51 protein-coding genes and 2 pseudogenes (1 of these 53 cut by a window edge) are annotated in these 56,828 nt (G+C 61.6%); 21 read left to right on the top strand and 32 right to left on the bottom strand.

Annotation, left to right across the window (positions count from 1 at the left end; genetic code table 11):
• Positions 1 to 74: 74 nt before the first annotated feature.
• The 3 genes from AC0NIE_RS15925 to AC0NIE_RS15915 are packed head-to-tail and all read right to left on the bottom strand — an operon-like array spanning position 75 to position 3,858.
• Positions 75 to 2,396: a xanthine dehydrogenase family protein molybdopterin-binding subunit gene (locus AC0NIE_RS15925; RefSeq protein WP_473487583.1), complete on the bottom strand. Its 2,322-nt coding sequence runs from the start codon at positions 2,394 to 2,396 to the stop codon at positions 75 to 77.
• Positions 2,393 to 3,376: an FAD binding domain-containing protein gene (locus AC0NIE_RS15920; protein ID WP_473487582.1), complete on the bottom strand. Its 984-nt coding sequence runs from the start codon at positions 3,374 to 3,376 to the stop codon at positions 2,393 to 2,395. Before AC0NIE_RS15920 ends, AC0NIE_RS15925 begins: the two co-directional genes overlap by 4 nt.
• Positions 3,373 to 3,858 (bottom strand): (2Fe-2S)-binding protein, encoded by a 486-nt coding sequence (locus AC0NIE_RS15915; protein WP_473487581.1) that lies wholly within the window; start codon positions 3,856 to 3,858, stop codon positions 3,373 to 3,375. Before AC0NIE_RS15915 ends, AC0NIE_RS15920 begins: the two co-directional genes overlap by 4 nt.
• A gap of 277 nt (positions 3,859 to 4,135) precedes the next feature.
• Here AC0NIE_RS15915 and AC0NIE_RS15910 point away from each other — a divergent pair, with 277 nt between their 5' ends.
• Positions 4,136 to 4,765: a TetR/AcrR family transcriptional regulator gene (locus AC0NIE_RS15910; protein WP_473487580.1), complete on the top strand. Its 630-nt coding sequence runs from the start codon at positions 4,136 to 4,138 to the stop codon at positions 4,763 to 4,765.
• A 185-nt stretch (positions 4,766 to 4,950) separates the two neighbouring features.
• On the opposite strand, the gene AC0NIE_RS15905 is transcribed toward AC0NIE_RS15910, so the two are convergent.
• The 3 genes from AC0NIE_RS15905 to AC0NIE_RS15895 all read right to left on the bottom strand — a co-directional run bounded on the left by AC0NIE_RS15905 (position 4,951) and on the right by AC0NIE_RS15895 (position 6,794).
• Entirely contained in the window at positions 4,951 to 5,817 is an 867-nt protein-coding gene (locus AC0NIE_RS15905) for an SMP-30/gluconolactonase/LRE family protein (protein ID WP_473487579.1), read from the bottom strand.
• A gap of 276 nt (positions 5,818 to 6,093) precedes the next feature.
• Positions 6,094 to 6,243 (bottom strand): hypothetical protein, encoded by a 150-nt coding sequence (locus tag AC0NIE_RS15900; protein WP_474047222.1) that lies wholly within the window; start codon positions 6,241 to 6,243, stop codon positions 6,094 to 6,096.
• A gap of 284 nt (positions 6,244 to 6,527) precedes the next feature.
• On the bottom strand, positions 6,528 to 6,794 hold the full coding sequence (locus AC0NIE_RS15895; RefSeq protein WP_473487578.1) for a hypothetical protein: 267 nt from the start codon (positions 6,792 to 6,794) through the stop codon (positions 6,528 to 6,530).
• Between the two features lie 311 nt (positions 6,795 to 7,105).
• Between AC0NIE_RS15895 and AC0NIE_RS15890 the strand changes: the two genes are divergently transcribed.
• From AC0NIE_RS15890 to AC0NIE_RS15870, 5 genes and pseudogenes are all read left to right on the top strand, one after another.
• Entirely contained in the window at positions 7,106 to 7,570 is a 465-nt protein-coding gene (locus tag AC0NIE_RS15890; protein WP_473487577.1) for a dihydrofolate reductase family protein, read from the top strand.
• Positions 7,571 to 7,597: 27 nt separating this feature from the next.
• Positions 7,598 to 7,804: pseudogene (locus tag AC0NIE_RS15885) on the top strand (SbtR family transcriptional regulator); the annotation flags it as partial.
• Between the two features lie 387 nt (positions 7,805 to 8,191).
• Positions 8,192 to 8,523 (top strand): annotated as a pseudogene (locus AC0NIE_RS15880) (response regulator).
• A gap of 342 nt (positions 8,524 to 8,865) precedes the next feature.
• Complete coding sequence (locus AC0NIE_RS15875) at positions 8,866 to 10,554, top strand: arylsulfatase (protein ID WP_473487576.1); 1,689 nt, start codon at positions 8,866 to 8,868, stop codon at positions 10,552 to 10,554.
• Between the two features lie 207 nt (positions 10,555 to 10,761).
• Positions 10,762 to 11,154, top strand: a complete 393-nt coding sequence (locus tag AC0NIE_RS15870) for a hypothetical protein (protein WP_473487575.1) — start codon at positions 10,762 to 10,764, stop codon at positions 11,152 to 11,154.
• Positions 11,155 to 11,922: 768 nt separating this feature from the next.
• On the opposite strand, the gene AC0NIE_RS15865 is transcribed toward AC0NIE_RS15870, so the two are convergent.
• Together AC0NIE_RS15865 and AC0NIE_RS15860 are read right to left on the bottom strand one after the other, a co-directional pair.
• Positions 11,923 to 14,313, bottom strand: a complete 2,391-nt coding sequence (locus tag AC0NIE_RS15865; protein WP_473487574.1) for an arylsulfatase — start codon at positions 14,311 to 14,313, stop codon at positions 11,923 to 11,925.
• 598 nt (positions 14,314 to 14,911) lie between these two features.
• Positions 14,912 to 15,505 (bottom strand): tyrosine-type recombinase/integrase, encoded by a 594-nt coding sequence (locus AC0NIE_RS15860; RefSeq protein ID WP_474047217.1) that lies wholly within the window; start codon positions 15,503 to 15,505, stop codon positions 14,912 to 14,914.
• Positions 15,506 to 15,914: 409 nt separating this feature from the next.
• Between AC0NIE_RS15860 and AC0NIE_RS15855 the strand changes: the two genes are divergently transcribed.
• Positions 15,915 to 17,678: an adenylate/guanylate cyclase domain-containing protein gene (locus tag AC0NIE_RS15855; protein WP_473487573.1), complete on the top strand. Its 1,764-nt coding sequence runs from the start codon at positions 15,915 to 15,917 to the stop codon at positions 17,676 to 17,678.
• 292 nt (positions 17,679 to 17,970) lie between these two features.
• Here AC0NIE_RS15855 and AC0NIE_RS15850 read toward each other — a convergent pair whose 3' ends face one another.
• Together AC0NIE_RS15850 and AC0NIE_RS15845 are read right to left on the bottom strand one after the other, a co-directional pair.
• The gene (locus AC0NIE_RS15850) at positions 17,971 to 18,564 is read right to left on the bottom strand and encodes a tyrosine-type recombinase/integrase (RefSeq protein ID WP_473487572.1); all 594 of its coding nucleotides are present in this window, start codon (positions 18,562 to 18,564) and stop codon (positions 17,971 to 17,973) included.
• A gap of 407 nt (positions 18,565 to 18,971) precedes the next feature.
• Complete coding sequence (locus AC0NIE_RS15845; protein ID WP_474047215.1) at positions 18,972 to 20,447, bottom strand: phosphatase PAP2 family protein; 1,476 nt, start codon at positions 20,445 to 20,447, stop codon at positions 18,972 to 18,974.
• A gap of 359 nt (positions 20,448 to 20,806) precedes the next feature.
• On the opposite strand from AC0NIE_RS15845, the gene AC0NIE_RS15840 reads away from it, so the two are divergent.
• From AC0NIE_RS15840 to AC0NIE_RS15820, 5 genes are all read left to right on the top strand, one after another.
• Positions 20,807 to 21,748: a hypothetical protein gene (locus AC0NIE_RS15840; protein ID WP_473487570.1), complete on the top strand. Its 942-nt coding sequence runs from the start codon at positions 20,807 to 20,809 to the stop codon at positions 21,746 to 21,748.
• Positions 21,749 to 21,955: 207 nt separating this feature from the next.
• Entirely contained in the window at positions 21,956 to 22,816 is an 861-nt protein-coding gene (locus AC0NIE_RS15835) for an FAD binding domain-containing protein (protein ID WP_473487569.1), read from the top strand.
• Entirely contained in the window at positions 22,816 to 23,292 is a 477-nt protein-coding gene (locus tag AC0NIE_RS15830) for a (2Fe-2S)-binding protein (protein WP_473487593.1), read from the top strand. Before AC0NIE_RS15835 ends, AC0NIE_RS15830 begins: the two co-directional genes overlap by 1 nt.
• Positions 23,293 to 23,294: 2 nt before the next feature.
• A complete protein-coding gene (locus tag AC0NIE_RS15825; protein WP_473487568.1) occupies positions 23,295 to 25,559 on the top strand; it encodes a xanthine dehydrogenase family protein molybdopterin-binding subunit in 2,265 nt (754 codons plus the stop codon).
• Positions 25,559 to 25,804, top strand: coding sequence for a MoaD/ThiS family protein (locus AC0NIE_RS15820; protein ID WP_473487567.1), 246 nt, complete (start codon positions 25,559 to 25,561; stop codon positions 25,802 to 25,804). The genes AC0NIE_RS15825 and AC0NIE_RS15820 overlap by 1 nt, the downstream gene beginning before the upstream one ends.
• Before the next feature lie 148 nt (positions 25,805 to 25,952).
• On the opposite strand, the gene AC0NIE_RS15815 is transcribed toward AC0NIE_RS15820, so the two are convergent.
• A complete protein-coding gene (locus tag AC0NIE_RS15815; RefSeq protein WP_123150947.1) occupies positions 25,953 to 26,768 on the bottom strand; it encodes a class I SAM-dependent methyltransferase in 816 nt (271 codons plus the stop codon).
• Positions 26,734 to 26,985 (bottom strand): hypothetical protein, encoded by a 252-nt coding sequence (locus AC0NIE_RS15810; RefSeq protein WP_473487566.1) that lies wholly within the window; start codon positions 26,983 to 26,985, stop codon positions 26,734 to 26,736. Before AC0NIE_RS15810 ends, AC0NIE_RS15815 begins: the two co-directional genes overlap by 35 nt.
• 180 nt (positions 26,986 to 27,165) lie before the next feature.
• Here AC0NIE_RS15810 and AC0NIE_RS15805 point away from each other — a divergent pair, with 180 nt between their 5' ends.
• From AC0NIE_RS15805 to AC0NIE_RS15795, 3 genes are all read left to right on the top strand, one after another.
• A complete protein-coding gene (locus AC0NIE_RS15805) occupies positions 27,166 to 27,360 on the top strand; it encodes a hypothetical protein (RefSeq protein ID WP_473487565.1) in 195 nt (64 codons plus the stop codon).
• Positions 27,361 to 28,381: 1,021 nt separating this feature from the next.
• On the top strand, positions 28,382 to 29,053 hold the full coding sequence (locus tag AC0NIE_RS15800) for a Crp/Fnr family transcriptional regulator (RefSeq protein WP_095482857.1): 672 nt from the start codon (positions 28,382 to 28,384) through the stop codon (positions 29,051 to 29,053).
• A gap of 224 nt (positions 29,054 to 29,277) precedes the next feature.
• Entirely contained in the window at positions 29,278 to 29,850 is a 573-nt protein-coding gene (locus tag AC0NIE_RS15795; RefSeq protein ID WP_473487564.1) for a DUF4062 domain-containing protein, read from the top strand.
• Positions 29,851 to 30,301: 451 nt separating this feature from the next.
• Here AC0NIE_RS15795 and AC0NIE_RS15790 read toward each other — a convergent pair whose 3' ends face one another.
• From AC0NIE_RS15790 to AC0NIE_RS15735, 12 genes are all read right to left on the bottom strand, one after another.
• The gene (locus AC0NIE_RS15790) at positions 30,302 to 30,649 is read right to left on the bottom strand and encodes a hypothetical protein (RefSeq protein WP_254026881.1); all 348 of its coding nucleotides are present in this window, start codon (positions 30,647 to 30,649) and stop codon (positions 30,302 to 30,304) included.
• Positions 30,650 to 31,009: 360 nt separating this feature from the next.
• A complete protein-coding gene (locus AC0NIE_RS15785) occupies positions 31,010 to 31,429 on the bottom strand; it encodes a DOPA 4,5-dioxygenase family protein (RefSeq protein ID WP_473487563.1) in 420 nt (139 codons plus the stop codon).
• A 116-nt stretch (positions 31,430 to 31,545) separates the two neighbouring features.
• Complete coding sequence (locus AC0NIE_RS15780) at positions 31,546 to 33,096, bottom strand: serine hydrolase (RefSeq protein ID WP_473487562.1); 1,551 nt, start codon at positions 33,094 to 33,096, stop codon at positions 31,546 to 31,548.
• 134 nt (positions 33,097 to 33,230) lie between these two features.
• Positions 33,231 to 34,235, bottom strand: coding sequence for an ABC transporter substrate-binding protein (locus tag AC0NIE_RS15775; protein ID WP_473487561.1), 1,005 nt, complete (start codon positions 34,233 to 34,235; stop codon positions 33,231 to 33,233).
• A gap of 92 nt (positions 34,236 to 34,327) precedes the next feature.
• Positions 34,328 to 36,724 (bottom strand): MFS transporter, encoded by a 2,397-nt coding sequence (locus tag AC0NIE_RS15770; protein ID WP_473487560.1) that lies wholly within the window; start codon positions 36,722 to 36,724, stop codon positions 34,328 to 34,330.
• Complete coding sequence (locus AC0NIE_RS15765; protein WP_473487559.1) at positions 36,694 to 37,179, bottom strand: hypothetical protein; 486 nt, start codon at positions 37,177 to 37,179, stop codon at positions 36,694 to 36,696. The genes AC0NIE_RS15770 and AC0NIE_RS15765 overlap by 31 nt, the downstream gene beginning before the upstream one ends.
• Positions 37,180 to 37,329: 150 nt before the next feature.
• Entirely contained in the window at positions 37,330 to 38,088 is a 759-nt protein-coding gene (locus AC0NIE_RS15760; RefSeq protein ID WP_473487558.1) for an ABC transporter permease, read from the bottom strand.
• A complete protein-coding gene (locus tag AC0NIE_RS15755; protein WP_473487557.1) occupies positions 38,085 to 38,861 on the bottom strand; it encodes an ABC transporter ATP-binding protein in 777 nt (258 codons plus the stop codon). Before AC0NIE_RS15755 ends, AC0NIE_RS15760 begins: the two co-directional genes overlap by 4 nt.
• Complete coding sequence (locus AC0NIE_RS15750) at positions 38,861 to 39,907, bottom strand: ABC transporter substrate-binding protein (protein WP_473487556.1); 1,047 nt, start codon at positions 39,905 to 39,907, stop codon at positions 38,861 to 38,863. Before AC0NIE_RS15750 ends, AC0NIE_RS15755 begins: the two co-directional genes overlap by 1 nt.
• Before the next feature lie 67 nt (positions 39,908 to 39,974).
• On the bottom strand, positions 39,975 to 40,412 hold the full coding sequence (locus AC0NIE_RS15745; RefSeq protein WP_370463434.1) for a VOC family protein: 438 nt from the start codon (positions 40,410 to 40,412) through the stop codon (positions 39,975 to 39,977).
• A gap of 2 nt (positions 40,413 to 40,414) precedes the next feature.
• Complete coding sequence (locus AC0NIE_RS15740; RefSeq protein ID WP_473487555.1) at positions 40,415 to 41,146, bottom strand: FadR/GntR family transcriptional regulator; 732 nt, start codon at positions 41,144 to 41,146, stop codon at positions 40,415 to 40,417.
• A gap of 11 nt (positions 41,147 to 41,157) precedes the next feature.
• Entirely contained in the window at positions 41,158 to 42,624 is a 1,467-nt protein-coding gene (locus AC0NIE_RS15735; protein ID WP_473487554.1) for an FAD-binding oxidoreductase, read from the bottom strand.
• A 594-nt stretch (positions 42,625 to 43,218) separates the two neighbouring features.
• Between AC0NIE_RS15735 and AC0NIE_RS15730 the strand changes: the two genes are divergently transcribed.
• Positions 43,219 to 43,968: a glucose 1-dehydrogenase gene (locus AC0NIE_RS15730; RefSeq protein WP_473487553.1), complete on the top strand. Its 750-nt coding sequence runs from the start codon at positions 43,219 to 43,221 to the stop codon at positions 43,966 to 43,968.
• Positions 43,969 to 44,037: 69 nt separating this feature from the next.
• On the opposite strand, the gene AC0NIE_RS15725 is transcribed toward AC0NIE_RS15730, so the two are convergent.
• The 3 genes from AC0NIE_RS15725 to AC0NIE_RS15715 all read right to left on the bottom strand — a co-directional run bounded on the left by AC0NIE_RS15725 (position 44,038) and on the right by AC0NIE_RS15715 (position 45,654).
• Positions 44,038 to 44,613 carry a dihydrofolate reductase family protein gene (locus AC0NIE_RS15725; RefSeq protein WP_473487552.1) on the bottom strand — a complete coding sequence of 192 codons (576 nt, stop codon included), beginning with the start codon at positions 44,611 to 44,613 and terminating at the stop codon, positions 44,038 to 44,040.
• 121 nt (positions 44,614 to 44,734) lie between these two features.
• Positions 44,735 to 45,268: an SRPBCC family protein gene (locus AC0NIE_RS15720; RefSeq protein ID WP_473487551.1), complete on the bottom strand. Its 534-nt coding sequence runs from the start codon at positions 45,266 to 45,268 to the stop codon at positions 44,735 to 44,737.
• Complete coding sequence (locus tag AC0NIE_RS15715) at positions 45,265 to 45,654, bottom strand: ArsR/SmtB family transcription factor (RefSeq protein WP_473487550.1); 390 nt, start codon at positions 45,652 to 45,654, stop codon at positions 45,265 to 45,267. The genes AC0NIE_RS15720 and AC0NIE_RS15715 overlap by 4 nt, the downstream gene beginning before the upstream one ends.
• A 426-nt stretch (positions 45,655 to 46,080) precedes the next feature.
• Between AC0NIE_RS15715 and AC0NIE_RS15710 the strand changes: the two genes are divergently transcribed.
• Positions 46,081 to 47,631, top strand: a complete 1,551-nt coding sequence (locus tag AC0NIE_RS15710; RefSeq protein WP_473487549.1) for a winged helix-turn-helix domain-containing tetratricopeptide repeat protein — start codon at positions 46,081 to 46,083, stop codon at positions 47,629 to 47,631.
• 103 nt (positions 47,632 to 47,734) lie between these two features.
• On the opposite strand, the gene AC0NIE_RS15705 is transcribed toward AC0NIE_RS15710, so the two are convergent.
• Entirely contained in the window at positions 47,735 to 48,370 is a 636-nt protein-coding gene (locus AC0NIE_RS15705; RefSeq protein WP_473487548.1) for an ankyrin repeat domain-containing protein, read from the bottom strand.
• 454 nt (positions 48,371 to 48,824) lie between these two features.
• Between AC0NIE_RS15705 and AC0NIE_RS15700 the strand changes: the two genes are divergently transcribed.
• Together AC0NIE_RS15700 and AC0NIE_RS15695 are read left to right on the top strand one after the other, a co-directional pair.
• Positions 48,825 to 49,394 carry a histidine phosphatase family protein gene (locus AC0NIE_RS15700; protein ID WP_473487547.1) on the top strand — a complete coding sequence of 190 codons (570 nt, stop codon included), beginning with the start codon at positions 48,825 to 48,827 and terminating at the stop codon, positions 49,392 to 49,394.
• Between the two features lie 57 nt (positions 49,395 to 49,451).
• The gene (locus tag AC0NIE_RS15695; protein WP_473487546.1) at positions 49,452 to 49,874 is read left to right on the top strand and encodes a VOC family protein; all 423 of its coding nucleotides are present in this window, start codon (positions 49,452 to 49,454) and stop codon (positions 49,872 to 49,874) included.
• A gap of 385 nt (positions 49,875 to 50,259) precedes the next feature.
• On the opposite strand, the gene AC0NIE_RS15690 is transcribed toward AC0NIE_RS15695, so the two are convergent.
• Entirely contained in the window at positions 50,260 to 51,402 is a 1,143-nt protein-coding gene (locus AC0NIE_RS15690; protein WP_473487592.1) for an MFS transporter, read from the bottom strand.
• A 464-nt stretch (positions 51,403 to 51,866) separates the two neighbouring features.
• Between AC0NIE_RS15690 and AC0NIE_RS15685 the strand changes: the two genes are divergently transcribed.
• Both AC0NIE_RS15685 and AC0NIE_RS15680 read left to right on the top strand, forming a co-directional pair.
• Positions 51,867 to 52,877 (top strand): Lnb N-terminal periplasmic domain-containing protein, encoded by a 1,011-nt coding sequence (locus AC0NIE_RS15685; protein ID WP_473487545.1) that lies wholly within the window; start codon positions 51,867 to 51,869, stop codon positions 52,875 to 52,877.
• A gap of 152 nt (positions 52,878 to 53,029) precedes the next feature.
• Positions 53,030 to 53,884, top strand: a complete 855-nt coding sequence (locus AC0NIE_RS15680; protein ID WP_473487544.1) for an aldo/keto reductase — start codon at positions 53,030 to 53,032, stop codon at positions 53,882 to 53,884.
• Between the two features lie 109 nt (positions 53,885 to 53,993).
• Here the strand turns inward: AC0NIE_RS15680 and AC0NIE_RS15675 are convergent, their stop codons facing one another.
• The 3 genes from AC0NIE_RS15675 to AC0NIE_RS15665 all read right to left on the bottom strand — a co-directional run.
• A complete protein-coding gene (locus tag AC0NIE_RS15675) occupies positions 53,994 to 56,141 on the bottom strand; it encodes an alpha/beta fold hydrolase (protein ID WP_473487543.1) in 2,148 nt (715 codons plus the stop codon).
• 310 nt (positions 56,142 to 56,451) lie between these two features.
• Positions 56,452 to 56,739 (bottom strand): hypothetical protein, encoded by a 288-nt coding sequence (locus AC0NIE_RS15670; RefSeq protein WP_473487542.1) that lies wholly within the window; start codon positions 56,737 to 56,739, stop codon positions 56,452 to 56,454.
• Positions 56,723 to 56,828, bottom strand: partial view of a hypothetical protein gene (locus tag AC0NIE_RS15665; protein ID WP_095496525.1) — the 3' end only. It continues 200 nt past the right edge of the window; only the last 106 of its 306 coding nucleotides appear in the window; its start codon lies off the right edge, out of view; its stop codon occupies positions 56,723 to 56,725. Before AC0NIE_RS15665 ends, AC0NIE_RS15670 begins: the two co-directional genes overlap by 17 nt.

Here is a 56,828-nt window from a genome sequence, read left to right as displayed (position 1 = left end):
GAGATTGGCGAAAGCCCAGGATGACGGCCGATCTCCTCCCGTGTGGGAGAGATTGGCTACTTCGCCGTCTCGCCCTAAATCAGCTTCTCCAGCGTGATCGGCAGATCCCGCACCCTTTTGCCGGTGGCGTGGAACACCGCATTGGCGATCGCCGGCGCCACGCCGACGATGCCGAGTTCGCCCACACCCTTGCCGCCGAGCGCCGAGGAATGCGGGTCGGGGATGCCGACCGAGATCACCTCGATGTCGGGAATGTCGGCATTGGTTGCGATGAGATAGTCGGCCAAATTGTTGTTGACGATGCGGCCGTGGCGGCGGTCGACGATGCCTTCCTCCAGCAGCGCCTGGCTGATGCCCATGATGATGCCGCCCTTCCACTGGCTTTCGGCGAGCTTGGGGTTGTAGAGCCGGCCTGAATCCAGCGCCGACACCACGCGCGATACGCGAACCGTGCCAAAATCCTCGTCGACGCGCACCTCGATGAAATGCGCGCACCAGCTGTGGCGGGAATAGTCGCCCTCGGTGTGCGACAGCGCCGTCGCGATGGTCGTGTAGTTCTTGTAGCGATCGTCAGCCGTCGAATTGGCCGGCATGGTGTCGCCCATCGCCTCGATCTGGCTGCGTCCGACGCTGCCGAGCAGCTCGGCGATCGAGACTTCAGGGCCGTCGCCACGCGGTGAAGCGATGCGGCCATTGGCAACGACCAGGGTGTTGGCCTGCAGCGCATGGAACGGTGAATTTGGATCGCTGATCGCCAGCCCGACCAGCTGGTCGAGCGCGGCGGTCGCCGCCTTGTGCACCGCGCCCGTCATCACGCCGGCCAGCCGCGAACCGCCGGTGACGCCGGCGCGGGCATAGCGCGAGTCTCCCAGCTTCACCACGACGTTCTCAGCCGGCACGCCCACCACTTCGGCGGCGGTCTGCGCCAGGATCGTATAGGTGCCCTGCCCCATGTCGATGCTCGAGCTTTCGACCTCGACCGAGCCGTCGGCGAGGATGCGCACCATCGCCTCGCCATAGGCGCGCCGCACCGGATAGGTGCCGGAGGCAACACCCCAGCCGATCAGCTGGTTGCCGTCGCGCATCGAACGCGGCTCGGGCGCACGTTTCGACCAGCCGAAGGCCTCGGCACCGGCAGCGAAGGCCTCGCGCAGCTGGCGTGTCGACCACGGCTTGTTCGCCTCCGGATCCTGTTCGGCATAGTTCCTGAGCCGGATTTCCAGCGGATCGATGCCGACCTCGTAAGCCAGTTCGTCGATCGCGCTTTCGATGCCGAAGGCGCTCGGGTTCTCGCCCGGCGCGCGCAGCGCCCCCGGCACCACCGTATTCACCCGCACGACGTTCTGCCGCGACGAGAAATTCGGTGTCGCATACATGATCGAGGTGACCGAACCAAGCGGCTCGACCCACATGCCGTCGACCGAGGTCTCGTTGACGCCGCGATGCACGATCGACTGGATCCGTCCCTCTGCGTCGGCGCCGAGCGCCACCGTCTGGCGCGTCGCCGCCCGTCCGCCATAGGCGGTGAACGTCTGCGGCCTGGTGACCGCGAGCTTCACCGGCCGTCCCAGCATTCTCGCGGCCATCGCCGCCACCGCGCCGTAGCCGTAAGCGAACGCCTTGGAGCCGAAACCGCCGCCGATAAAGGGCGAGACCAGGCGCACATTCTCGAACGGCACGCCGAACCATTCGGCATAGGTCCGCGCCATGCCGTCGAGCCATTGGCTGGGCTCCCACACGGTCAGTTGGTCGCCCTGCCAGTGCGCGATCAGGCCGTGCGGCTCCATCGGCGCCTGGTATTCGCGCGGCGTGTTGTAGGCGGCGCAGATCCGCACCGGGGCGGCGGCGAAAGCCGCTTGCGCATCGCCCCATTCCTTGGTCATCGTGTCGACCGGAATGCCGTCGCCGGCGTTTGGATCGTCGAGGTCGACGATTGCCGGCGTCTCGTCATAGGCGACCTTGACCAGTGCTGCGGCCGCGACCGCCTGCTCGAAACTCTCGGCCACCACCGCCGCGACATGCTGACCGCTGAAGGTGATGTCGCGCGCCAGCGGGCAATAGGGAATATCCGGCGGCGGCGTGCCCAGCCAGTCCGTCGCGGTGTTGAGGCGCAACGCATTGTCCGGCGTCAGCACCAGAAGCACGCCCGGCGCGCTTTCAGCCGCGGCCGTATCGATCGAACGCACCTTGCCAGCGGCAATCGTGCTCTCGACGAGGACGGCGTGGCTGAGCCCTTCGAGCTGCTGCTCGACGGCGTATTTTGCGGCACCGGTGATCTTGGCCGGGCCATCGACGCGCGACAGCCGCCCGCCCACTGCCTCCGCGAGGATGGCGCCGTCGGAAGCGTCGCCCCTCTTCGAATCACCATGTCTTGATCTGACGTCGTGAACGGTCATGCCGTTTCTCCCATCTTGAGGATGGCGCGGGCGACGACGCGCGGCGCCAGTTCGATCTTGTAGTGGTTGCCGCCGTGGTCGACGGCGCCCTCGACGGCGAGTTGGCTGGCTGGCTTGACGATATCAGCCTCCAGCAGCTTGCCTTTCAGCGCCTCTTCCACGGCGCGAGCGCGCCACGGCTTGGTGGCGGCACCGCCGAGCGCCACGCGCAGGTCACGGATCGTCCTTCCGTCGGCCTCGAATTCGATGCCGACGGCGGCACTTGCAGCGGCGAATTCGTAGGATTGCCGGTCGCGGACCTTCAGATAGGTCGAACGTCGTGCTGCGGCGGAAGCAGGAATGCTGATCGCGGTGATCATCTCGCCTGGCGCGATCGCATGTTCCCTGTCGGGCGTGGCGCCCGGCAGGAGAAAAAAGTCATCGACCGCGACCTGGCGATCGCCGAGATGGACTGTTGCGTCGAAGGCGACCAGCGCTGTCGCCAGATCGCCGGGATAGCTGGCGATGCAGGCTTCGCTGGTGCCGAGCACGGCATGGCCGCGGGTGACGCCGCCGATCGCCGAGCAGCCGCTGCCGGGCATACGCTTGTTGCAGGCCGGAAAATTCGCCGGATCGCGGAAATACGGACAGCGCGTGCGCTGCATCAGATTGCCGCCGATGGTCGCCATGTTGCGGAGCTGCGCCGAGGCCGCCTGCCACAGCGCATCCGAGACGGCGGGGAACCGGCTTTTTATCTCGGCATGGTCGGCGACGCTGCTCATCCTTGCCAACGCTCCGATCGTGGCGCCCCGGTCATCGACCGTGATCCCATCCAGTCCCTTGAGATGGGTGATGTCGACCACGGTTTCGGGTTCGGTGACGCCGCATTTGGCGAGATCGATGAGCGTCGTGCCGCCGGCGAGCAGCATGGCGCCGGGCAGCGCCGCCGCCTGGCGTGCCGCATCGATGGAATTGGCGCGCAGATAGGAAAAATCCCTCATGACGCGACCTCCAGTGCCGCCTGGCGCACGGCGGCGACGATGTGCGGATAGGCGCCACAACGGCAGAGATTGCCGGCCATATATTCGCGGATCTCGTCATCCGAGCCGGCATGGCCCTCGCGGATACAGGCGACAGCCGACATGATCTGGCCCGGCGTGCAGTAACCGCACTGGAAGGCGTCCTGTTCGAGGAAAGCGGCCTGCACCGCGTGCAGCGTGCCGTCGCCGTCAGAAAGCCCTTCGATTGATGTGACCGCCCTGCCCTCGGCCTGGGCGGCGAGCGTCAGGCAGGCCAGCACACGCTGGCCGTCGACATGCACGGTGCAGGCGCCGCATTGGCCCTGGTCGCAGCCTTTCTTGGTGCCGGTCAGGCCGAGATGATCGCGCAAGGCGTCGAGCAGCGTGACGCGCGGCTCGACCTCCAGTTCATGGCGATGTCCGTTGATTTGAAGTTGGATGGGAGTTCGGGTTTTGCTTGTCATGGGGCGTCTGGCTCCAGTTGCTTGACGCGAAGGGGGATGATCTGGTGCCCGGCCGGCGAGCGGCAAGGCCGGGGAAGATCGGCGAAAGCGGCGGAGCGCATAATCTCCCCCTCGAGGGGGAGATCACGCTCTCGCCGGCTTGCAAGCTCTCGACACGTGACATACCGGTCCCCTGGTTATATGATAAAGGTGCTCCACTAAAACGGAGGCGCCTCCGTTTGTTACGTGGGGGGTGGACCCGTCGGGTTCAAGCCCCGTATTTGCAGTGGAGAAAATTTTGGCTTCGCAGCCGCCCGCAACCGCCAAAGACGAGCCCGACGCGACAGCGGCAAAACCGCTGCGCGCCGATGCGCAGCGCAACCGCCACGCGCTGGTCGAGGCAGCAGCAGCGGCCTTTGCCACGCATGGCGCCGATGCCTCGCTGGAGGAGATCGCGCGCCAGGCCGGCGTCGGCATCGCCACGCTCTACCGGCATTTTCCGACGCGCGAGCATCTGGTCGAGGTGGTCTACCGGCGCGAAGTGGAAAGCCTGTGCGCGGCCGCCGACGAGCTCACTCTTCACCACCCGCCCGACGTTGCGCTCGAACAGTGGATGCAGCGCTTCGTCGACTACATCGCCACCAAGCGCGGGCTGGCGACGAGCCTGCGTATCCTGCTCAACACCAATTCAACCCTGTTCTCGGACATGTCCACCCGGGTAACACTTGCCTTGCGGCAGCTGATCGAAGCGGCGGTGGCCGACGGCTCGATCCGCAGCGACGTCGACGCCTCCGACGTTCTGCATGCGCTGGGCGGCATCTATTCGGCGCCCGACACCGAGGACTGGCGCGACCGCTCGCGCCGGCTGGTCTCGCTGCTGATGGACGGGTTGAGGTTTGGGGCTGGCAAGTCCGCGAAGGGCGGGTGAAGGCTGGGCTGCCGAAAGCGCGGCGCTGGGGACGAAGTCCGCTTTGCGCCATTTCCGGGCGTTCGCGAGTACCGCCACCAATATCGCGTTTTCGACCCCCTCTCAGACCTTGCGCCCAAGGGGGCCAAGGCCGATCCCGTGCGGCCAGTTGGGGAGAGGGCTATGCAAGCCTCTTCCCAAGTTGCTCAATCCAGTCGAGTCGCGACCAGTTTGCCGTCCATCATCATCGGGATGATTGCCAGGTTCTTTTCTTCCATGAATTCCAGATCGGCGCTGCCTTGATTGAGGTCCATCAGTTGCTCGACTTTTCCATCCGGATGAATGCGAAAGAGCGCCCCTGCGACCCAATCGGTAACCAGCCAATTCCCTGCTCCGTCCGATTCTAGACCATCTAGATTTCCAACAGGCTCGCCGGACCCGATGTCAGAGATGGCTTTCGTCTTCAGGTCGACCGCGATCAGATGGCCGGGTGTCTTGGACGAAAAATCCGGCTGGATGTCGCGACCCCAGCCGGCGACGAGGAGGCGACCGTCTTCGACACGCAGACCGTTCGGATGCAGAAGATCCTCGCTCTCGAGCCAGACGGAGAGAGCATCATTGTCCAGAACATAAATCCTGTTCGCCAGCATGTCGGAAGCAAAGACACGACCCGCCTCGTCGACGGCGGGATCATTCAGGAACTGAGCGCCTTCGGCAGGCCACGTTCCAGTGATTTTACCGCTCTCGACGTCGACGGCCACAAGCCGATCGATGTCGGTGACGAAAAGCGTATCGCCTTGCATCACCAATCCCTTGGGCGCATTAAGGCCGGTCACCCACTCGGCTGCCTGCAACTTTCCGTCAGGCGAAACCTTCGAAAGGTATCCGACCCCATCCCTGCCGGCGGGGTCGCCAACAATGTTGGAGAGGTAGAAGATGTTCCGCTTGGCGTCGAAAAATACGCTCTCCGGGGCCTTGAATCCGTCAAGCGACCAGACCTCCTCCGCTTTCGCAGGTGAGCCTGCCACTCCTAGTAGTAGAATAGAAAATAGAACTGACTGCAACTTGATCATGATAACCTCCCTATATTGTTTTTCTTGTGTATCCGGGTAAGCGCAACCGAACATTGCTTCGTCGCTTATGCAAAGCGTAGGGTTGCAGCTTCGATTCTGACAAGTCCATCTGTCAGAGCGATTTCTGCTTAGCCTCGTCAACTTTACAATTCCCCAGATGAATGGCAGTTCCAACGTCAACTTGTCCTGGGAGCCGTACTGCGGACGAAAAGCAACGCCGGACATCCCGCGACGCTGTACTCGGCGCGAGAGGCCGGTGTTCGAAAGCGACGCCTACTAATCGAAACGCCAGCCTGTCGCCTTGTGCGGACGGCCGATGCGGTTCGCCGAACGCATCATCGGCTCAAGGCTCGGATCGTTGATATTGCCGAAATCGGGCAAGCCATACTGTCGAGCGGCCGCCAATACCCAGGAAAGACCTGCCACTGAGTTCCACGAGAGCCTAGAGGCGGAAGGAGAGCCGAGCTTTCCGACCGGTCCGGGTGGGTGGGCCGAGCAACAGAGTGACGGCGTTAACGCCCAGCGTAGCAGCACCGACGCAACCGCCGACAACCAGGGCAGGTAAACACAGGTCCTGACGGGTAAATTCGCGCGCTTGCCGCGCCGCGATGACATCCTCAACCTCACCTGAATGCGGCTGTCGCCCCATTCGATAACGGAATGCCAGCGGAGCAAGTAACTCCGCCCTGAATTGCGTCCGGTGCGAAATCCTATGCGAACAAGCCGACTGCTCGATCGTAAAAATGGTCGAGAGCGCAGCGCCTGGCGGCAATCCGGGCGGCTTCAAGCAATTCCTCGCGACCCGAGGCGCCGTCCTTGTAGGTTGCGATGACGACGCGCGCGATCATTTCGGCGTCCTCGTCGTCAAGCTCCGCTTCGCCGGACCGCAAAATTTCCCGAACCACACCCCTCAAGAGATCCAGTTCAATGGTTGAAAAAACGCCCATATGGGGCGCGGATGTGCACTCCACCGCCATCTGAATTCCTCCCGCTGTCACGATATCAAACACGCGAGAGATTACAACTAAAGTATTAGACGAGCGCTTCGGAGGTCGTTCGGCACCCGAACACCGCTGCAACCTTGCTATGCCGCATTTGCCCGAAGTGCCGCGAAATGCTTTTCTCACCTTGGGACAGACAGAAATGGTGCCATCTCATTGCCGAAGCGTCCGCAGACAACAATCGACGTTTCAGGCGGTTGTCGGACCCAACACCTTACGGAACCCCGTTGCGCCGCATGACGTGCAGACCTAGCAAATGCGATTAGTCGGCCATCGATGGAGTACTCATGATGAAGACTGTCGTTAGGGTTGTCTGTGCCATCGGCCAAGCGGGGCAGCTCGGCCTCAAAGGCGGCCTCCCATGGGAAGGCAACCGGTCGCCGGAGTTCGTCGCCGACGTTGCACGATTTTTCGACCTCACCAGAGGGCACGTCTTGCTCGCCGGCCCCAAGACGATCGCGAGCATTCCGGATTTTGCTCGCGCGGATCGGGAACTTGTCGTTGTTCGCTCCAGCATGGATCCCGAGGACACGCTCCAACGCTTTGCCGGCCGTGTCGTTTTCATCGGCGGCGGTCCACCGGTGTGGGACGCCTATGCGCGCTTCGTCAGCCACTGGGATGTCACCCGGCTGCCCTATGACGGGCCGGCGGACCGCTGGTTCGATGCAAGATGGCTTACGGGAGGTGGCGAGGTTGCCAGAAATCACGCGACCAATGAAGGCTCGGCTCGTTTCGATCCGGGGAACATTTAGACCACGTCGCGACCCAAGTTCCAGTCCGCATTTTCTGCGACTTTGCGGCAGCTGATCGAAGCGGCGGTGGCCGATGGCTCGATCCGCAGCGACGTCGACGCCTCCGACGCGCTGGGCGGCATCTATTCAGCGCCCGACACCGAGGACTGGCGCGACCGCTCCCGCCGGCTGGTGTCGCTGCTGATGGACGGGTTGAGGTTTGGGGCTGGCAAGGGCACCAAGGGTAGTGGGTGAAGGCTGGGCCGCCGAAAGCGCGGCGCTAGAACGAAGTCGGCTACGCGCCAACTACGGACATCGCCAAGCCACTACTCGGACGTCGCTTTTTGGGGGCCGACAGCGGACTAGCAGCCTCCGGCTGCCGATCTTCAAGAGCGGACATTCAGTCCGGTGCCAGTATTGTCGTGACCTGACCCATCCCGGACGTAGCCGCCACTAGGTTGAACATCCGCTAAGTGGATGCAAGCGGTCGTCGGCCACTTCCCCAAAGTGCAATAGGCAACGCTCTAATTTCGTCCCACCGTGGATCTTGCCGGATACCAGCATCCAGCAGCAAATAATTTGGGAGGGAGCTAACACGTGGAGCGGCCTTACTCGGTCGCGGTCGTGGAAGACGATCCCAGTATGCGCCGGAGCCTCCTGCGCCTGTTGAACGCGCACGGCTTTGCGGTGGAGGAATTTCCTTCAGCCGAAGCCTTTCTCGGTGGCGATACATGGAGTCGGATGGCCTGCGTTGTGCTCGATATTGATCTACCTGGCATGTCCGGGCTCGAATTACGAAGCCGCCTGACGGCCGCGGGTTCAAGCCTGCCCGTCATCTCATCACGGCGACCGACGACGACACGATCGAGAGGGCTGCCACTCAATTGAGTTGTATCGCCTTCCTGCGTAAGCCATTTCCGGCTGGATTGCTGATCGACGCTGTCACGAAACTGGCCAGGGTGCGGCCCGCCTAGGCGTCTCACGTTCGCCTGGACGGATGGCAGTCGCTAAGGGCCTGGGAGGGCCGGCGAACTAATCTGCATTCAACAGGCGGCACTTCCCCAAAGGCCAATATCGCTTCGACGGCGGACAACGTAAGATTGACGTGATGGCATCAAGTTGCACTGTCGTAACGTCATCTGCAGTGACGATAAGGACCAGTCTTGCCGCGAAGGTCGCGTACAAACGGAAGGGAGGGTTGTGACCCGAACACGTTCAGGCCCGCTCGGTCAGGCGAGTCTCACCGAACCTACGGGCCATTCGAAACGGTACCCTCGCCCACATAGGCAAGGCGTGCCCCGAGGAGGACTAATGACATGAGAGCAGCAACAGCAACTTGTACCGCGGCGGCGATGACATTCGGCGCCGCCCTACTCAGCAGCACGTCGATGGTCCAGGCACAGGACCAGGCCAAGCCCAACATCTTGGTAATCATGGGCGACGACGTTGGCTGGTTCAATATCGGCGCCTATCATCAGGGCATCATGTCCGGGAAGACGCCGAACCTAGATAGGCTTGCCTCGGAGGGAATGAGGTTTACCGACTATTACGCGGAAGCGAGTTGCACTGCTGGTCGGGCAAGTTTCATCACCGGTGAGATACCACTGCGCACAGGCTTGACGACCGTCGGTCAGGCCGGTGCTGACGTAGGCATGCCGGCCCAGGCCGCGACCATCGCCGCAGCCCTCAAAACCCAGGGCTACGCCACCGGCCAGTTCGGTAAGAACCATCTCGGTGATCTGAACAAGTTTCTGCCGACCCTGCATGGGTTCGACGAATTTTTTGGCTATCTGTACCACCTCGACGCGATGTCGGATCCCTACTGGTATTCGTTTCCGAATGACCAGTCGTACCGCGACAAAGTCGGCCCGCGAAACCTCGTTCACACATACGCAACCGATACGGACGACGCGACCAAACAGCCGCGCTGGGGCAAAATCGGCAAGCAGAGGATCGTGGATGAGGGTCCCCTTGCGCCCTATCCCGACATGACCAACGTGCCGAACATGCACGACATAACGCCCAAGGCCAAATACGAAATGGGAACGTTCGACGAAGTGCTGGTCAAGGCTTCGTGCGACTTCATGGACAAAGCCAAAACCGACGGCAAACCGTTCTTTGTCTGGCACAACACAACGCGCATGCACGTCTGGACGTTTCTGTCGCCCAAGTATCAGGCTCTCATGAACAGCGACACCAACTACGGCCTCGAAGAGGCCGGCATGGCCCAGCTGGACGACAGCGTCGGCGCGATTATGAAATGCGTGGAGGATGCGGGCGAGGCTGACAACACCATCGTCATCTTCACCACGGACAACGGCGCCGAAGTATTTACCTGGCCCGATGGCGGCATGACCCCGTTCAAGGGCACCAAGGGTACGGTGATGGAAGGCGGCTTCCGCGCACCGGCAATCATCCGCTGGCCGGGCAAGGTCAAGCCGGGCACGGTCGAGAATGGCATTTTTTCGGCGCTGGATTGGTTCCCCACGCTCGTGGCGGCGTCGGGCAATCCTGACATCACCGACCAGCTTCTGAAGGGCGTGAAGCTGGGTGACGCGACCTACAAGAACCACCTCGACGGCTACAACCAGCTTGACCTGCTTGAGGGCAAAGGGCCTTCCGCACGCCATGAATTCTTCTACTTCGGTGGGGCCGCGCTGGGTGCTATCCGCATCGACAACTTCAAGTACCAGTTCTACCAACAGCCGCAGGGTTGGCCTGGCGCGAAGGTGACAACCGACATGCCCACGATGGTCAACATCCGCCAGGATCCCTTCGAGCGGACGCCATCGATTGGCGAGCAAAGCCTCAATGATCTCGGCGGGGGGTATATGAACGACTTCTTTGCGCGCGAGTTCTGGCGGTTCGTCACCGTTCAGCAAGAAGTGGGGAAACTGGCCCTCACGGCGATCGACTATCCGCCAATGCAGGACCCGGCTTCCTTCAACCTGGAAGCTGTGAAGCAGCAGATCGAAAAGGTGATCAAGAACAAGCCAGGCAACTAAGGCAAACGTGCGACGCGACGGGCGGATCCTCCTGGGCCGCCCGTTTGGTTCCAAAGCAAATCAGCCGGATGTCTCGAAATGCGAGCCAGGAACCGAGCAACAACGAAGAAGGTCACTAGTGTTTGCGACGTGGGATTTTGTTAAACTAGCTATGGCGCGGGTGCCTGGCCTCGTGGCCGCCCTGCTAGTGTTTGTCCAGAGCGTGCCATGAAAAGCCTCAAGCGAATTGTTTGCTGTTCCGCTGCAATAATTTTGGTGCCGCTGACAACACATGCGGACCCTCTCACGACGATGGACGAGGTCGGAGCGGCCATCATGTCATGCTGGAAACCACCGGCCGGTGTTGAAAAGTCCACCGTTACGCTGAGTTTCAGCTTAAAGAGCGATGGATCGCTGGTTGGGCCGCCACAATCGACATTCATCAATGTCGCGGCCGATGAGCAAGTTCGTCAGCAGTTTGTCGCTGCTGCCATGGACGCGGTGGATCGATGCACGCCCGTTGAACTGTCTCCCACCTTGGCCCAAGGGATTGGGGGACAGCCGTTCACGATGGAATTTGCATCCTCCGATAAGGCGCAAACCCTCTCGCCTTCGAATTAGAGGAACCTCAGCGAGCAGCTCGACGGGAGGTTCTGGCCGAGGTCCATTCGTCAAAGGGCCGCGAACACCTCCTCACTTCGCCAAGCCGCCTTGCATCGTGTCCGGAGGGAGTCGCCACCGTGGGGCAGAATTCCGGCGCGAATGTCTGCTCGCGAGTCGGACACGACCTTTTGCGGCAGCGTCCACGAAAGTCTGAAATTGGCGCAACCGCGACCTCCGGCGTGCTCACCGGTAAGGCTGCTTTCAGGCGGTGGCAAAGCTAACCTCAACGGCCGACATCGACGCATTGCTGCCATTCGCAACGCCGTTGGGGTCGAACTCCGTCTTTCGGACGATTTGGGTTTTGGGGGCGAGAGAGGCGGCTACGAGGGTCCTGAACCTGAACGAGGGGCCGGGCGCGCCTGATAGGGGCCCCACAAGCCACCCCTACCCCCGCCACCGACAACCCGGCGGAGCGGGTGCCGGCGACCGGCCGTCCCGGCGGCGGCGATCTCACACGTTCTAAGGTCAAAACTCTACCAGCTGGCCGCCGCCAACGGCCGAAATGGATGGGAAGTTGCCATTCGGCTCAACCGCCAGAACGAGCACGTTGCGCCAGGTCCGGACCTCCTGATGCGCTCCCTTAAACTTACGCTTGTGACCTGATAGCGGACATTCAAGCGCGACTCGGGGCCATCCGAGTCATATTGCACCACCAGGCTGCTCCCCAGCTGAACGGCGAAGGCGTCGCTAGCTGGGGTTCAGCTTGATCCGGTCTGGCCGCCCCCCTCAGTTCAACTGCACCGACAGCTTGTCGATGGTTCCAGTGAATCGGAACGGCACCTGGTAATCCTTGTCCTCGACACCGCTGCGGGTGTCGACGCCAACATCGAAGGTCTCGTCGATCGTCATCAGGAAGGGCACGGTGTGCGCGACCTTTTGACTGGCGACTTCCTTGCCATCGACGTTCAGGACACCGGTGCCGCCCTTGCCGGCGCCGCCGCCGTCGTATTTGAAGTCGAAGACGATGGTGTGCTTGCCAGGGGTGAGCGCGTCCTGGCTTTCCCAACGGAATTTTTCCAGCGCCAAGAGGTTGTAGAGGAAGACCGGCTTGCCCTTCAGCAGGTAAAGCCCATAACCGCCGAAGCGGCCGCCCTGGGTAACCAGCATCCCGTCGCCGCCGCCCTGCGGAACCTCCACCTCGGCTGTGACGGAGTAGGATTTGTTGACGACGTCAGGCGCATTTCCGGATGGAAGCCCGGACAATTCACCCGAGTAGGTAAATAGGGTTTTCCCTGCTGTGGCACTCGGCCGTGGTGAGAGAACGCGTTGGAGAAAGTCGTTGTCGAGCGGAAATACGTTGTACTTCGTCGCCTCGACGAGGAACAGTTCCTTCATCTCCTGAAGTTTGTCAGGCATCTTGGACGCGAGGTCGTTGTTCTGCGAGTAATCCTCGCTGAGATTGTAGAGTTCCCAAGTGTAGCCGTTGACCACGTCGGGCATCTTGCCTAACCCCAGCAACCAGGGCGCGAGAGGCGGCGTCGTGGATGCGATCCAGCCGTCGTGGTAGATGGCGCGGTTGGCCAACATCTCGAAATACTGCGTCGTGCGCGTCGACGGAGCATTGGCGTTCGCCTTGTCCCAGGTGTAAGCCATGGAAACGCCTTCGATCGGCTTCTGCGCCACGCCGTTGACCATCACCGGAGCCTGAATGCCGGTCGATTCGAGGATCGTCGGCACGATGTCAATCATATGGTGGAACTGGGTGCGGATGCCGCCGGCGTCCTTGATGCGCGCGGGCCAGGCGATGGCCATGCCCTGCCGGGTGCCGCCGAAATGCGACGCCACCTGCTTGGTCCATTTGAACGGCGTGTCGAAGGCCCAAGACCACGCCACCGACATGTGCGGTTGGGTCTTGTCCGAACCCCAGACATCGTAATACTTCAACTGCTCCTCGACCGGAACATTGATGCCTTCGATCGCGGCCAGGTCGAACGGCGTACCAACGGTGGAACCTTCGGCGCTGGTGCCATTGTCGCCTTCGATGTAGATGATGAGCGTGTTGTCGAGCTTGCCCAAATCGTCGACCGCCTGGATCACCCGTCCGATCTCATTGTCGGTATAGGCCACATAGGCCGCATAGACCTCCGCCTGGCGCGCGAAGAGCTTCTTGCTGTCGGCATCGAGCGTATCCCATTTGGGCAGATCGTCGGGCCACGGCGTCAGTTGCGTGTTGGACGGAATCACGCCGAGCTTCTTCTGGTTGGCGAATATCTCGTCGCGCATGGCATTCCAGCCCATGTCGAACTTGCCCTTGAACTTGTCGATCCATTCCTGGGTCGGATGATGCGGCGCGTGGGTGCCGCCAGGCACGTAGTAGAGGAGGAACGGCTTGTCGGGCGCGACCACGCTAAGGTTTCGCACGTAGCTGATCGCCTCATCCGCCATGTCGGTGGTGAGGTTGTAACCGGGTTTTCCGATCCATGGAAAAATCTGCGTATGGTCACGGAACAGGTAGGGCGTCCACTGGTCGGTCTCGCCGCCCATGAAGCCATAAAAATACTCGAAACCCATTCCCGAGGGCCATTGGTCGTAGAGGCCCGCCAGGCTGTATTGATAGCTAGGCGTGTTGTGGTTCTTGCCGAACCAGGACGTCGCATAGCCGTTGTCTTTCAGGATTTGGCCAACGCTGGCGTTATCGAGGCCGAGGATGGAATCATAACCGGGATAACCGGTGGCCTGTTCGGATATCACGCCAAAACCCACGGAGTGGTGATTACGACCGGTAATCAGTGCGGCGCGCGTAGGGGAGCAGAGCGCCGTGGAGTTGAACTGCGTGTAGCGGAGACCCGCTTGCGCGATCTGATCCAACGCCGGCGTGGGAATGACGCCGCCGAAGGTTCCCGGGACCCCGTAGCCGGCATCGTCGGTCATGATCAACAGGATGTTCGGTGCGCCCTTGGGCGGCACGATCTGCGGCGGCCAATATGGCTTCGAATCTTTCGCGCTCATGCCGATCTCACCGCCGAATGCCGGCGGCGGATTGGGGAGGTATCGCCCGTCCACTGTCGTCGTGGCGTCCGGGGTGCCCGGTGTACCGGTGATTTGCTGTGCGCTCGCTAGGCCGCAGCCGATGATGATTGTCAGAATGGCAGTCGATGCCATCACAGTTGATTTCATGGTTTGCACTCCCGCTCAGCATAGTAATTGCCGCGTCGCCGGCGGCCCGGCTACTGCACCATTTCCAACTCGCTCGGGCGCCACTCCTTGGCGAAGAATGACTCTAGCAGGCGGTAGAGGCGCAGGACGACGAATAACCAGCCTTTCTTCGGATCGGTTTGATCCAGTTGCCTGATCGACGGAGGAATAGCCCCGTCTGGGCGGCTGCGATGCTCGGCGGCATCAGTGCGGCGCAGACCATGACGGCTGCGACTAGGTAATTTGCATCAGGGATAGACTCCTCTCCGTCTTCTCCCACTTCCGCCAATTACCCAACGTTACCCTACAAACGGCTGGCAAGGATATTGCCCTTTGGTGAAGCTGTTGCGAAGTTGCGTGCAGACCGCAGTCGCTGCCTACGAAGGCTCGATGGTCCGGATAGGTCACTTCGAGACATTCGCAGGTAAAGTCAGCAATGACCGCCTTGGGTCAAACTTCACCGTAAGCTTCTTGCGAACGAGCGTCCGCGACGGCGTGGAATCTCGCCCTTCGTCTTGTCAATTGGAACGAGCAGGTCGCGTCATGGAGCGCCGCTTACACGGCGACGCTCCATGTTCCTCTACAGTTCGACCTGTTCGGAAATGGCCAAGGCGTCGTCGACTTCGATGCCGAGATACCGGACAGTGCTCTCAAGCTTGGTATGCCCCAGGAGCAACTGCACGGCGCGGATGTTGCCAGTCTTCTTGTAGATTTGCGAAACCTTCGTGCGTCTCATCGAGTGCGTGCCATATCGCTTCGGGTCCAGTCCGATGCAGGAAACCCATTTGTCGACAATTCTCCCGTACTGCCTTGTCGAGATATGCGGTTTTGCCCGAGCGCGACTTGGGAACAGGTAATCTCGTTCGGTGAGTTGGCAGCGTGCTATCCAGGCACCGACGGCGGCCCGCGTTTGCTCCTTGATCTCGAATTGCACCGGTCGCCCGGTCTTCCGCTGAATGATCACGGCCCGATCGCGGACAGTGCCGGAAATTGCGATATCTCCGACTGTGATGGCGACCAAGTCGCAACCTCGAAGCTTGCTGTCGATGGCAAGATCGAAAAGTGCCAAGTCCCTTATCGCGCCCGACACTTGCAGCCGGGCTCGAATGCTCCAGACCTCATGGGGTTTGAGAGGAGGCTTCTGACCAACGATATGGTTTCTGTTCCAGGGCATGGTTCTTCTCCCATGCCGCCCTCCGCAGCCGCAGCGCTCGCATTGAGCCAGCGAACTTTACCGCCCGATCTCAGGTCGCCTCAAAGGATTTGACCTGATTGCCACCGGCTTCGGACCGTCGCGAGGTCAATCACTCAACAGACGCACTGCGCCAGTAGCCGGCGTTCATCGCCTGGCCTGCGAATTACCGCTTTCGATGTTAGGCAGCCGTTCCGCGGCGGGCGCGCTGCGAGGCAATTTGACTCATTTGCGTCTGTCGTGAACCGGTACTGATGTCCCTAGATGACCCTGGTCTGAATCGCATGCGAGGCCGTAGTCAGTCTTCGACGATCTATTAGAAATGACGAATATCCCGTACAGTACGACATCCTAGCCAAGGCTAGTGGTGCGAAACGCCTGTGGGGTCCGCATGACGGAACAGCAGATCACGCGCCGGCTCGCCGCCATCCTCGCCGCCGATGTCGCCGGGTACAGCAGCATGATGGAGACCGACGAGGTCGGCACGATCGCTGCGCTGCGGCAGATTTGGAGCGAGACTTTCAATCCCGCCGTCGCTGCTCGTCATGGCCGAATTGTCAAAATGATGGGCGACGGGGCACTGGTTGAGTTTGGCAGCGTCGTTGAGGCGGTCGAATGCGCCGTTGCGATCCAGCGGGCGATGAGTGAGCGCAATTCGGCTGCTCAGCGGCCGGTCGAGTTCCGCATTGGCATCAATCTCGGCGACATCGTCATCGAGGGGGATGACATATTCGGCGACGGGGTCAATGTCGCTGCCCGCCTCGAAGGCCAGGCCCCGCGTGGCGGGATTCTTGCCTCGGAGGTCGTCCATGCCCAGGTGAGCGGAAAGGTCGGCGTGACGTTCCTCGATTCTGGCGAAGTCAAACTCAAGAACATCGAGCGGCCATTGCGGGTGTGGCGATGGCACGGCGACGAAACCGCGCCGACCGCAAGCTCCATGGCCAATTTCACCCGGTCGCTCGGCACCAACAAACCATCTATTGCCGTCCTGCCCTTTTCGGTCATGAGCAACGATCCGGAGCAGGAATTCTTTGCTGACGGCCTGGTCGAGGACATCCTTACCACCCTGTCAAAGCTCTCCGGCCTGTCCGTGATCGCGCGCCATTCAAGCTTCGTCTACAAAGGGCGCTCGGTGGACGTGCGCCAAGTCGCCCGCGAACTCGGCGTGCGCTTCGTGCTGGAGGGAAGCGTCCGCAAGGCCGGCAGCCGCATCCGCATTACTGCGCAGTTGATCGACGCCACGACAGGGGTTCACATCTGGGCAGATCGTTTCGACCGTGGCATCGGCGACATTTTTGCGGTGCAAGACGAGATCACGCTGACGCTCGCGACCGAGATGCAGGTCCGGCTGACCGAAGGCGAGCAGGCGCGCCTGCGCTTTACCACGACCACGAATGTCGAAGCGTGGAGCCTGTGGATACAGGGGCTGCACCACTATCGCGGTCCGAATACCACCAACGCCCATGTCCAGACCCGCCGCTGCTGGGAGAAGGCGCTCGCGCTTGATCCCGGTTCGGCGACGCTCAACGCGATGCTCGGCTTCATGCATTTTTCCGACGCGCGCCACGGTTGGACGGGCGAAGACCGCGAAACTGCATTGAACAAAGCCGAAGCTTATGTCGAGCGGGCGCTGACGATCGACCCCGAGAATCCCGACGCCTATCGCGCCACCAGCGGGATCTTGCTCCTGAGATCGCGGTTCGACGAGGCAGCCGCCGCTGCCCGGAAGGCTGTCAAGCTCGGCCCCAACCTGCCCGACGTGCTGGTGTTCGGAGCCTTTGTATTCGCTTGTTCCGGCCATGCCGCCGAGGGGATCGGCCAGATCGAGAGGGCCATTACGCTAAGCCCGAATTATCAGGCGTGGTTTCTCGGCGTGCTGGGCAACGCCTATCGGCTCGCCGGCCGCTCCGAGGAGGCGATTGCGGCGTTCCGTGCGTATCATGCCCGCAGTCCCGGCTATGGGTTGGCCGACATCGTGATGGTCCAGGAACAGGCCGGACATCTCGAAGAGGCCCGCGAGACCGCCATGCAGCTTGTCGCGGCGCGGCCCACCTTCACCGTTACGTCCTGGCTCAGAACGCAGTTCCGCGGCGATACCGAGCAAATGGCGGCCGACTTGGCCTCGCTCCGCGCTGCCGGTGTTCCGGAACAATAGATGCGTACCCAAAGGCGGTTTTGGGCGCAAGTAGGCAGGACCTGTGCCGACCGAAATGTAGTCTTTTTTGCGCGAATGCGTCCATCAGTCGGCTGCAATGAATGACGGTTCGTCATCCCAATCCGGAACTTTGAGGTGATACGATGGAACGGCAGGAACGGGTCAAACTTCACCGTAAGCTTCTTGCGAACGAGCGTCCGCGACGGCGTGGAATCTCGCCCTTCGTCTTGTCAATTGGAACGAGCAGGTCGCGTCATGGAGCGCCGCTTACACGGCGACGCTCCATGTTCCTCTACAGTTCGACCTGTTCGGAAATGGCCAAGGCGTCGTCGACTTCGATGCCGAGATACCCGACAGTGCTCTCAAGCTTGGTATGCCCCAGGAGCAACTGCACGGCGCGGATGTTGCCAGTCTTCTTGTAGATTTGCGAAACCTTCGTGCGTCTCATCGAGTGCGTGCCATATCGCTTCGGGTCCAGTCCGATGCAGGAAACCCATTTGTCGACAATTCTCCCGTACTGCCTTGTCGAGATATGCGGTTTTGCCCGAGCGCGACTTGGGAACAGGTAATCTCGTTCGGTGAGTTGGCGCCGTGCTATCCAGGCACCGACGGCGGCCCGCGTTTGCTCCTTGATCTCGAATTGCACCGGTCGCCCGGTCTTCCGCTGAATGATCACGGCCCGATCGCGGACAGTGCCGGAAATTGCGATATCTCCGACTGTGATGGCGACCAAGTCGCAACCTCGAAGCTTGCTGTCGATGGCAAGATCGAAAAGTGCCAAGTCCCTTATCGCGCCCGACACTTGCAGCCGGGCTCGAATGCTCCAGACCTCATGGGGTTTGAGAGGAGGCTTCTGACCAACGATATGGTTTCTGTTCCAGGGCATGGTTCTTCTCCCATGCCGCCCTCCGCAGCCGCAGCGCTCGCATTGAGCCAGCGAACTTTACCGCCCGATCTCAGGTCGCCTCAAAGGATTTGACCTGATTGCCACCGGCTTCGGACCGTCGCGAGGTCAATCACTCAACAGACGCACTGCGCCACCTGCTGACGTTTGCGCCGGACGCAGCCAATGTCACGAGTCGACTCCGAAGCGGGTCTATAGATCGGGGGCGCAGGGGAACGACAACTTGGAAGCCTTGTTGCGTCTCAGGTCACAAATCGTCAGAAGATGAAGGCGCGTGGGGCCCGCAACTTTTTGATACGTGGCGAACAAAGTTCCGTTCTACCCTTGGCCTCGACCGGCGATCGGCAAAGAAGGTACCGAACGGGTCGCGCAGGTGTCCTCTCCTTCCGCTAGTCTGCTCCGTCCTTTCTCGCCCGCTCGATGAATTTCTCCGCGACCACTTTGCCGAGTGCGGCACCGGCCTTGTTGTCCATCTCGTAGTGGATGCCGGCCCAGACGCGCGAATCGCCGGCCTCTTTGCCGACCTTGCGGATGAATTCCGCATGGCTGGGAAACAGGTATGCCAGGACCTCGGATCGAGCAGTTGAGAGCGTGGAGTGGTTTGACGGATAACTGGGATGGGCCGGCACCGCAAACAGGGGACTGATGCTCGGATCAAGCATGTGGGGGCGCAGGTACCAATAAGCGTACTTCCCATCGTTGCTTGCAATGTAGGCGTCGTAATAGACCGTTGCGAGCATCGCGTAAGCCCGCGCGGCACGCGGCGGGTTCGAATCCGTCTTGTCCTCGAACATCCACTTGCTGGCATAGTCATACCAGTCGGTGAACAGGCCGGATGGGCTCTGCCAGTAGAACGCTTTGTAGCTGTTAGGGAATTTTCGTCCAAACTGTCGGATTGCATCCATCTCGGCCTTTACGGCCGGGGACTGGCAGTCGGGTGGCGCCGGCGACCTGAATTCATCGGGTGCTGCCAGCACGATCGGCTTCCAGTTTGGCATGGTTACATTGGCGGGTTTGTCCCCGACCCACATGCATGGCCCGGTCGGGACCGTGCCGGTCCAGACTGCGTCGGAGCCATCAGCCTTTGCCCGCGCAATCACCTGTTCAGCCACCCGTCGCCCCAATTCGAGGCCGGCGGAAGAATCGCTCGGGAATTGGACACCGGCAAGGACACGGGACTGTGCCGCTTCTTCGGCCATTGCGTCGAACGACGACGTCTCGTCTGGAAAGAAATAGGACAGAACGGTCGCGGCGGCTCCGGCGGCTGCGGCATGCTCCGATGGATAGGAGGGACTCCGCGGCGTAGGCAGCACAACCGACAGTGCGGCATCCGCCTCGCTCGGGCGCGGACGATTGTAGAAGTACTTCGCGTCCCACGCAGCGATGGTGGCGTCGTACATCGCCATCGTCAAATAGGTGTAGACGCGGTGCGCATTTGGAATCTGCTGGTTTTCGAGAAGGCGATTGTTGACCAGATCGATCCATCGGTACCCAGGCGAGCCGGCGTCCCAGAAGGTAATTTTGTCGGCGGCAGCCGGATCCTTTTGCGCCAAGAGATCCCGCATCTGCGCCAATTCGGCTGCGGCGGCGGCGGCGTCAGGCGGCGGCGGTACTCGAAAGTCCTCGCCCGACGTGATCACCCACGTCTTCCACGTTCCAGCCTTTGGTTCTATCAGATCCGATTGGGCGAAAGCGCAGTTCCCTGACAAAAGGACCACTGCGCAAGCCTTGCACAAGGCGCTTAGCATGTTTGGCCTCCTATGGTTGGTCCCCGGCCCAAAGACGGACGCTTTTTTTCTGGTTTTATAGCTGCTCCGCCCTAATTTTAGCGATCGCTGATTATAGCGCCGGACACCGCCGGGCAAAAGGATCAAATATGCGAATAGGACAGCGTTGTTTGTGACCGGTTTCTTTCTGACTTGAAGCCGATTGCCGCTGTGACTGCGACATGAAAATCCCGCGCAAAGTCGATGTTTGACGTCTTCTGCCGCAGGGCAACGTCAGCTTCCCAGCCCTTCGAGACGTTCCGGTTCGATTGCGGGAATGTCCGCGTTGGGTCACGAGTTCTGGTTGGGCCCAATGTCCGGTTTCTGGAAGGAAAATTGGTCCCGGAAGGTCGCGTTTGGGTCATTTCCGGATGTTGACGCCCCCTACGAACATGTAGGCGTTGAAGCGGAATGGTATTAGTCTGCGCGGTCTGGGGCTTCAGGGACGCGGCAAACGCATGGATTTCAGCACCTTCTCAGGGCAAGGCTATTTCCTCATCGGCGGCCTCATCCTGTTCGGTGCCGGGCTCCTGATCCTTTCGCTGATCGTCAATCTTCGTGTGGCACACAGCGTGCGCCACGACATGCGCCATCGTGAAAAGCTGTTGGAGTATTATCGCAACATCTTTTCCCAGCTCGGCGTGATCCTGATCGGAATTGGCGTTTCCCTGTTCATCTTCTTTTTTCAGCAGAATTATCAGGACCAGCGCAAACGCGAAACGGAGCTGCAGCTGGCTCTCGCCAAACTGGCCGCGCGCATTGCTCGCGGCGCCGCCGTCGTCGAATACCTTGGCGAATTCGATGCGCTGCTGGATGATGGCGGGCCTTACATCAGCCCGGAGCTCGGTGGAACGAATGCCGCGATCAGCGCGCACGGGGCGGAACTCGGCAAGCAGGTCGCCCAGATCCTTCTGGTTGAGCGCGACGTTGAGGTTCAAGCCTTCGATATCCTGAACCTATCGCGCGATTTCGAGGCATCGTTCGTCGTCAACGAACTCGATCCCACGCTGTGGTTCAACATCGTCCGGGATGAGAGCGAGATCAAATATGCCACCACTCAGCTCGCCCTCGACTACAAGGACCTGCAGGATGCGATCGGCGGAGACTCGATCGCGGTTGCGATCGCAAATCCCGAAAAGGAGGCAAAGATCAAGCAGGAGGTGCTCGACATCTTTTATGATGCCGACCTCTTGCGCCAGCGCAGCAGGAGACTTCTCGGCCGTGCGTGCTGGCTTTTCAGCAAGGGGCGCAGCTTCGTCAATCTTGGACCGGTCAACGAGATCGAAGCCGATGCCAGGTCGCACCAGGAATGGATCGACCGGTCGAAACGCTTCCTGACGCAGTTGAAGTCGGGAAGCGGCGATTGCTTCAAATTGCTCCAGTTCAGCCCGGCACCCTGAGTTGAGAACGCGCCGGCAAAAGGCCCGCCGCCCTGCGGCTCTAGGGCTCAGACTCAGTCAGCTACCGCCGATGGCCGATATGCGGGTGGAATGTTGCCATTTGTCTTGCGGCGCCTGGCCTAATCGCTGCTGATGCAGAACCGGATGACCATTCCGATCCAAGGCTCTATAACAGGCCGACAGAATTGCGATGATCAAGGGGAGACGATGCGCTACATACGTCCGCTTTCAATGGAAGATGCCGTTGGCCAGTTGGCCGGCTCGTCTGGCACGGCCGCCATTCTCGCCGGAGGCAGCGACCTCCTGGTGAGGATGAAAGGCGGCTTTATCGAGCCCGACCTGATCCTCGACATCAAGGCGATCGATGGACTGGGCGAGATTAGGGAAACGGCGGAGGGCTTCAGCATCGGTGCGGCGGTCTCCTGCGCCTTGATGGGAGAGAGCGCGGCCTTGAAGGGGGAATGGCCGGGCGTCGTCGAGGCGGCCAAGCTGATCGGCTCGAAGCAGGTGCAGGGACGCTGCACCATCGTCGGCAATCTTTGCAACGCCTCGCCGGCGGCCGACAGCGTGCCGGCGCTGGTGGCCGCCGGCGCCAGGGCATTGATTGCCGGGCCAGGAGGCAAGCGCACCATCGCGGTAGAGGCAGTGCCGACCGGGCCGGGCAAGACGTCGCTCGCCAAGGGAGAGATCATCGAGGCCATCCTGCTCGACAAGCGTCCGCCGCGCTCCGGCGATGCCTATCTGCGGTTCATCCCGCGCACGGAGATGGACATCGCCGTTGTCAGCGCTGGCGTGAACCTGACGCTCGATGAGGCGGGTGTCGTCAAAGCGGCCCGCGTGGCGCTGGGCGCCGTGGCCGCGACGGTGCTGCTGGTCGAGGAGGCCGCCGAAGCCCTCATCGGCAGGAAGCTGGACGAAGCAGCACTCGAGCGGCTCGCCAAGGTCTGCTCGGGGGCCTGCCGGCCCATCGACGACAAGCGCGGCACCATCGAATTCAGAAGGAAAGTTGCGGGCGTGCTGGCCAGGCGGGCCGCCATGACCGCCTATGCACGTGCAGGAGGCAGATGATGGCCGGTGTAGCAGTCTCAACGACAATCAACGGCGACAATTTCGAGTACCTTTGCCAACCGGACGAGACGCTGCTCGATGTGCTGCGCGACCGCCTCGGGCTGACCGGCGCCAAGGAAGGCTGCGGCACCGGCGACTGCGGCGCCTGCAGCATCATCCTCGACGACCGGCTGGTGTGTTCGTGCCTGGTGCTTGGCGCGGAGGCTGAAGGCCGGCGCGTCGAGACCGTCGAAGGCATGGCGCATGGCGACACGCTGCATCCGCTGCAGCAGAAGTTCCTTGAGCACGCAGCACTGCAATGCGGCATCTGCACGCCGGGCTTCCTGATCGCGGCGAAGGACCTTTTGGCCAAGAACCCCGACCCGACCGAGGAGGAAATCCGCTTCGGCCTCGCCGGGAACCTCTGCCGCTGCACCGGCTATGACAAGATCGTGCGCGCCGTCCAGGACGCGGCAAACGTGATGAAGGGAGCATGACGATGAATTTCGATCCACGTTTCGCGGGGCGCAATTTCACCTCGGTCGGCACCCGCCCCATCCGTCCCGACGGCGTCGACAAGGTGACGGGCCGCGCGCGCTACGGCGCGGACTTCAACATGGCCGGCCAGCTGGTCGGGCGTGTTCTGAGAAGCCCGCACGCCCACGCCACGATCAGGAAGATCGACACCTCGAAGGCGGAGAAACTCCCCGGCGTGAAGGCAGTGATCACCGCCGCCGACCTGCCCGACCTCACCGATGGCGATTCCGCCATGTACGACATCCTCGACAACTGCATGGCGCGCAAGAAAGCGCTCTATGACGGCCATGCGGTGGCTGCGGTCGCCGCGGTCGACGCCCGCACTGCCAGGCAGGCGCTGAAGCTGATCGAGGTCGACTACGAAGTGCTGCCGCATGTGACCGATGTCGACGAGGCGATGAAGCACTCGGCGCCCGTGCTCAACGACACCATCTTCACCGAGGGCCTCGAGGAAAAGCCCGCCAAGCCGTCCAATGTCACCAAGCGCACTCAGTACGGCCATGGCGACGTTCATCAGGGTTTTGGACAGGCCGATTACGTCGTCGAACGCTCCTTCAAGACCGAGCAGACGCACCAGGGCTATATCGAGCCGCATGCCTGCGTGGCCAACGTCAGCTCGGACGGCACCGCCGACCTCTGGGTCTGCACGCAGGGCCATTTCGTCTACCGCCAGCACTGCGCCCAACTGCTTGGTATGGAAGCTTCCAAGCTTCGCGTCACCTCCTCGGAGATCGGCGGCGGTTTCGGCGGCAAGACCCATGTCTGGGCCGAGCCGGTGGCGCTGGCGCTGTCGCGCAAGGCCGGCCGGCCGGTCAAGCTGGTGATGACGCGCGACGAGGTGTTCCGCGCCTCGGGGCCGACCAGCGCCACCTCGATCGACGTCAGGATCGGCGCCCGCAAGGACGGCACGATCACCGCGGCCGAGGCGACGCTACGCTACTCCTGCGGCCCCTATGCCGGCATGTGGGCTGAGATCGGCGCCATGACGGCGTTTGCCTGCTACAGGCTCGAGAACGTCAAGACGGTCGGCTACGAAGTGCTGGTCAACCGGCCGAAGACGGCCGCCTATCGCGCGCCGTCGGCGCCGATGGCGGCGTTTGCGGTGGAAAGTGCCGTCGACGAGCTGGCCAAGGAGATCGGCATGGACCCGGTCGAGTTTCGGATCAGGAATGCCGCGCAGGAAGGCACCAGATCGTCCTACGGTCCGGTATATGGCCCGATCGGCATTGGCCCGACGCTCGAAGCGGCGAAGAGCCATCCGCACATGAAGGCACCGCTGGGCAAGAACCAGGGCCGCGGCATGGCTTGCGGCTTCTGGTTCAACTTCGGCGGCCAGACCTGCACCGACCTCAACATCGGCATGGACGGCTCGGTCTCGCTTGCCGTCGGCACGGTCGATGTGGGTGGTTCCCGTGCGTCGCTGTCGCTGGTGGCGGCGGAGGAACTCGGCATCGCCTATGAGCAGGTCAAGGCGGTGGTGGCTGACACCTCCAGCCTCGGCTACAACGACATGACCGACGGCAGCCGCGGCACCTTCTCCTCCTCGATGGCAACAATCTCGGCCGCCCGCAACGCCATCAAGATCCTGCGCGAGCGCGCCGCGCAGACGTGGGACATCCCGGTCGAGGACGTTGTCTGGGAAAAGGGCCACGCCATCGCCAAAGGCGAGAAGTACGGCAACCTTGCGGCGCTGTCGCTGAAGGAGATCGCGGCCGCGTCAGGAAAAACGGGCGGGCCGATCGCCGGCCACAGCGAGCTCGTCGCCGACGGCGCCGGCGTCTCCTTCGCCACCCATATCTGCGATATCGAGGTCGATCCGGAGACCGGCGCCACGAGGGTCCTGCGCTACACAGTCGTGCAGGATGCCGGCAAGGCGGTGCACCCGACCTATGTCGAGGGGCAGTACCAGGGGGGTGCCGCGCAAGGGATCGGCTGGGCGCTCAACGAAGAGTACATCTACGGCAAGGACGGGCGGCTGCAGAACCCCGGCTTCCTCGACTACCGCATCCCGGTCTGCTCGGACCTGCCGATGATCGACACGCAGATCCTCGAGATCCCCAATCCCAACCATCCTTATGGGGTGCGTGGCGTCGGCGAGACCTCGATCGTGCCGCCGCTGGCGGCGATCGCCAATGCGGTGTCGAACGCCGCGGGCGTGCGGATGACGCATATCCCGATGTCGCCGCCGCGGATTCTCGCGGCGATCGAGGCGGAACGGGGAGGCTGATGGTCGAAGTGACGCTCTGGGGATCGCTCGGCGCGCTCGCCGGAGGCAAGAGCAAGGTCGAAATCGAGGCCAAGGATATTCGGGAGCTGTTCAGAAAGCTGGCCGAGCAGTATCCCGGCCTCGAGCCCTTGATCGATCGCGGCATCGCCGTCGCCATCGACGGGACAATTTATCGGGATACGTGGTCGAAGGAGCTGCCGCAGGGGGCGGAGATTTTCCTGCTGCCGCGGCTGGCTGGGGGGTGATGGGGGGCGAGGACGCGCGGTATATAGAATGGCAGCTTTGCGCCGCATCTCAGTCGTTCCGCCCGAGGGCAGAGGCAACCGAAAGCGGACGCGCTGTTCAGAAATCTACCTCTTGGTTACGGCAAAACGAACTACAAGAGCCCATCGACTAGACCGGTCGAACGGCTTCAGCCCAAGACATTCCAAACCAGACGGCCGAGTCCGGCTCCTTGCTCCAATCAATCAGGGCGTCGAGCGTCGCAGTGACGGATTGGCGAGGCAATCCGATAGCGACGATATCGTCCATCGCTTCATCGATGATGCTCGCAATGTTCCGGACAACTGCCTCAAAGTCAGGCTCGCCGGCGCATCCGCCAAAAAAGACAAATGTGATACGTCGTGGACGCAAGTCGGCCTGATGCAACAATTGAACAAGGCGACGTCCGATGATTGGATCATTGCCGTGTCGGTCGTAGGTTCGCTGATAGGCATGCCATAGTGAGGCAAATCCCGGTGGCTCGGGCCAGAGCCGCAGCCCATCATAGTCGTCATCTGACAATATCACCCGTCCGCCCGGTCGCACTGCGCCGGCCATGTTGCGAACAAGCAGCAACGGGTCAGGTAGGTGCTCGAGAACGAACCGCGCATGAGCAACGTCGAACTGTCCAAGCTCGTTGTCGGTAAGAAGTGGAGCAAGCACGTCACCCTGCCTCATCTCCAGAAATGCCAAATCCCCATCGGCGTCGGCCTGTCGTAGCGCCTCCGCTATCTGCTCCGGGCTTCGCTCCAAAGCCAAGACCGGAACACCGGTGGCCCGCGCCATCATTCTCGAAAACTGCCCTAACCCAGCACCGAAATCGACGACCCGCTCGCCAACAACCAGCTGTGCAGCGTCGAGACATCGTTGATTAAGGCGCTTGTTTAAAGCCGTCAGCCGTTGCTGCTCGGCTTCACTTGATCCATGCGTATAATGCGATGACGACATTCACTGCCCCCAGATCGAATGACCATATCAGCTTCGCATAAGGTCGGACGGCGTCAAGATCAGCGGCTGTGAATTGAACCGTGGCGACCCCTGCGCCCGGCACATCAATTACCGCTTTGCGCCGCATGACGGTCGTTTGGGTCACCGCTGCCGATTGCCAAAAGCCGACATCCCAAGTGACCACGCTGAGGGTCGTGGTTGCGCCATGTTCAGACATTCGCGGTGCTTCTCCAGAGCGGACGTTAGCTCATCGGTAGGAGTCGACCTGCGGACCATCCCTGATGGTAGGTGTAGGGAACGGCGTGACCCCCATGCGATGAAGCGGCGGTAGGCCGCCGCTCCGAATTTGAGCGGCCCGTCCGGCAACGCTATAATTGACCGGCAGGGGACGTTATCGATGACGCAAATCAGAGCCATGACTGAGCAGGACGTGCCGTCGGTATCGCTGCTCATTGGAGAGTCTTGGCGCAGGACGTACTCGCCAATCATGGGTGCCGAGACCGCGGCCCGGATTTCGGATGAAGATCACACGCTGCAGCGGATTGCGGCGGAACTGACAGACACCAGCTGTTTGATTGGCATGTCAGCGTGAGCGAACGCGAGGTCCTGAGCGTCAGAAGCCGACAATGAAGCCGGACTGATTGCGATCAGCACGGTGCCGAGCGTCACAGGCGCGAGGGACTTAACAACTGACATGATCATTTTGAGATCCTCCCCAGCTCCCTTCGGTCAACATTCAGTCCTTGGGGTCGCAGGTGTAGTGCCGTTCGAAGGTCCCGTCCGCGCGCCGCTGCTTGTCGAAGCCACGATGTAAGGCTCGATCGCGCGCTCGTGGACCAGCCAAAGGGGATCTCGGCCGAGGCGTAGCCACTGCCGGCGGCCAAACCGTTTCGGGATCGAGCGAAGCGATCCTAGTGCGCTCGATCGTCGTGCCGGCCGCGCCTGCCTCCGCATGACGGATGGCGCGGCTTCGCAAAGCGCACATGATTTCGTCACGTGAGATGCGGATGTCGCCAAGAACGTCATCGGGTAAACGGCTCAACTGGTCCGTTGCCGACAAGAGAGCTTTTCGCTCGGCGCGGAGGCGCAACCACCTGCGAAATGGACCAATGGCGGCAGCATGAATCATAACCATGATCAGATCGTCCCTTCATTGATCTGAATTGACCGGTACGGAACGGCGCGAACGGCACTCCGGGCGAGAGCGTCAGCCGTCCGCGAGGCAAGTTAGGCGTAGTGGTCGATGGATTGGTTTTGCCGCGGCGTGCCCATACGGCGGGCGGTGGCTGGCCCCGGGCCACGCATGTAATAAAGCTCCGGGCGGTAGCGCGGCGCGACGAATTTGCGAAACCCCGCAGCAAATTTTGTGACGGGAGCCAAGAATTTCATGACTGTTCCCTTTCCCTTCGCCGGCTTGCACACGAGCCGGCGGGCCTGACGTTGCAACAAGGATATGACAGTCGAACCAGGCTCGGCTGTGGGAATTCCCACACCGGGGAAAACATTGGCGAAATCCGCTCCCAGTTTGCATCCCGGAAAGCGGGGCCTGCGGCCATCAAATTTCCTTGAATAGGGAGTAAGGTGAAGTACACTTGATTGAACAAGAGACCGTTGTGACAGGCTCTCTGGCTTTCATCTCAAGACTTTGCGATGCCGACCTCGCCGCGCTGACCAAACGGTGGCACGAGCGCAGCTATCGACACAACGAGCTAATCATTTCCCACGGCGACACTGGTCGCGATGTCTTCTTCCTGCTGGAAGGACGGGCTCGCGTGACACTGGTTTCAGCGGACGGCAGGGAGATAGCGTATCGCGATGTCGAACCGGGTGACATTTTCGGGGAGCTCGGAGGCATTGACGGGATTGCACGCTCTGCCAGCGTAGTCGCACTGGAGGCAACCCGCGCTGCACGGCTGTCCGGCACAGCATTCCGGGATATCGTGATGACCCACCCTACTTTTGCCTGGGTGCTGCTTGAGCATCTGTCTGCCCAGCTCCGGCGCATGACCGAGCGGGTATTCGAATACAGCACTCTGGTCGTGCGAAAACGACTGATCGTCGAGCTCCTGCATCGGGCGGAGAAAGCCGCACTCGTGGACGGCGAGGTGTCCATAAGCCCGGCACCGACGCATTCCGAGTTGGCGGCAACGATGAGCACGCACAGGGAAGCGGTCTCGCGCGAAATGAGCGACCTCGCCAAGAGAGGCCTGATCGAAAAGCGCGGCAGCAGGTTATTGCTGCATGACGTCTCGGCACTACGGGCGCTGGTCGACAAGAAGGAATAGCGAAGGCTGTCGCTGCGGCGGGGGGCACCGCACGTTTCATACTCCTCGGCCGCAAGTGATTATTCCTTCCGGCAAACCGGGCAACCTAGCGTGCCAGCGCGCGGGTCGGGCTTTGATCGCTTCACCCTTGCAAGAATCATGACTCGGCTTCTTGATGCGGGCACGGAACGTTATCCCCCAGCCTGCTTGCAGACTTACAAGGGCGGATCGAAGGGTGAAGCCGCGTGGACGTTAAATACCAAATCTTCGTCAGCTCGACCTACGCCGATTTGGTGGGCGAAAGACGGTCGGTCATCGAGGCCGTTCTTAACCTCGGGCATATTCCTGTGGGGATGGCGGCATTCCAAGCCAGCGACGACACTCAATGGGATTACATTAAGCGACGCATCGATGACAGCGACTACTACGTACTCATCGTAGCAGAGCGGTACGGCTCAGAGTTGAAGGGTAAGAGGTACACCCAGATGGAGTACGGGTACGCCGTCGCCCAAGGCGTGCCTACCGTGGCGTTTTTGCTCAAAGGCGGTGCTCGCAAGACGTGGGCCGCGGAAAAGGGCGAGTTCGAGAAAAAGGCCAAACTCGAGAGATTCCGAAAGCTGTATGAAAAGAAGCTCGTCACGGGAGATGCGGGAACGCCTCTGGGAGCGCGTACAGGAGCATTCTGGGCTGCGCCAAACGGGATGAAACGGCCGGCGACGCAATTGGTCAAGCCGGGGCTGATCGGCCGCGTGAAGCATCTCCGCGGCGAGGAGAATCTGCGCCATGCCTCACTGCAGGATTTTCGGGAGGAAGACTAGGGTAAAACTCAGTCATTCTGGCTATGCCGCGAATGGCCGAGATGGGTTAGGCCCTGCCGTTTGAATCGGTCGGCGGCAACGAGCACAGAGCGCCATTTGCCGACATTCACGGAGCGTTGGCAATCCCGACCTACGCCCGACCGCCGAATCGGCTGTGCGGTCGTGCCCTGTGCCGGCACGGAACTGCAGACGAGTGCAGCATTCATGTCCCACGACCAGGTAGCAGTCGCGAACGTTGTACGAAAAAGGCGGGATGCGTTTCGGTCCACTGGGCGACAAGTGGTTGCGCCTGTATAAAAGCGGCCCCGGGATGGATGGCCAAATCGCCAACGATCAACTCGCGCGACTCGCAGGCCTCCGGAGCGGATGTCAGGCAAGCCAGAATGACGAGCGTATAAAGCATTGTCTTGTTCCTTCGCGGAGATCGAGTTCGTCCTCGGAGGCGACAGATTCAATGGCCGGCACGAACGAGTTCGGGAGGGGGCTCGGCTCCTGCCACGAAGAGTTTGCCGCCGGCCCGCGAAATCTCGACGGTTTGGCTGCGCTCGTCCAACCTGCCTGGAACCGAGATCGTGAGGCTTTGGCCTTCATCGAGGGTTGCCTCGAAGCGCACAGGCAAGCCCGCCTCGCCTTCAGCGATCGTGGTGACCACCCGGAAGCTGTTATCGGCTTCCGTATAATAGACGACGCCTTGAAAACCGCCGAGATCGATACTCCCTCCTTGTAGGGGGTCCAGTTCACCTGCAGAGGCGTAGCCCGTCGTCACGCAAAGCGCTGCAAGGACCGTGTATCTGTACATGATATTTTCCTCCTCAACCGAACAGGTCAGAACAAGATCGGTGCGCAAAGCATATGAGGAGTGGGTAGGTTCGTCTGTGGGAATTCTCACACGCGTGGCAACGCATTCAAAAACGAGGCCGGGCGCGTGTGGCAAGATGCGGATCGCGTCATGAGCGCCGGTCGCACCCAACGTCGGCTTTTGGGAAAGATTCCAACGCAGGAAGGTCGGGATTGGGTCACGTCACGACGATGCCCAACCCTAACCTGAATGTCCGCTCTTGAAGATTCGCGGCCCGAAGCTGCCGGATTGCTTTCGGCCCAAGGCAGACAGTTGTCTTCGGCCAAGTCGGGCCGCCACCAGCAATAATTCGTCCTCCCTCTATGCCCCCAGCGTCGGCTCCGTATTCACCTCCAGCGCCTCTTCCGCCTCATCCTCCTCGCCGAGAACCTCGCCGTGCACCCCCAGCGGCCGGCCTATCCAGATCGGGTCGACCAGATGATCGCGCTTGGGGTTGGTGGTGTTGGGGTGGATGAGGATGCTCAGGCCGCCATGGTTCAACATCAGCCACGGAACCAGGGTAGCGAAAATCCCGGTGGCGAAGGAGACCTGGTACATGGCCTGTTCGTGCGGGCCGACCGGCCCATCGCGCCAATTGCCCAGGCGCACGCGGAAGCGCTCGCCGATGCGCAGGCGCAGCCATTCGGCATGCTGCCGCTCGGCCGGCCCGTCATAGTAGATATGGGCGTGATAGCTGGCGATCTCCGCGAGAGGCCTTGGAGTGGCGGCGTCTTCGTTCACCTTGATGCTCCCCTTCGATGATTACCGGCAGACCCGAAGCATGGAAGGTCGACCTTGTCAGGCAGTGTTGATGCCGCCTCTTGCCGGGGGATAACTGGACAAGCGTGATTTTGACACTAGTCACCCACGCGCGCCAGCGTGCCGAGATGATTGCCGTCGAGAAACTCCATTGTCATCGCCGACGCCTTGCCGTCGGGGCCGAGCACAAAGCTTACGCCAGACGGCGCGTCCGGCGTCTCGGCGTCCGGATAGGTCAGGAACATGTCGCGGTCGAAATGCTCCAGTGAATAGGACCGGGCGCCGCCCGGCCCGACCTTGAGCACAAGGCCGTCGCCCTCACCCGACACAACCGCATCGCCGATGAAGTCGTTGAAATAGCGGCCTTTATAGGCGCTGGCCGGCCCGGCCGGGCTCGCCGGAGACGGCGGCGCGGCATAGGCGGCCTTGGCGGCGGCGACCGCCGGGCCGAACAAGCCCGCATAGGTATCGTCCCATGCCTTGACCCAGTCCTTCTCGATCTTTCCGTCAAAGGCCATATCGGCGAAGCTGTCGGACAGCCCTTCCGGCACGCCCGTCGAAAAGGCGTTGGCGACAATCACGATGCCAAGCTTCTCCTCGGGAAAGAGCGTCACCAGGGTGCGGGCGCCGACGCTGAAGGCGCCGGCATGACCCCAGCTCAGACCATGCCGGCCGAATTCGATGTTCCAGCCGAGGCCGTAGAAGGACTCGCCGCCGGAGACGGGGTTCTTGCCCCGCGTCATCAGGGGAACATGCGTCTGGTCCAGCGCGTCGGCTTTAATGAGGGTCTCGCCGGCATAGACGCCATTGCCGAGCACGAGGCGCACCCATTGCGAGAGATCGCGCGCCGTGGAGCTGACGCCGCCGGCGGGCGCCTGTGCATCCGGGTCGCGCTTTATCTTCGCCGCCCAGACGCCATCGACCCTGACGTGCAGTGCGGCGCGGTTGGCGTGCTTGATGAAGTCCGCATGACGGGAACTGGTCGAGGCCATTCCAAGCGGGCGGTAGAGCTTCTCCTCGGCGATCTCCTCCCACGACTTGCCCGTCGGCTTCGCGGCCGCGACGGCACCTTCGGTCAGTCCGAAATTGCTGTAGGAGTAGCCGGCGCGAAAGCTCGACGATGGCGACACGAACCGCAGACGACGCAGGATCTCCGCGCGATCGTAGCCAATGTCCTCGAGGTCGTCTCCGGCCGTGCCGGGAAGTCCGCTGCGGTGCGAGAACAGGTCGCGGACTGTGAGTTCGCTGGTCGGATAGGGCTCGGACAGCCGGAAGGCCGGATCGAGATCGGCGATTTTCGCATCCCAGGAAACGATGCGATCGCTGACCAGCGCCGCCACTATCGTTGCGGAGACCGGCTTGGACAGGGAGGCAATCTGGAACACCGTATCGGCGTCGACGGCCTCCGGCTTGCCGGCCTCGCGATGCCCGAACCCCTTGAGGAAGACCACCTTGTCATCATGCACGACCCCGATGGCGAGACCGGGTACCCCACCATCCGCGACGACGCCTTCGGCGAGCGCCTCGAGCTTCGACAGGGCGGCAGTGATCCGCTCGGGCGTATCGGCCGACGCCGCATGCGGCGAAAGCACCAAGACGGCAATGAAGGCCCGCATCCCCCAGCGGCGGAAATTCCGACCCAGTCCCAAGCTCGAGCTCCCCCTATCCCCTGCAAGCACCGGTCATACTACAGGCCGACGCAGGAAAGGCCAACCCTGGCCTGGGCGGTAGAACGAAGTCCGCTGCGCGATCCCACACCCCGAGATGCTGTTAGCGCCCTGGATCAGTTGTTCACGGCCTCGGCCACTTGGAGGAAGGCGAATGGCGGATAGCGACCCAGCTTCTTGGCGACCTCCATGTTCACGACATAGGCGAAGTCGGTTGCCCGCACGATCGGAAGGTCCCCAGGTGTCGCCCCATCTCGTAGAATCCTGAGCGCCTGTTCCGCAGCGAGATGGCCGACATTTTCCAGCCGGGCCGCAATGGAAAGCATCGCGTGATGCTCGCGCACCAGCGGCTCGTACGGGCTGACGATGGCAATGCCGTTCTCGACCGCCGTCTTCGTGAACAACTCGCCATTGGCGTTCAGGAACGAACTCGATCCGACGTAAAGCCACCGGACCCCCTGCTTGCGCAACTCGGCCATGCGCTCCGCAATCCGGGCAATGTCGGGCACGCCGTTATTTCCGGGGTCGATTTCGAGCGCGACAAGCTCGATACCGAGCGTCGGCGCAATTTTCTTGAGTTCCTCAGCCGTGATCGCCGAATTGCGTTCGTTCGAGTTGTAGAGCAGGCCGAGCTTGTCGAACGTCGGATCGTACTGGCGGACGATCTCGATGTTGATTGCTTCCGGCACCCGGTTGAAGGTTCCGGCGACATTGGCGCGGCCGCTGCCTTCGAAGCCCTTGGCGATATGCGTGCCGAAGGGGTCGGCAACTTTCACGAAGACAACGGGAATCTCGGTGATAAACGCAGGGTTGGCCGTATCGTCCAGCGTGCCGATGACGCCAAGCGTCCCGTTCGTGCCATAGGTGAGCACGAGATCGGCCGGCATAGCCCGCGCCTTGGCGATTGCGGTGGGGATGCGCGACTTGTCCTGTGCCAGATCGATGATCGTCACGTCCGCGGCGAAGCCGCTCTTTTTGATCGCCGCCTTGAAGCCTTCGCAGACATTTTCGCACCCTTCGTAGAAGATGCCCAATATCTGCTTTCTGTCGGCCGCACTGGCCACGGTGGTCAACACGAAAAACACGGCCAATGTGAGCAGTCTGCGCGCAATAGATTTCACGACAACTCCCCCTATGGACCAAGCGGCCAAGCACCACTCTAACGCTGCCTGGCCGCGGCGGGCAACTTCCAGCTAATTTACCGCTAACTAATTCACGGCGCCAGCTGCCGAGCCGGCGCCGCTGGCTTGCCCAGCACCGACAGCCCGAACAGCAGGGCTCCCCCAAGCGCGAGCGCCGCCACGACGGCTATCGCCACAGCGTAGCCAAAGAGGCCGGCGACGGCCGCGACCAGCAAGAGGCCAGCGATGCTGGCGAAGCGCTCGATCGTTCGCAGTGCTCCCAGAACCGGATCGGCTCCCAGATGCTTCAGCTCTGTTTCCGCGATCGACATCGAGAGCGAGACTTGCGCTCCCCGAACCATGCCGCTGCCGATTCCGGATCCCAGAACCGCAAGGAAAATGGTGATTTCGCTCGGCCGGATGGCGGCCGTCAGGAGCGAGATGCCGCAGAGAAGCCCTCCCGACAAGGCCACGGCCGATACCGAAATCCCCCGTTCCGCCGCGCGCCCTGCAAGCGGGCCAACCAAGGCGATGGCGAGAAAGTAGACCATCAGCGTGCGTCCGATATCCGCCGGCGAGGCACCAAGGGAATCGAGCGTCAGAGCCACGAGATAAGAAATGAAGGCCTGCAGGCAGACGTTGCCGGGGATAGCGATGCCGAACACCAGCGCGGCGAAATGCCAGTTGCGCAATGCTGCAAGCAGCGGCGGTCGAGCCGCCTTGGCACGCGTGCCGTCTCCCCGGCTCGCAGTATCGGCGACCAGGGAGAAGATCAGAAGCGCGGAGATCAGGACAAAGGTGGCGCTGAGAAGAAAGGCATTGGACTGGCCCAGCCTGTCTGCCAGCACACCACCCAGTGCCGTGCCGCAGAATATTCCACCGAACAACACCGTCGAGAACATTCCGAGCGATCGGTCTCGCTCGTCGCGCGGCGTGTTGTCGATGACGTAGTCCTGGCAGGCGAGCGTCACGAAAGCATAGCCGACCCCAAGAATGGTGCGGGATGCCACAATCTCGGGCACGCTGCTTGCTAAATAGAGCCAAAGATGAGCAGCGATTGTCGGTGCGGCTGCCAGGATCAGCAGTCTTCGCGGCCCAAGCCATCGGGCAAGCGGCCGTGCGAAGGGGGATACCAGCACGATTGCAAGCAAGTATCCGGCTAGCGGCAGGCTGATCAGCACGGTCTCGGAAAGCCAGGGAAATGGATTGTGCGCCGCCCTCGTGTACAGCGGCATGAAGGAAAGCGGCAGTTCGTCAGCGGCCGCGAACAGGAACAGCGCCAGCCGCAGATCGGTGAAATAGGAAAATCGCAGGGTCGCCGGTCCATTCAACGAAAGACAGTAGCGCGCCTGCAGTGCCGCGAGCCTGGTTCTCCCCGCATCAGAACCACCGGCCACGTCAGAGCCACCGGGGCCCTGCCATGCCGCCGCGAACTGTGCGCTGAGGCCTTCGGCGCGCTCGATCAGCACCTGGGCGGCGCGGTCGATGGCGGTGCGGGCGCCCACGATTGCCCGCTTGGAGAAGTCTCCGGCCGCCTGCATCGCCGCCAGCCGCTGCAGCCGGTCGAGAGCGGCAGTCAGCGAGCGACTGCTCATCAGCACCATGATCTCGAAGGCGATCAATACGGCGACCACGACGATGACGCCCATATCGAGAAAGACGTCGAGGAACTTCTTGGAGATGAAGGCTGGGTCGACATCGATCACCACATAGGCGATCTCCTCGCCATTGTGCATGATCGGGTGGCTGCGTACGCCTTTGCGCTCGCGCGGCGGTGCGAGATAAGGATCTATCCGCTCGCCGACTTCCAGCACTACCCGCCCTGTCGCGACTGCAACGTATGCGATCTCGGGCAATTGCTTGAGCATATCGGCGAAAAAACTCTCCGCGCTGACCAGACTGTCCAACGGCACACCCGTCGCCAGGGCGCGCTGGACGTCTTCGCCGACGACCGTGGCAATCAGGTTTGTGCGGGCCGACAGCTCGGGTTCGATAGAGCGATTGACGTTGCCAAGGGTGATGATACCCAAAACCAGGGCGGAACTCACCATCAGCACCGCCGCCAGCGGAGCCAGGCGCGACGCAATCTGCCGGGCGAGTGAGCGCGAGGGGTTGGACGCAACCTCGGTCTCGAGGGTCGGAGTAGTCGCAACGACGGCGTCGTCGCTCTCGGCTTGCCAGTCCTTTGCAGCCGGTAACTCGAAGGCGCTGAGTTCCCGCCTGGCCGCATCATATTGCCGTCTGGCATCTGCCAGATTTGCGTCAAGTTGCCGGATTTGGGGGCCGAAGAGATCGCGCCAGAACCCGCCGGAACCACTCGTCTTCATGTTCCCGTTGACGCCGATCTGTGCATCGGGTTCGCCGCGGGCAACGCCCTCCAGGCGGGCAAGCCGGCGCTGAGGCGCTCCAAGAAGCAGGCTTAACAAAACGTAGGATAGCGCCGAGAACGCAGCCCAGATCAGAAGGGCGTTCCGGACGACCTTGCGCATAATGGCCTGTGAAGCCGCTTCGAGCCGGTCTTTCGGGTAGGCGACAAGCACGCGCCGCTGGTGGCGCCGTCACGGCCCACGACGTTGAACCCGCTATAGATTTGCTCGCCGGTCTCGGTGCTCCATTTGACGTCCTTCGATAACTGCATCGCTTGCAGCACCTCGCGCGGAACCTCCTTTGGCCGTGATGCATCGGTTGAATAAACGATGATCCCTGTCGGGTTTAGCGCGTGTACTGCTTTGACTTCATCGTCGGTTTCCAGCGCCCGTGCGACGATCGCGTCGCCGTTGCGGATCATCGAAATTGGCAAACCAAGGTCAATGATTGGCTTGAAGGAAGTTGCAGTCGTCTGGGCGATGACAGAAATTCGCTGCCGCAAGAGATCGGAAAGCACGGCATTGTGCTGGAGAACCGAAAGCAATCCCACAACCGCCTGCAGCAGGGCGATGACCACCGAGAAGGTTATCCAACTTCGCAGAAGCACTGCGGCCCCTCCCACAAAGCGGCGCGTATCAACACTATGTTGAGCGGAAGGGCTCCGCCAGTGGGCATCCGATATCGACGTCGATTTCGGCCTGAAGCCGGCCTGCCCGTAGCCAGCCGGTCAACGGTATCGAACCGACCACCGCTCAGCGGCGACGACTGTCATGAAGAACCCGATCGACAACAGCGATGAGAGCACGATAGCGGCGTAGAGCCGGTCGGACTGATAGTTGAAGGTCGCCTGGATGATCAGCGCGCCGAGACCTTTGTCGGAGCCGATCCATTCGCCGACGATCGCGCCGATCACCGCGGTCGCCGAGGCGATCCGCAGCGAGGCGAAAAGCATTGGCAGCGCACGCGGCAGGCGCAGGCGCCAGAATACTTCCCAACGCGTCGCCGACAGCACGCGGAACAGCTCGTGCTCGCTGGGGCTCCCCGATTCCAGGCCCCGGATCATGTTGATCAGCGTCGGGAAGAAACAGATCACCGCCGCGATCACGATCTTGGGCAGCATGCCGAGGCCGAAGATGAGGATGACGACCGGGGCCAGCGCAAGCACCGGGATCGTATTGAAGAACAGCACGACCGGAAAATAGGCAGCCTGAAGCGTACGGCTGTGCACGAAGACGACCGCCAGCAGCACTGCGGCGAGATTGCCGAGCACGAAGCCGGAGAGCGCCTCGATGGCCGTCGGCCAGAGGTTCGACAGGAGAAGCGATCCGTTCCTGGCAAACACGCCCGCTATCGCGGTCGGCGTCGGAACGATGTATGCGGGCACGCCGGCGAGCGGCAGCAGAACCTGCCATGCGAGAATGAGCGAGCCGGCGCCGAGGATCGGCAGCACTGTCTGTGCGAACGGCGAAAGCAGGCCCCGGTTCACGAGGCCGCTCCAAGAGCGGAGCGCATCCTGGCCATTGCCGCGACGATCGCCGGATCCTCGCGCGAGCATCTGTTGTCCGGCCCCTTCAGCGGACGCAGATCGTGGTCGGCGACGATCCGTCCCGGATGGGCGGCAAGCACGATCACGCGCTGCCCGAGATAGACGGCTTCGGCAATGGAATGCGTGACGAACAGCACGGTCGTTCCGGTCCGCCGCCAAAGGTTCAGCAGTTCGTCGTTGAGGCGGTCGCGGGTGATCTCGTCAAGCGCGCCAAACGGTTCGTCCATCAGAAGCAGGCGTGGCTCGCCAAGCAGCGCCCGGGCGATCGCCAGCCTTTGGCGCTGTCCGCCGGAAAGCTGATGCGGCAGGCGCTCACTGAGCGCCGACAGGCCGACGAGCTCGAGCAGCTCGTCGGCCCGGTCGTCTATCGTGCGCGACAGGCTGCGGCGGCCGACCTGGATCGGCAGCCGCACGTTCTCGCGCGCCGTGCGCCACGGCAAAAGGGTCGAGTCCTGGAAGACAAAGCCCACGCCTCGGCCGGAGCGTACCGCCGACGGCGTTTCGCCCATCACGCGTATCGTGCCCGCGAGCGGCGCCAGAAGATCGGCGACAACCCGCAGAAACGTCGACTTTCCGCACCCCGAAGGCCCTAGGATCGACAGGAACGTCCCGGCCTCGACTGTCAGTTCAAGACCGGAGATCACCGTCACTGGCGAGCGCCGGCCGGGATAGCCGACGTCGAGCCCGGAGGTCTCGATGGCCGGCGCGGCCATCAAGAGGCAGGTGCGCCGAGCTTCGGCCGTTCAGCCGCACTGAGTTCGAGGACCTCAGTCGTATAGACGTCCTCGGCCTTCGGCCTGCCGTTCGGATACTGGCCAATCTGGTCAAGCAGGGCGATCTGGCTCTCGATCGAGGCAGGATCGAACGTGCCCCATCCATCCTTTTTCGTGTTGTCGTCAAACGACAGTTTCAGCACCAGCGGGATCGTCTTCTTTTCCCAGCCTGCGTCGATCTCGGGATAGGCCGCGACGAGCTTGTCGACCGCCTGCTCGGGATTGGCGTGGACCCACCCCCACCCCCTGGCGACCGCACCGATGAATTTTGCCAGGGTCTCGGAATCGGATTCGATGGCGCTGTCGGTCGCGAAATAAACGTCGGCATAGGACGCCAGGCCCAGCTCCGACAACAGCAGATCGATGCGATCATCGCCGACGACGCTGAGCGCCTGCGTGTTGGTGATCCAGCCGCCGATCGCATCCACGTCGCCACGGACGAGCGGGGCCTTATCGAACCCGACATTGACGATGGTGACTTCGGAAGGGTCGATGTTGTTCTTCGCGAGCATCGCGTCGATGGCGAAGCGCGCGGTCGGCTGCGTGCCGATCCGCATGCCCTTCAGATCCGCCGCCGACCGGATCGGCTTCGCCGGTTTCGAGGTCAGCGCATAGGGTCCGGTGCGATAGCCGCAGGCAATGATCTTCACCGGAACGCCGCTCGCCCGCGCGGCATAGAGCTGAGGCGATTCGGAGAATTGGCCGAGCTGGGCGGCACCGGACACCACCGGCGGCACGGTGGCGGCGTTCGGTCCGCCGGGGCTGAATTCGACTTCGAGCCCGGCCTCTTTGAAGTAGCCATTGGCGACGGCTGCCACGTCGCCGATCTGGCCGTTCGACATCAGCCAGTCATACTGGACGACGAGCTTGGCAGCAGCCGAGGCGCTGGCGCCAAACAGCTGAAGTCCCGGCCCGAAAGCCGCCAGGCCGGCGGCGCCGGCCTTCAGGATCGATCTGCGATTCCATTGCGATGTGTTCCCACTCATCTTCTTGCTCCTTTGTTGGACGGTTTGCATGCGGCGCGGCCCTTCTCGCGAGGCCGTCGCGATCCAATCACACTTGCGTGTCGTGATAGTCGCCCGGCCCGGCGCCGGTCCAGGCGTAGAGCTCCCACAGCGTCCCGTCCGGGTCGTGGAAGTAGGCGCAGCGCGCGTTCCAGACATAGTCGCCAGGCGGCCCGACGAACGGCACGCCCTTGTCCGACAGTTCGGCGTAGAGCCGGTCGACCTCGCCGGCGCTTTCGAGTTCCATCGCAACGCACGCCTTGTGCGCCTGCTTCGGAGAACGGACATTCGAGACGCCGCAGTGGCGATTGATGTGATCCAGTTCCCATGCGGCGAGCGTCACACGCTCGGAATGAAAATCGACAAAGCCCTCGGCGCGGCGTCTGATCCGGTAGCCGAGTTTCTGCGTGTAGAAGTCGATGGTGCGGTCGATATCCTCGACGAGAAGGCAGATATCGGTGATTGCCTTGGTCTGCCCGAGCGACATGGTCATTTGCCTCGATTGATCTTCGCGGTGAGTTCGACGCCTACCCGCGATGCCGCGCCATCGATGTGCCGGCGCATCGCCTCGCCGGCAGCCTGCGGATCATGCGCGGCGAGCGCGTCGTAGATTCGCACGTGTTCGGCGACGTTGACCTCGACCAGGTCGTGGAGCGGATTGGTCAGGCGGGCATAGTGGATCGACTGGCGGATCTGCTCGCATACGAACGAAATGAACGTGTAGATGTAGCTATTGCCCGTGGCCCGGGCGATCGCCCGATGGAAAAGCAGATCGGCCTCGATGCTGCCATCCTCCCAGCGCTCTTCGCCGCCCATGCGGTCCAGCGCAGCCTTGATCGCGTCAAGATCATCGGATGTACAGCGCGCCGCGGCCAGCGTGGCGGATTCGGTCTCCAGGATGCTGCGCAGCTCGAAGAGCTGCTCCATGTTGCGCCGGTCTTTCAGTGCTTCACGGTCGATCCGGATGGCTGTCCGCTGTTCCGGCGCCATGACGAATGCGCCCACCCCCTGACGCGCCTCGATCATGCCATCGGCGCGAAGCTGCGCAATCGCTTCCCTGACAACATTGCGGCTGACGCCGAACTTGTCGGCGAGCTGGCTTTCGGTGGGAAGCCGGGCTCCTGGGATGATGTCGCCGCCCTCGATCTCGCGGCTCAGATGCGAAGCGACGCGATGCGGAAGCGCCTCCACGCTGCCGATGATGGACGAACGCTGCTTCATGCGGCTTTCCCTTAAAAATCGCCTGGATCAGGCATGAGACACGCGGGATTGAACAGGCCTGCCGGATCGAAGGCTGCCTTGATCGCGGTATGAAGCTGGCGCTCGCGCTGCGACAGGCCGGCCCAGAACACCTGACTGCGGCTGCGACCGACGCCATGCTCGGCGCTGAACGAGCCGCCGAGCGCGCCGACCAGTTCATAAAGTCGGGTCAAAACCGCCTGGCCCACGGCCCTCGCTTCGCCGGGATCGCAATCTATCGGAGGCAGCACGTTGAAATGGATGTTGCCGTCGCCCGCGTGGCCATAGGCCAGGGATGTCCAGCCTGGCCACTCGCGCACGATACACGCGCGTGCTTGCTCGATCAGCCTCGGCACTTGGCTGAGGCGAACCGAAAGGTCGGTGCGGACATGAAAGCCGCGCCGCGCCTGCCCCTCGACCAGCCTCTCACGGATGGCCCAGAATGCGGCGGCCTGGGAGCGGCTTTGCGCGACGACACCGTCCTTGATCAGGTCGGTCTCAAGGGCGCGCGCCAGCATGGTTTCAAGAAGTCCGCCGGCGTCTATCCCTGGCCCACAGGCGAGTTCGACGATCGCATGAACCGGACATTCTTGTGTCAACGGCGAGCGCAGGTTCGGATCGATGAGATGGGCCAGCGGCAGGCACTCCTCGCCGATGACCTCAAACGCGCTGAGAAGATCGGAGCAGAAATGCCGCGCCATCCGGAACAGTTCGCATGCCTGGCGGAAGCTGCCCAGTCCGACATAGGCGGTCTCGACCTGCGTCGGCCGGGGCGAGAGCCTTACTTCGACGCCCGTGACGACCCCGAGCGTTCCTTCCGAACCGATCATCAATTGCTTCAGGCTGTAGCCGCGATTGTCCTTGCGCAGCCCGTTCATGCCGCTCCACAGCGTGCCGTCCGGCAGGACCGTCTCAAGCCCGAGCACCAGATCACGCGTCATGCCGTAGCGCAGCACATTGATGCCGCCCGCATTGGTCGCGACATTGCCGCCGATCGTGCACGATCCCTGCGCACCAAGCGCGAGAGGGAAGATCATGTCGGATGCTTCAGCGGCATCCTTGACGTCCTGCAGCACGGCACCGGCATCGGCCTGCAGCGTGAAGTCGAGAGGATCGACGCAGCGTATCCGGTTGAGACGCTCAAGCGACAGCACTGCGTAGTCCGAACTGTCGGGAATGGCGCCACCGGCAAGTCCGGTATTGCCGCCTTGCACGACGATGGCGACACCGCTCTGCGAGCACCATCTCACAAACGCCTGGACGTCTTCCACGGATCCTGGACGCACGATGAAGCGGGCACTTCCGCGCCTGTCGCGGCCCCAATCGATGAGGTAACGCTCTGCCAGCGGCGACCGTCCGTCGATCAGTGCATCACCTGCCAACTGCGCAGGCAGCTCGGCAATTGCGCCGGTAGTTTCGCGTTGAAGAGATGGATGAACCGTAGTCATGGGTCCGATCATACGGTCATCCTACAACTTCGCAAGTCGTATTCTCTCGGTTGCCGTCTTCACTTCGGCGCCGAACTCCGCGGCCCACCCCGCAATCCACGCCCGCGCCTGAACTGTTCGCCCTCGAAAAATGCTATTTTTTACAACCGGCCGGTGCCAATGCCTTAACGTGCTTGCCTGGAACTGTTCTTTATCGGCCTGAAAATGTTTCAGATCCTTCGCAGCCTCAAAGGCCGGTCGGTCAAGACCAGCGGGACATCTCTGCTTTGACCTTGGATAGTCGGAACCGAAGCTCGCTCCAATCGAAGCCGGCGCAGTGACCATCTGCTCAAGGGTCCACCTGCCCCCCTCCAACAATGGATGCCGGCCTTCTTCGAATAAGGATTGTGAAGGAAGGTTTCTCGCTTGGCCAGGTCGGCCAGCGGCCGTTCGAAATGGGCTACAGACGATGATGGCGCTGAAGGACATGAAGGACGGCAAGGCTCCGCCGGCCGACCCGACCTACACCGGGCTTGACATTTGCACTCCGGAGACAGCGGATACCTGCATCGCCAAATAGCGCTATTGGGCGGGAGAAAACTCCCGCCCTTTTCCTAGGGGAAATCAATGTCGAAATTGTTCTCGCTCAACGGCCGTGTCGCGTTGGTCACGGGTGCTTCGCGTGGTCTCGGCTTCGCCATGGCCAAGGCACTTGCGGAAAACGGCGCGACAGTGATCGTCAATGCCCGCGATCCGGCCGCGCTGTCCGCGGCGGCTGAAAGGATCGGTGCCGAAGCCCTGCCGTTCGATGTCACCGACGCGGCGATCTCAAGGGCGTCGCTGGAAGGAATCGTCGAACGCCACGGCCGCCTCGATATTCTGGTCAACAACGCCGGCATCCAGCATCGAAGTCAGTTGGTCGAATGGCAGGACGAGGATTTCGACCATGTGATTGCCGTCAATCTTTCGGCCTGCTTCCGCATGATGCGCGACGCGGTGCGCCTGATGCTGCCAAACAAGTTCGGGCGCATAATAAACACCGGATCGGTTGCAGCGATCCTTGGCCGTCCCACCATTCACGCCTATGTGGCGGCAAAGGCGGGCCTGCACGGGCTGACACGCTCCACTGCCGCTGAGCTGGGCCGTCACGGCATCACCGTTAACGCGATCGCCCCCGGCTACTTCGCCACCGAGCTCAACACCGCACTTATGAGCGACGAGGCCTTCACCAAATGGGTCGAGACACGAACCCCGGCGGGCCGCTGGGCCCAGCCTGAGGAGCTCGGCGGAGCCGTGGTGTTTCTCGCCTCAGACGCTGCCGCCTACGTCAACGGACATGTACTGGCCGTTGACGGTGGGCTATCGGTTTCCCTCTGACCGGCGACCTGCCTTTCAGGAATAAATTTCAGCCGGGCAGCGCTGCGAAATCTGCGAAGACCGGCTGAGTTAGCCAATTCCGTAGATCAGGCTCACCCGCCCATCCGTGAGCTGCTGAACCTTCTGCAGTTCGAGCCCACGACGAATTTTCGCCGTACCGAACAGCGGCTTCCCGTCGCCGACGAGCAGCGGATAGACGATCAGCCGCAGTTCTTCCACCAGCCCGACATCGATAAGGCTCGCGGTCATTCGCGCACCGCCCATGAGATAGATATCCTTGCCCGGCTGCTGCTTGAGGGCAGCGATGTCTTCTAGGCTCCGCATGAAGCGCGTCTTTGGCCAGGCCGCCGAGGTCATTGTGTTCGACAGCACATAGTGCGGGGTCTGTTCGGCAAAGCGGGCCCATTCGAGCTCGGCCGGCGTTGGCAATTTGCCGGTCATCGGCAGCGGCTTGTCCGGCTCATTCTGGATCGCGCTCCAGTAGCGCTCGTAGCCGGCGTACATGACGCTCCCGAGCAGGCAGGCATCGATTTGCGGCGTCAGCCCATACTCCTCCGACCACGCGTCGACCCAATCGGCGTAACCCTCGGGTCCCTCCATCTTGCCGTCGACGGAAACCTTCATTCCGGTGATCAACTTGCGCATGACTTCCTCCATCAGGCTTGCACAATGCAAGCACGTTTCATCGTTGCTGGTGTGCGAGCCTCCACGGACGGATGCCCGTGGAAGCTGGGCGGTGACTTCAGGGGTGGCCGATGCGATCGTGTCAGGCCGGCAGGCGGCGGTCGTACTCTTCCCGCAGGCGACTCCAGCCATCCCAGAAGGAGGTCGGCGTCTTGCCCGCTAGGCGAGCAGCCAGCATGTCGAGGTGCATGTGCCAGCCGGCGGTGACGTTGAGCTGGATTGCGCGTTCCGGCAGCCGGCGATGGATGACGGTGAGCAGCACATCGTTGCCCTTCGGCTCCAGCAGGAAGGAAACCCCGCCGGTGTTTCCCCAGGTGATGGCGAGCTTGCGCGGCGCATCGAGCTCGGTGATCCGGCCCTCCATCCGATGCTCTTCTGGGAAGCCCGCGGGACGCTGGCCGGGCGGATCGGTCAGCTCGTCGTTACGCCAGACGAACTCGAACGACGTGCCGGCCTTCATTTCCATCTGGCCCGCAGCCATCCACTGCCGGCGCAGGTCACTCTCGGTGAGGTAGGCCCAGACGCGCTCGATGGGGCCGGGCAAAAGGCGCTGGATGGTGAACGTGGCGGGCTCGGTCAGCTCGCCATAGGCTTCGATGGTTTTCATCTGGTTCATTGGTCGTCTCCTTCTTTTGAGTTGGGCGATTTCCTGGAATCATCCTGGGCTTTTCGTGCGTCCTCCTCGCGAAGCAGACGTTCGAGAACATCGAGACGGTTGGTCCAGAAGCGCTCGTAGAAGCCCAGCCATTGGTGGGCGCTGGCCAGCGGTCCGGGTTCGAGACGGCAAAGATGCGTGCGGCCCCTCACCTCTCGACGAATAAGGCCTGCATTCTCCAGCGCCTTGATGTGCTTGGAGGCCGCCGCCAGCGACATGGCGAAGGGTTCCGCCAGCTGGCTTACCGTTCGCTCGCCGCCGGCGAGGTCGCGAAGCATCCTCCGGCGGGTGGCGTCGCCAAGGGCGTGAAAAACCGCGTCGATCTGGGGTGTCTCTAATTCAACCATGTAGTTGAATATAGACGTGCGCCTTCAGATAGTCAACCGTTTGGTTGAATGATTGTGGGAAAACCCCTGCTACGACAGATTCAGCAGAATTTCAGAAATCTTCCGGTACGCGCCTGTCCTTTGGCTTCATTGTCTCAAGAAAGAAAGAAAGAAAGAACCGGATGAGGTCGACCATGTCACTGAATGAGAACACGCGCCAAGCCGCCCGGCAGGAACTCCTCGAATATGTATCTTGCGTAATGGCTGCGTCGCCTTGTGCGCCCATGCCTGGAACGATGTTCGAAATGCTCGAGATCATCGCCATGGACAGGCGGATGGCTTCCAGCCAAAGTGAAGGCGAATCAAATTCCTTTGGTCCCTTGACGTCTGAGCGGATTGAGACCCCAATCAGGCAGCGTCTAGTCAGGCTGATCAGGTCGGCATTCGATGTCGCAAGAAAATCCAGAGCCCGTTCTGGCACTTGGCAGGTGCGAGCTTGATCTTGCGCGCGGCCTCCTTCTCCGCGACGGGAAACCTGTTGCCCTCCGCTCCAAGGCGTTTGATCTGTTAACCTATCTCAGCAGGAATGCTGGGCGTGTCGCGACCAAGTCGGAACTGATGTCAGCGGTGTGGCCTGATGTCTTCGTGACCGAGGACTCACTGACGCAAGCCGTCAGGGAGTTGCGAAAGGCGCTGCAGGACGAAAGCCAAACCATTATCCGCACGGTCGCCAAACGCGGCTACGTCCTCTCTCTTCTCGATGCGCCAAAGCCAGAGCGCTCTGGACAGCCGAGCGTTGCGGTACTGCGCTTCAGCAATGAAGGTGCGCCGGAAGACACCCCTCTGGTTGACGGCTTCGCCGAGGACATTGTCAATGCGTTGGCTCGCTTTGGAACGGTCGTTGTGCTGGCGCGCAATTCCGGATTTGCATTTGTCTCGGATTCCGCTTCCGATTGGCGTGCCATTGGCGACAGCCTTGGCGCCACCTATTTGGTCCGTGGCAGGGCGACGACCCGCGCAGACGGCATGCGGGTCACCGTCAGCCTCATTACCGCTTCGACGGGTGGAGTTCTCTGGAGCGACAATTTTTCTGCGTCTGGCGGCCAGATCTTCGATATGCAGGAAGAAATCGCTCGCCGTGTGGTGAACCGGCTGGTCGCTCGGCTCGACGACGCAGGGATTAAACAAGCAACCCCAAAGCCTACGGACAGCTTGGCCGCATACGAGCTTCTCCTGCGTGGACTGGCCCGGCTGCGCGGCTATGGTGATGACGACAATGAGGCTGCGCGCAGTCTTTTCCAGGCGGCGGTCGAGAAGGACCCGACCTATGCCTTGGCGCATTCCTACATCGCGCTCGCCGATCTCATTATCGGTGGCTATGCTGAGGCATCCCCAGCGTTGCTTGGTTCAGTGATCGACCGCGCAGAGTGTGCGGTGACCCTGGCGCCGGAAGAGCCACGCTGCCATCGCGTACTCGCCCAGGCTTTCCTCTCAGCCCGTTGGTTCGAAGCGGCCGAACATCACCTTCAACGCGCGCTCGACCTCAATCCGTATGACGCCGATACGATTGCTCAAATGGGATACTTGCTCACGATGAGAGGCAGGCCTCTTGAAGCACTCGCGGCGCTTGACAGTGCGATACGGATCAATCCGATCCATCCTGATTGGTACCATTATGATCGCTCTATCGCGCTTTACTCTTCAGGAGACTACAAGGCCGCGCTCCTTAGCATGTCGAAGCTCCCATTGAAGACACCCTGGCGGCTGACAAGGCTCGCGGCGTGCCATGCGCAACTCGGCGATCTCAAGGAAGCCCAGGACATTATCGCAGAGGTCAAGCGGATAGCGCCTGACTATTCGCCACTGGAGTTTGCGCAAACCCGGATGGCGTTCGAACATGCGAGCGATATTGAACACTTCACTGCCGGCGTCGCCAAAGCACTTGCAGCATATGAGGCCGGCCCCCTGGTCGGCGCCCTGCCCGGACATCGTGAGTAGCAGCGCGCTTATCGCGAAGGGCTGACGAGCCTTCCGGATTGGAGGATTACCTGTTTCTTCGTCCGGTAACCACAAATGGCAACTGCAACCGGACGCGAGACCTTTACTTGCCTTCGAAGAAATTATGGATCGCGGCTTCCAGCTTTTCGATAAGGTGAGGGTTATGGCAGCTTCCAGCCCAGATCAGGGCGTTCAGTCTCATATCCTTGTTGAGAAAGTTCATTTTCCGGGAATCAAGCAGGTATCCCGCGACCTCGTAGTGCCGTCCCTTGATAGCCTCGATAAGCGCGTTGTTTCTTCCGGTCTTGTCAGTAAGATTCACGTCGGCGCCATTCTCGACAAGCAACTTAACGACATCCAGATGCCCGTTCTTTGCTGCTTCAATAAGGGCCGTTCTGCCGTAGTAGTCGGCTCTTGCATCGATCTCTATTTCCGGATGTTTCACCAGGGCTAAAATAGAGGCGTAGTGGCCCTTGGCCGAAGCAAGGCTCAAAGGCGTGCTCTTCCATTTGTTTCTGGAATTCACATCGATTGCTGGGTGTTCGATCAGCGCCTCGACCGCCGCGGTACGGGCATTGAGGGCTGCGAGATGAAGGGCTGACCAGCCGCCGCCGTCCGCCTCGTTGATATTGGCGCCGGCCGCCAATTCCGCGCGAACGGCCCCCGCATCGCCGCTTTCTGCCGCGAGCAGCAGATTCGACCAACCTCTCGCCTCTGCGGCTTCCAAGCTCTCGGTCAATGCAGTCGCCTCCCCGAATACTCCCCGCAGGATACCATTGTTCCGGTTCGGCCGACATCCACCGGATGACCGGCTTCCGCCGAAAAGCCTTACTCATTCGACGGTGTCCGGCAAATACAATCCGCGTGTGAAGGGCCCCAACGCGTTGGGGTTAAAAGCTGGAGTGATGTCGGGTTATGAACCCGAAGTGGCATCGGGATCAGCGCTTCACATTCTCCTGATATCTCGCCCGTTCGTCGCATGATGCCTGTGACTGCCTGACTTAAGAGCACGACGGCGTCCGACTGACTTCACTCGCAAGCAAAGTGGCGAGGACGCCGAAGTCGGACTGGCTGGTTGGCGGATCATAGACAGCAAAGCCGTCGAGCACTGGAACCGGCGTTGCTCGAGGCTAGCGACCTGCAGTAGCTTGCCGGCACTCGCCGAGGCCGCTATCGGAAAGGTGAGAAGCAAGATGCGAATTGGACGTCGACGATTTCTGGTCCTGTCGCTCGGGGCGGCTGCCTTCGGCAAGACACGCGCCTCCGAGCCGCTTTGGTCAGCCCTGCGATCCGGAGAAGCCATTGCCCTGCTGCGCCATGCCGCGGCCCCAGGCTCCGGCGATCCGCCCGGCTTCAGGCTCGCTGATTGCAGCACCCAGCGGAATCTGTCGGAAGAAGGTCGTGCGCAGTCCCGCGCAATCGGCGACCTGTTCCGTGCGAATGGCATCTCGTCGGCAGCCGTCTATTCGAGCCAGTGGTGTCGTTGCCTCGACACCGCTCGCCTGCTCGGGATCGGCGAAGTTGTGCCTCTTGAGCTGCTTAATTCATTCTTTGGCGACAGTTCGGCCGCAGAGCAGCGCTCCGCCGCTCTTTTGGCATGGCTTCGCGGGCAACGTTTCGGCGGACCAGCCGTGCTTGTCACGCATCAGGTCAACATCACCGGCTTGACCGGCGAGGTGCCGGATAGCGGCGAAATGATCATCGCCCGTATTCATCAGGCTGATCCCGTGCAGGTCATCGGGCAGGTTGCCACGCCGGCTTGAGCATCATGACCTTCGACCCCATCTCGTGCAGCATCGCTTCAGTCGTGGAACAACGACGTGCGAGGAGAGATCAAAGGGAGTGATGGCATGGCTATCGATTTCAACCACACAATACTGCCGGCCCGCAACAGCGAGGCGTCGGCAAAGTTCCTGGCGGAAATGCTTGGCCTTCCAGCCCCGAGGCGCTGGGGGCCTTTCCAGATGGTCACGACCGAAAACGGTGCCAACCTCGACTACATGGATACCGGCGGCGAAATCAGGCCGCAGCATTACGCCTTCCTGGTCAGCGAAGCCGAGTTCGACGAGATCTTCGGTAGGATTCGTGAACGGGATCTCCCGTACTGGGCTGACCCTGGCCGGACGCAGCCGGGCGAGATCAATCACCACGACGGCGGCCGCGGCGTTTATTTCGAGGACCCGAACGGTCATCTTCTCGAAATCATTACCCGTCAATACGGCAGCGGCGGATGGAACCCGTGACCGCTCGGCGACGTAGCCAGGCGGCGGACGCTCTGCGAACTGGTCTCATGGCGGAACCTGAACGGTGATCTTGATCGATGAATAATAGCGGCGACATTCGCAAATAACGAAGTACCTCCGAGGCCGACCGTGCTTGGCATTCTTGCAAACCGCACCTATCGCCTCTCTTCGCGGCTATCTTCTCAGCATCGGACCGGGTGAAAAAGCTCTTCAGGAAAGTCTCGTGATCGACATCGGTCACGGCGACGGTGCATGTCTACACCGCCTTATCGTCCAACCTGGCTTTTGTTACCCCGATGATGGCCCCTTCGACATGGTATCGTCCGCCGCTTTGCCGCCGCGATCGATCCCTCCTGGCTAAACGCTCCAAACCGACAAGGCTGCATCACCGCTCCTCTGGGGGCTTCAAGTGCCGGAACTGAATCAGCAGCAGCAGGTCATAAATGATCTTCAATGCACCGCAGATGAGGAGGGGCCAAGCTCGGAAAGAGGCAGCAAGCAGAGCGCCCGCCAGCGCCGGACTGGCTGCCGCGGCTAGACTGCGCGGGACAGATGTGAAGCTCGCGGCCGCCGCCCGCTCCGCTTCCGTGACAACGGCCATGACGTAAGATGAGCGCGTCGGGACGTCCATCTGCGAAAGCGCAGCGCGGACCAGCAACAGGGCCAGTGTCAGAGGTAGCGTCGGCGCAAGCGCCGCCAGCATCAGGGCGATGCTGGACGGAATGTGTGTGAACACCATCGTGTTGATAAGTCCGATGTGCCGGGACAGCCAAGCTGCAACGGGGAATGAGAACGCCGAAAGCACGCCGGACCAGAAGAAGAAAAATCCCGCTTCCGAAAGCGATAGGTCGAATTTTTCGAAAAGCCATAGGGCAAGCAGCGACTGGACGACAAAGCCGCCGGCGAAAGCATCAAGGCTAAAAAGGGCCGCAAGCTTGAGAACGATATTGCGAGAGGGGCCGAGCGCGGACGCGGTACCTGAGTCCGACGCGGGACGGCGCTGCGGGATCCGCGCGTAGAAGAGACCGCCGAGCAGGCCGAGCAACGCGTAGAGCACGAACATGGCCTTGATGCCGGTGAGTTGGTCGAGGCCGGATGGAGCAACAAGATCAGGGGTCGCCGAAGCGAGTGCGCCAACGGCGCCTGCAAGCGCGCCCACCAAGCTGTAACGCGCGAACATCTTGGTCCGGGCGGCATCAGTGACTTCGCGTGTGAGCACGGCATGCTCTAATGGCACGAACACGCTGACGCTGCCGGCCGACGGGTTGATGGTGCCTGCGAACGCGATCACCAAAAGCAGCGCGTAGTCATGAACCAGGGCAAAGGCGACACCCGTGGCGACCATCAGACTGGTGGCGGCAAGCAGGAGACGGCGGTGATCGTGTCGGGCACCAAGGACTCCGACGGCGATGGTCAAGAGCGCTGAACCGAGCAGCGATGCGGTCGCGATGATGCCGACCTGCAGAGGCGTGAAGCCCAATGCGAGCAGGTAGACCGGCAACAGAACGGCCACGAAGCCATCGCCCATATCGCGCAGGGCTCGGGCCGCAAAAAGAAAGGTCGTCGGGTGGATCCGCTGCACTGGCCTAGCCTACTCTCATGACCTGCGTCGGCGTCACCGCGCTCGGCAGCGACGCTCGGCAAGGCGGAAAGATCATGACGGAGTCGCGTTAGATATTCCAGCGAGGCGAGTATCGGTTTTGTTGGACTGGAAGAGAGAGAACCTGTTCCGGGTAGATGGACGGGTGTTTGAGGTACGGATGGATGGATGAAGGAACTTGTTGGGCCCGTGAGCTCGCGCGGTCATTTCATCGAACGGCCGATGCCGAGCGCGTCCGTCTCGCGTGGGCACCTTCTCGCTCGCTCCACGCCTGCGAAATCCGCGGCGAAAATGGTATCGGACCGATTGGTACTCCAATATGGACATGTAGAGTTGTTGTCTTCGAGCGTTCCGTGAGAAAGGCAATGACAGACCGCCAGAGGGGGGAATAAATGCGTCGCATCGCTCGGATCTCGCTTGCCATCATCCTTTCGCTAGCCGTCGCAATCCTGACTGCCTGGGCCGGACTTGCCATGTGGTATCGCCTGCCTGTGGCTGAGCTTGGACGGGCTGTGGCCGGCCTCCTTTTCATCTTGTTCGGCCTCGCCACCGTCATCGCGCTCTTCAGCCGGTTTCGCATCAGGGCGTTTGTCCTGTTTGCAGCTGCGTTTGCCGTGGTGCTGGTTTGGTGGAGCACCATCAGGCCTTTCGATCACGCGGACTGGGCGCCCGACGTCGCCCGTCAGGTGACCGGCACCCGCGACGGGAAGCTGTTGACGCTGACCGATGTGCGCGACTTCGAATGGCGTAGCGCTACTGATTTCACCGAACGCTGGACAATGCGGACATACGACCTCTCCAACCTTCAGACGGTCGACCTCTTCATGTCTTATTGGTCCGGGACCAAAATCGCCCATGTCATCATAAGCTTTGGCTTTGCAGGAGGTGACTATCTTGCCTGGTCGATTGAGGTGCGGCGCCAGGGAGGCGGCAAGTTTTCACCCGTGGCAGACCTGTTCAAGAGCAATCCGCTAGTCATTATTGCGGCTGATGAGCGAGACGTCGTCGGCGTCAGGTCAAACGTTCGCGGAGAAGATGTCCAAATCTATCGGCTAAAAACGTCACCGGAAGCGGCCCGGGCGCTCTTGCTGGAATACGTGTTGGACGCGAATGCACTTTCCACGACTCCGGAGTTCTACAATTCCATCACGACAAACTGCACGACCACCATCGTCAAGATGATGCGAGCCGTCGGTGATGTGGTTCCCCTCGACTGGCGCCTCATCGTTAACGGCTACCTTCCCGAATATGCGTATGCACAGGGTGCGCTCGATGTCAGCTTGCCGATGTCGGTTTTGAGGGAGGCAGCCCACATTGACGGTCGTGCGCGGGAGTCAGGCCTTTCGCCAGACTTTTCGAGATCGATCCGGATTGGCGTACCATCTCCCGGTCCAATTTATTGATCTCTGGAAACTATTTGCTGGTCGGTGCGAATCGGATCTCATCCCGGCTTCACGGCGCACTTCTACTTTCTCCACCTGTCGACTCGCCTTGGCGGACGTCGTGCCTAGATAAGCACACTGCGCTGGGCGAAACGATGAAGAAGGACCTGAGCATGCCTCAACAAATTACCCTGAATAAGCCTGAACAGATCACATTGAACGACGGCTCAGCCATTCCCCAGATCGGCCTTGGCGTGTGGCAGGTCGATCCAGCCATCACGGCCCAGGTTGTGAGTTGGGGGATCCAGACCGGCTACAGGTTGATCGACACCGCCGAAGGCTACCAGAACGAGGAAGGCGTCGGGCGAGCGATCCGCACGGCTGGCGTGCCGAGAAGCGAGTTGTTCATCACCTCGAAGCTGCGCAACGGCGCGCATCAGCGTGACGCCGCCCTGCGGGCCTTCGACGAGACGATGAACAAGCTCGGCATCGATCAGATCGACCTGTTCCTGATCCACTGGCCAGTGCCCGGCCAGGACAAATATGTCGAGGCGTGGAAGACGCTGATCGAAGTCAGGAATGGCGGCCGGATCAGGTCGATCGGCGTTTCGAATTTCAACCAGGACCATCTGGAGCGGATCATCGGCGAGACCGGAGTCACACCCTCGGTCAACCAGATCGAACTCCATCCCCGGTTTCAACAGCGCCATACCAGAGAATTTCACAGCACGCACAACATCCGCATCGAAAGCTGGAGCCCGCTGGGCAGCGGCCGGCTGTTGAGCGACCCGACCCTTGAAAAGATCGCGGGAAAACACCGCAAATCCGTGGCGCAGGTGATCATCAGATGGCACCTCCAGGAAGGGCTGATCGTCATTCCAAAGTCGATCCACCAGGACCGCATCGCCGCAAATTTCGATGTCTTCGATTTCGAGTTGGACGCGGCAGACCTCAAGACTGTCCGAGGCATGGATTCATCAGACGGTCGCACCGGGCCGAACCCAACCAGGGCTGCGTTCCTGTTCTGACGAGCGACGGCCAGATCAGCGAAGGCGGATGGCGCAAGGGTAGCCAGCCTCGCAACGGCCGGCTGCCCGACTGCCGAAACCTGCACGCCGCGATTTTTGTCGACCAACATCAGACACCGGGTTTGCTAACGGAAAAAAGCTGCAGGCTGCCGGGCAGCCCGCTCGCTTCCAGCTCGCCATGCTCTTCGAATTCCAGGCCGGAGCCGACTACGAGATCGCGCACCGTCCGCGACGCGATGATCTCGCCCGGCCGCGCATGATCGAGCAGCCGCGATGACAGCTCGATCGCGATGCCTGTGAAGTCATCGCCGCGCTCCTGGCATTCGCCGGTATGGACTGCCGAGCGGACATAGAGACCGGAATGCCTCAGGCGATGACGGATCGCGATCGCGCACTGGATCGACCGCGTCGGCCGTTGGAACACGGCGAAAAATCCGCCTGCGGAGCGCCTGATCAGTCTGCCTTCGGCAGCGAGCAGTTCACCGCGGATCTCTTCGGCGTATCGCTCGATCAGATCTGCGCCGACACCAGAAGGCGGGCCGGCTATCTCCAGGGACAGCACCGACACCAGAATCCCTTCGCCCGGCGCTGCCGGCAAGGCGCCGGTGACGAAGGTCTGGATTTCGTCGACGAGGCGATCGGAATTCTCGCCCCAGATTACGTGATCACGGCCGGCAAGCTCGATGTATTTGGCGCCTTCGATATGCGTTGCCAGATAGCGCCCCTCTTCCGGTTTTACCCAGCGGTCGCCCGCCGTCTGCACGATCAGTGTCGGGACGTGAATGGCTGGGAGAAGGGCGCGAACATCGATTTCGGTGCCCCAGCGCCAGAGCGCGATCGCGTCGGCAGGCGAAGCCGAATTCCTGAGATACGCGGCGAACCATTCTCTCTCGAAACTGTCATTCATCAGGCTGGGCGCGGCGTTGCTCATATCCGCCGGCTCCCCCCACTGTCTCTCGACGGCGGCCAGATCGTCTTCCACCTGCTCGCTTGTCCTTGCCCACGGGTAATCCTTCGACCATCGGCCGCTGGCATAGGTCCCGTTGAGGACGAGAGCCGCTGTCCGCGCGGGATAGATCGCCGCGAACAGCATGCACATGGGGCCGCCTTCGGAGCTGCCGAACAGAACCGTGTACTTCGAGCCGACCGCATCCAGCACCGCCCGCATGTCTTCCATTCGCTCTTCCAGCGTCGGCAAACCGACATTGCGATCGGACAGCCCCGTGCCGCGCTTGTCCATGCGGATCAGGCGCGAGAAGCCGCCGAGGCGCTGGAGCACATGCGAAAACCGCGGCGACGACCAGGCAAGGTCAAGGTTTGACACCCATCCAGGCACATAGATCAGGTCGACCGGGCCGTCGCCGGTCACCTGATAGGCGATGTTGATCCCGGCCGATTTGACATAGTGGGTCGCGGGGCGCATCGGCTCGGCCCGGAACGCCGGCCGCTCGCCGGTTCGGGCTGGCGACGGTGGCGGTGTCTGGGAAGGCGACGCCGAGGCGGCTATCCGGGAGGCGGCTTGCGGCGTCATGCGGCGCGTCCGGAGGTCTTCATAGAGATGTCGGGTTTCCGGCTCGGGCTGCAGGTTGAGTTCCCGCTGCAGCGCACCGCGGCAATTTTCATATTGCCTCAGCGCGAGATTGAGCCGGCCCTGGACCGCATAGGCTCGCATCAGCGCACGGTGGATATCCTCCCTCAGCGGCTCCATGGCGAGCAGGCGGGTTGCCGAGCGCACGCATGAGACAGGATCGTTCGTAGTGCAGTAATGCGCGACGAGCTTGTCCAGTGCCGCGACGGCCATCGCCCTCAGGCGCTCGCGCTCGACCCGCAGCCAATCCTCGAACGGCTCCTCCTTCAGGCCGAAGCCGTCGAGCAGGTCGCCGCGATAGACGACAAGCGCCTGTTCGAGTTGCTCCGGTTCTGAGCCGGCGGCCAGCGCCTCGAACCGCGCGACATCGAAATCAAGATCGTCGAGATTGAGGGTAATGCTTTCGCCGTCGGTCAGGAACGTTCGGCCACCGGATGCTTCCGTCCCCTTCCTGATGGCCGATAGGGCCTGTCGAAGGTTCATCCGGGCCTGCGCCTCACCGTTGCCGCCCCACAAAAGCGCGGCGAGCTTCTCGCGCGACTGGCAGTGTCCGGATTGCAAGGCGAGATAAGCCAACATGGCGCGCGCCTTGCGGCTGAAAACCGGGGCCGCCGCTGCGCCTCCGGCGAAGTCGAAACCGCCTAGCAGACAGAGATGAGGGTGCGCCATCGGATCCGCCACAGTCACAACTTTGTTTGCGATTCTTTCCTGTAGTTGCCCCTAATTCAACTGTCATTTTCACCGGCCTGGCGTTTTCACGAATCCTTCACGCTGGCTGCAACGCGCCTCTCACGGCCGCGGTGGAGATTGTCCAGACGAGCAGCCCTTATTTCAGGAGGACACTATGCTATGCCCGAGTTCGGCCGAATGGCCCATCTGGCATGATGATCCCGGTCAAAATGAGCAGCCGCGCGGCGGCCCGTTACGCCACGATATTGCGCTTACGCATTATCTCGAGAAGCAGCGGGCCTGCCGGGTATCAACGGTCCGCTCGTTCGATTTCCGGACCACCGCGATCCGCGCATTCGCGCTGATCGCGCGTCTTGGGCGTGATTTTTTCCGGCGACTGCGTCCATTCAAACGGCGCATCGAAAAATGCAACTAAGTTGACCGACGATATTGGCTTGAGGCTGGCGCAGATCGAAGCAGAGATAAGCAACTCGTTCTGGCGTCGGTGAGCACGACAGCGGGTTTCGGCTCGATCCCAATGCCTTTTTTTTACGGTGAAAAGCTCCCCTTCCCGCTCAGCCTCATATTCCCGAGCCATCCAGCAGCGGGACATCTTCTTCGTCCCAGGGGCTCGGCATTGAGCCCTTGCTCAGATTGGCGGTTGGCAGCGGCATCCAGCATTTCAGC

Source organism: Mesorhizobium sp. WSM4842 (assembly GCF_055901575.1).
Note: the sequence above shows the minus strand (reverse complement) of the source record. Positions and strands in the feature narration are given on the sequence as shown.

Bases quoted from the DNA above. Each gene is read 5' to 3' on its own strand.
- AC0NIE_RS15925 (WP_473487583.1), bottom strand. From the start codon at position 2,396: ATGACCGTTCACGACGTCAGATCAAGACATGGTGATTCGAAGAGGGGC.
- AC0NIE_RS15905 (WP_473487579.1), bottom strand. From the start codon at position 5,817: ATGATCAAGTTGCAGTCAGTTCTATTTTCTATTCTACTACTAGGAGTG.
- AC0NIE_RS15770 (WP_473487560.1), bottom strand. From the start codon at position 36,724: ATGCGCAAGGTCGTCCGGAACGCCCTTCTGATCTGGGCTGCGTTCTCG.
- AC0NIE_RS15805 (WP_473487565.1), top strand. From the start codon at position 27,166: ATGACGCAAATCAGAGCCATGACTGAGCAGGACGTGCCGTCGGTATCG.
- AC0NIE_RS15735 (WP_473487554.1), bottom strand. From the start codon at position 42,624: ATGATCGGACCCATGACTACGGTTCATCCATCTCTTCAACGCGAAACT.
- AC0NIE_RS15870 (WP_473487575.1), top strand. From the start codon at position 10,762: ATGAAAAGCCTCAAGCGAATTGTTTGCTGTTCCGCTGCAATAATTTTG.
- AC0NIE_RS15715 (WP_473487550.1), bottom strand. From the start codon at position 45,654: ATGGTTGAATTAGAGACACCCCAGATCGACGCGGTTTTTCACGCCCTT.
- AC0NIE_RS15720 (WP_473487551.1), bottom strand. From the start codon at position 45,268: ATGAACCAGATGAAAACCATCGAAGCCTATGGCGAGCTGACCGAGCCC.
- AC0NIE_RS15745 (WP_370463434.1), bottom strand. From the start codon at position 40,412: ATGTCGCTCGGGCAGACCAAGGCAATCACCGATATCTGCCTTCTCGTC.
- AC0NIE_RS15690 (WP_473487592.1), bottom strand. From the start codon at position 51,402: ATGGGCGATGGCTTCGTGGCCGTTCTGTTGCCGGTCTACCTGCTCGCA.
- AC0NIE_RS15820 (WP_473487567.1), top strand. From the start codon at position 25,559: ATGGTCGAAGTGACGCTCTGGGGATCGCTCGGCGCGCTCGCCGGAGGC.
- AC0NIE_RS15815 (WP_123150947.1), bottom strand. From the start codon at position 26,768: ATGTCGTCATCGCATTATACGCATGGATCAAGTGAAGCCGAGCAGCAA.
- AC0NIE_RS15670 (WP_473487542.1), bottom strand. From the start codon at position 56,739: ATGGCTCGGGAATATGAGGCTGAGCGGGAAGGGGAGCTTTTCACCGTA.
- AC0NIE_RS15855 (WP_473487573.1), top strand. From the start codon at position 15,915: ATGACGGAACAGCAGATCACGCGCCGGCTCGCCGCCATCCTCGCCGCC.
- AC0NIE_RS15860 (WP_474047217.1), bottom strand. From the start codon at position 15,505: ATGCCCTGGAACAGAAACCATATCGTTGGTCAGAAGCCTCCTCTCAAA.
- AC0NIE_RS15750 (WP_473487556.1), bottom strand. From the start codon at position 39,907: ATGAGTGGGAACACATCGCAATGGAATCGCAGATCGATCCTGAAGGCC.
- AC0NIE_RS15920 (WP_473487582.1), bottom strand. From the start codon at position 3,376: ATGAGGGATTTTTCCTATCTGCGCGCCAATTCCATCGATGCGGCACGC.
- AC0NIE_RS15915 (WP_473487581.1), bottom strand. From the start codon at position 3,858: ATGACAAGCAAAACCCGAACTCCCATCCAACTTCAAATCAACGGACAT.
- AC0NIE_RS15685 (WP_473487545.1), top strand. From the start codon at position 51,867: ATGCGTCGCATCGCTCGGATCTCGCTTGCCATCATCCTTTCGCTAGCC.
- AC0NIE_RS15830 (WP_473487593.1), top strand. From the start codon at position 22,816: ATGGCCGGTGTAGCAGTCTCAACGACAATCAACGGCGACAATTTCGAG.
- AC0NIE_RS15700 (WP_473487547.1), top strand. From the start codon at position 48,825: ATGCGAATTGGACGTCGACGATTTCTGGTCCTGTCGCTCGGGGCGGCT.
- AC0NIE_RS15740 (WP_473487555.1), bottom strand. From the start codon at position 41,146: ATGAAGCAGCGTTCGTCCATCATCGGCAGCGTGGAGGCGCTTCCGCAT.
- AC0NIE_RS15895 (WP_473487578.1), bottom strand. From the start codon at position 6,794: ATGGCGGTGGAGTGCACATCCGCGCCCCATATGGGCGTTTTTTCAACC.
- AC0NIE_RS15875 (WP_473487576.1), top strand. From the start codon at position 8,866: ATGAGAGCAGCAACAGCAACTTGTACCGCGGCGGCGATGACATTCGGC.
- AC0NIE_RS15890 (WP_473487577.1), top strand. From the start codon at position 7,106: ATGATGAAGACTGTCGTTAGGGTTGTCTGTGCCATCGGCCAAGCGGGG.
- AC0NIE_RS15730 (WP_473487553.1), top strand. From the start codon at position 43,219: ATGTCGAAATTGTTCTCGCTCAACGGCCGTGTCGCGTTGGTCACGGGT.
- AC0NIE_RS15865 (WP_473487574.1), bottom strand. From the start codon at position 14,313: ATGAAATCAACTGTGATGGCATCGACTGCCATTCTGACAATCATCATC.
- AC0NIE_RS15725 (WP_473487552.1), bottom strand. From the start codon at position 44,613: ATGCGCAAGTTGATCACCGGAATGAAGGTTTCCGTCGACGGCAAGATG.
- AC0NIE_RS15835 (WP_473487569.1), top strand. From the start codon at position 21,956: ATGCGCTACATACGTCCGCTTTCAATGGAAGATGCCGTTGGCCAGTTG.
- AC0NIE_RS15850 (WP_473487572.1), bottom strand. From the start codon at position 18,564: ATGCCCTGGAACAGAAACCATATCGTTGGTCAGAAGCCTCCTCTCAAA.
- AC0NIE_RS15810 (WP_473487566.1), bottom strand. From the start codon at position 26,985: ATGTCTGAACATGGCGCAACCACGACCCTCAGCGTGGTCACTTGGGAT.
- AC0NIE_RS15825 (WP_473487568.1), top strand. From the start codon at position 23,295: ATGAATTTCGATCCACGTTTCGCGGGGCGCAATTTCACCTCGGTCGGC.
- AC0NIE_RS15675 (WP_473487543.1), bottom strand. From the start codon at position 56,141: ATGGCGCACCCTCATCTCTGTCTGCTAGGCGGTTTCGACTTCGCCGGA.
- AC0NIE_RS15755 (WP_473487557.1), bottom strand. From the start codon at position 38,861: ATGGCCGCGCCGGCCATCGAGACCTCCGGGCTCGACGTCGGCTATCCC.
- AC0NIE_RS15840 (WP_473487570.1), top strand. From the start codon at position 20,807: ATGGATTTCAGCACCTTCTCAGGGCAAGGCTATTTCCTCATCGGCGGC.
- AC0NIE_RS15680 (WP_473487544.1), top strand. From the start codon at position 53,030: ATGCCTCAACAAATTACCCTGAATAAGCCTGAACAGATCACATTGAAC.
- AC0NIE_RS15790 (WP_254026881.1), bottom strand. From the start codon at position 30,649: ATGTACAGATACACGGTCCTTGCAGCGCTTTGCGTGACGACGGGCTAC.
- AC0NIE_RS15710 (WP_473487549.1), top strand. From the start codon at position 46,081: ATGTCGCAAGAAAATCCAGAGCCCGTTCTGGCACTTGGCAGGTGCGAG.